General features: G+C 60.3%; 54 protein-coding genes (1 of these 54 only partly in view). 22 read left to right on the forward strand and 32 right to left on the reverse strand.

Going from position 1 to position 56832, the window contains the following annotated elements:
- The 4 genes from ACNKH3_RS05950 to ACNKH3_RS05965 all read right to left on the reverse strand — a co-directional run.
- On the reverse strand, positions 1 to 1012 hold a 1012-nt coding region (locus ACNKH3_RS05950; RefSeq protein WP_420208590.1), incomplete at its 3' end, for a lysine--tRNA ligase.
- Between the two features lie 237 nt (positions 1013 to 1249).
- A complete protein-coding gene (ablB, locus tag ACNKH3_RS05955) occupies positions 1250 to 2089 on the reverse strand; it encodes a putative beta-lysine N-acetyltransferase (RefSeq protein WP_417916533.1) in 840 nt (279 codons plus the stop codon).
- Positions 2073 to 3401 (reverse strand): lysine 2,3-aminomutase, encoded by a 1329-nt coding sequence (gene ablA / locus ACNKH3_RS05960; protein WP_417916532.1) that lies wholly within the window; start codon positions 3399 to 3401, stop codon positions 2073 to 2075. The genes ablB and ablA overlap by 17 nt, the downstream gene beginning before the upstream one ends.
- The gene (locus ACNKH3_RS05965; RefSeq protein ID WP_420208591.1) at positions 3398 to 3643 is read right to left on the reverse strand and encodes a hypothetical protein; all 246 of its coding nucleotides are present in this window, start codon (positions 3641 to 3643) and stop codon (positions 3398 to 3400) included. The genes ablA and ACNKH3_RS05965 overlap by 4 nt, the downstream gene beginning before the upstream one ends.
- A gap of 223 nt (positions 3644 to 3866) precedes the next feature.
- Here ACNKH3_RS05965 and ACNKH3_RS05970 point away from each other — a divergent pair, with 223 nt between their 5' ends.
- Complete coding sequence (locus ACNKH3_RS05970) at positions 3867 to 7070, forward strand: efflux RND transporter permease subunit (RefSeq protein ID WP_420208592.1); 3204 nt, start codon at positions 3867 to 3869, stop codon at positions 7068 to 7070.
- A 31-nt stretch (positions 7071 to 7101) separates the two neighbouring features.
- Here the strand turns inward: ACNKH3_RS05970 and ACNKH3_RS05975 are convergent, their stop codons facing one another.
- The 11 genes from ACNKH3_RS05975 to ACNKH3_RS06025 form a co-directional block, all read right to left on the reverse strand.
- A complete protein-coding gene (locus ACNKH3_RS05975) occupies positions 7102 to 8535 on the reverse strand; it encodes a sensor histidine kinase (protein ID WP_417916702.1) in 1434 nt (477 codons plus the stop codon).
- Positions 8532 to 9221: a response regulator transcription factor gene (locus tag ACNKH3_RS05980; protein WP_420208593.1), complete on the reverse strand. Its 690-nt coding sequence runs from the start codon at positions 9219 to 9221 to the stop codon at positions 8532 to 8534. Before ACNKH3_RS05980 ends, ACNKH3_RS05975 begins: the two co-directional genes overlap by 4 nt.
- Positions 9222 to 9273: 52 nt before the next feature.
- Positions 9274 to 10551, reverse strand: a complete 1278-nt coding sequence (locus ACNKH3_RS05985) for a nucleotide sugar dehydrogenase (RefSeq protein WP_420208594.1) — start codon at positions 10549 to 10551, stop codon at positions 9274 to 9276.
- A gap of 17 nt (positions 10552 to 10568) precedes the next feature.
- A complete protein-coding gene (locus tag ACNKH3_RS05990; protein WP_420208595.1) occupies positions 10569 to 11243 on the reverse strand; it encodes a radical SAM protein in 675 nt (224 codons plus the stop codon).
- Positions 11240 to 11611 (reverse strand): 6-carboxytetrahydropterin synthase QueD, encoded by a 372-nt coding sequence (gene queD / locus ACNKH3_RS05995; protein ID WP_420208596.1) that lies wholly within the window; start codon positions 11609 to 11611, stop codon positions 11240 to 11242. Before queD ends, ACNKH3_RS05990 begins: the two co-directional genes overlap by 4 nt.
- A gap of 85 nt (positions 11612 to 11696) precedes the next feature.
- Positions 11697 to 12710 (reverse strand): hypothetical protein, encoded by a 1014-nt coding sequence (locus ACNKH3_RS06000; RefSeq protein ID WP_420208597.1) that lies wholly within the window; start codon positions 12708 to 12710, stop codon positions 11697 to 11699.
- Positions 12711 to 12716: 6 nt separating this feature from the next.
- The gene (locus ACNKH3_RS06005) at positions 12717 to 13535 is read right to left on the reverse strand and encodes a phosphate/phosphite/phosphonate ABC transporter substrate-binding protein (RefSeq protein ID WP_420208598.1); all 819 of its coding nucleotides are present in this window, start codon (positions 13533 to 13535) and stop codon (positions 12717 to 12719) included.
- Positions 13536 to 13544: 9 nt separating this feature from the next.
- Positions 13545 to 14561, reverse strand: a complete 1017-nt coding sequence (locus tag ACNKH3_RS06010; protein WP_420208599.1) for a zinc-ribbon domain-containing protein — start codon at positions 14559 to 14561, stop codon at positions 13545 to 13547.
- Positions 14562 to 14697: 136 nt separating this feature from the next.
- Positions 14698 to 15273, reverse strand: coding sequence for a flavodoxin family protein (locus ACNKH3_RS06015; protein ID WP_420208600.1), 576 nt, complete (start codon positions 15271 to 15273; stop codon positions 14698 to 14700).
- A gap of 522 nt (positions 15274 to 15795) precedes the next feature.
- The gene (locus ACNKH3_RS06020; protein ID WP_420208601.1) at positions 15796 to 17349 is read right to left on the reverse strand and encodes a hypothetical protein; all 1554 of its coding nucleotides are present in this window, start codon (positions 17347 to 17349) and stop codon (positions 15796 to 15798) included.
- Positions 17333 to 17866: a CoA-binding protein gene (locus ACNKH3_RS06025; protein WP_420208602.1), complete on the reverse strand. Its 534-nt coding sequence runs from the start codon at positions 17864 to 17866 to the stop codon at positions 17333 to 17335. The genes ACNKH3_RS06020 and ACNKH3_RS06025 overlap by 17 nt, the downstream gene beginning before the upstream one ends.
- An 89-nt stretch (positions 17867 to 17955) precedes the next feature.
- Between ACNKH3_RS06025 and glyQ the strand changes: the two genes are divergently transcribed.
- Complete coding sequence (gene glyQ, locus ACNKH3_RS06030) at positions 17956 to 18852, forward strand: glycine--tRNA ligase subunit alpha (protein WP_420208603.1); 897 nt, start codon at positions 17956 to 17958, stop codon at positions 18850 to 18852.
- 2 nt (positions 18853 to 18854) lie between these two features.
- Here glyQ and ACNKH3_RS06035 read toward each other — a convergent pair whose 3' ends face one another.
- The 8 genes from ACNKH3_RS06035 to ACNKH3_RS06070 form a co-directional block, all read right to left on the reverse strand.
- Positions 18855 to 19310 carry a phosphatidylglycerophosphatase A gene (locus tag ACNKH3_RS06035; protein ID WP_420208604.1) on the reverse strand — a complete coding sequence of 152 codons (456 nt, stop codon included), beginning with the start codon at positions 19308 to 19310 and terminating at the stop codon, positions 18855 to 18857.
- Between the two features lie 62 nt (positions 19311 to 19372).
- Positions 19373 to 19792, reverse strand: coding sequence for a Uma2 family endonuclease (locus tag ACNKH3_RS06040; protein ID WP_420208605.1), 420 nt, complete (start codon positions 19790 to 19792; stop codon positions 19373 to 19375).
- 96 nt (positions 19793 to 19888) lie between these two features.
- On the reverse strand, positions 19889 to 20779 hold the full coding sequence (gene dapA, locus ACNKH3_RS06045) for a 4-hydroxy-tetrahydrodipicolinate synthase (RefSeq protein WP_420208606.1): 891 nt from the start codon (positions 20777 to 20779) through the stop codon (positions 19889 to 19891).
- A gap of 17 nt (positions 20780 to 20796) precedes the next feature.
- Positions 20797 to 21651: a diaminopimelate epimerase gene (dapF, locus tag ACNKH3_RS06050; protein WP_420208607.1), complete on the reverse strand. Its 855-nt coding sequence runs from the start codon at positions 21649 to 21651 to the stop codon at positions 20797 to 20799.
- A 12-nt stretch (positions 21652 to 21663) separates the two neighbouring features.
- Positions 21664 to 22386 carry a glycosyltransferase family 2 protein gene (locus tag ACNKH3_RS06055; protein WP_420208608.1) on the reverse strand — a complete coding sequence of 241 codons (723 nt, stop codon included), beginning with the start codon at positions 22384 to 22386 and terminating at the stop codon, positions 21664 to 21666.
- On the reverse strand, positions 22383 to 24080 hold the full coding sequence (locus ACNKH3_RS06060; RefSeq protein WP_420208609.1) for a hypothetical protein: 1698 nt from the start codon (positions 24078 to 24080) through the stop codon (positions 22383 to 22385). The genes ACNKH3_RS06055 and ACNKH3_RS06060 overlap by 4 nt, the downstream gene beginning before the upstream one ends.
- A gap of 5 nt (positions 24081 to 24085) precedes the next feature.
- A complete protein-coding gene (locus ACNKH3_RS06065; protein ID WP_417916221.1) occupies positions 24086 to 25534 on the reverse strand; it encodes an exodeoxyribonuclease III in 1449 nt (482 codons plus the stop codon).
- 15 nt (positions 25535 to 25549) lie between these two features.
- Complete coding sequence (locus tag ACNKH3_RS06070; RefSeq protein WP_420208610.1) at positions 25550 to 26350, reverse strand: YdcF family protein; 801 nt, start codon at positions 26348 to 26350, stop codon at positions 25550 to 25552.
- A gap of 191 nt (positions 26351 to 26541) precedes the next feature.
- Here ACNKH3_RS06070 and ACNKH3_RS06075 point away from each other — a divergent pair, with 191 nt between their 5' ends.
- On the forward strand, positions 26542 to 26724 hold the full coding sequence (locus tag ACNKH3_RS06075) for a hypothetical protein (RefSeq protein WP_417916223.1): 183 nt from the start codon (positions 26542 to 26544) through the stop codon (positions 26722 to 26724).
- A 55-nt stretch (positions 26725 to 26779) separates the two neighbouring features.
- The gene (locus ACNKH3_RS06080; protein WP_420208611.1) at positions 26780 to 29149 is read left to right on the forward strand and encodes a tetratricopeptide repeat protein; all 2370 of its coding nucleotides are present in this window, start codon (positions 26780 to 26782) and stop codon (positions 29147 to 29149) included.
- Here the strand turns inward: ACNKH3_RS06080 and tsaB are convergent, their stop codons facing one another.
- Genes tsaB through ACNKH3_RS06105 form a run of 5 tightly spaced genes read right to left on the reverse strand, consistent with a single transcriptional unit; the run spans position 29150 to position 32095 of the window.
- Positions 29150 to 29875, reverse strand: a complete 726-nt coding sequence (gene tsaB, locus ACNKH3_RS06085) for a tRNA (adenosine(37)-N6)-threonylcarbamoyltransferase complex dimerization subunit type 1 TsaB (RefSeq protein ID WP_417916225.1) — start codon at positions 29873 to 29875, stop codon at positions 29150 to 29152.
- Positions 29866 to 30945: an RIP metalloprotease RseP gene (rseP, locus tag ACNKH3_RS06090; protein ID WP_420208612.1), complete on the reverse strand. Its 1080-nt coding sequence runs from the start codon at positions 30943 to 30945 to the stop codon at positions 29866 to 29868. The genes tsaB and rseP overlap by 10 nt, the downstream gene beginning before the upstream one ends.
- Positions 30946 to 30990: 45 nt before the next feature.
- Positions 30991 to 31245 (reverse strand): hypothetical protein, encoded by a 255-nt coding sequence (locus tag ACNKH3_RS06095; protein ID WP_417916227.1) that lies wholly within the window; start codon positions 31243 to 31245, stop codon positions 30991 to 30993.
- Entirely contained in the window at positions 31242 to 31643 is a 402-nt protein-coding gene (locus ACNKH3_RS06100) for a secondary thiamine-phosphate synthase enzyme YjbQ (protein WP_417916228.1), read from the reverse strand. Before ACNKH3_RS06100 ends, ACNKH3_RS06095 begins: the two co-directional genes overlap by 4 nt.
- A gap of 5 nt (positions 31644 to 31648) precedes the next feature.
- Positions 31649 to 32095: a glycine zipper domain-containing protein gene (locus ACNKH3_RS06105; RefSeq protein WP_417916229.1), complete on the reverse strand. Its 447-nt coding sequence runs from the start codon at positions 32093 to 32095 to the stop codon at positions 31649 to 31651.
- Positions 32096 to 32401: 306 nt separating this feature from the next.
- On the opposite strand from ACNKH3_RS06105, the gene ACNKH3_RS06110 reads away from it, so the two are divergent.
- The 8 genes from ACNKH3_RS06110 to ACNKH3_RS06145 all read left to right on the forward strand — a co-directional run bounded on the left by ACNKH3_RS06110 (position 32402) and on the right by ACNKH3_RS06145 (position 41426).
- Positions 32402 to 34495: an SUMF1/EgtB/PvdO family nonheme iron enzyme gene (locus tag ACNKH3_RS06110; protein WP_417916230.1), complete on the forward strand. Its 2094-nt coding sequence runs from the start codon at positions 32402 to 32404 to the stop codon at positions 34493 to 34495.
- 119 nt (positions 34496 to 34614) lie between these two features.
- Positions 34615 to 35403, forward strand: a complete 789-nt coding sequence (locus tag ACNKH3_RS06115) for a glycosyltransferase family 2 protein (RefSeq protein WP_420208613.1) — start codon at positions 34615 to 34617, stop codon at positions 35401 to 35403.
- Positions 35394 to 36542, forward strand: coding sequence for a glycosyltransferase family 4 protein (locus ACNKH3_RS06120; protein WP_420208614.1), 1149 nt, complete (start codon positions 35394 to 35396; stop codon positions 36540 to 36542). The genes ACNKH3_RS06115 and ACNKH3_RS06120 overlap by 10 nt, the downstream gene beginning before the upstream one ends.
- Entirely contained in the window at positions 36539 to 37522 is a 984-nt protein-coding gene (locus ACNKH3_RS06125) for a GDP-mannose 4,6-dehydratase (protein ID WP_420208615.1), read from the forward strand. The genes ACNKH3_RS06120 and ACNKH3_RS06125 overlap by 4 nt, the downstream gene beginning before the upstream one ends.
- Before the next feature lie 120 nt (positions 37523 to 37642).
- Positions 37643 to 38320, forward strand: a complete 678-nt coding sequence (locus tag ACNKH3_RS06130) for a hypothetical protein (RefSeq protein ID WP_417916322.1) — start codon at positions 37643 to 37645, stop codon at positions 38318 to 38320.
- A 305-nt stretch (positions 38321 to 38625) separates the two neighbouring features.
- On the forward strand, positions 38626 to 39906 hold the full coding sequence (gene dsrA, locus ACNKH3_RS06135; protein WP_420208616.1) for a dissimilatory-type sulfite reductase subunit alpha: 1281 nt from the start codon (positions 38626 to 38628) through the stop codon (positions 39904 to 39906).
- Positions 39907 to 39962: 56 nt separating this feature from the next.
- Positions 39963 to 41105 (forward strand): dissimilatory-type sulfite reductase subunit beta, encoded by a 1143-nt coding sequence (dsrB, locus tag ACNKH3_RS06140; RefSeq protein WP_420208617.1) that lies wholly within the window; start codon positions 39963 to 39965, stop codon positions 41103 to 41105.
- 75 nt (positions 41106 to 41180) lie between these two features.
- Complete coding sequence (locus tag ACNKH3_RS06145; protein WP_417916507.1) at positions 41181 to 41426, forward strand: dissimilatory sulfite reductase D family protein; 246 nt, start codon at positions 41181 to 41183, stop codon at positions 41424 to 41426.
- A gap of 126 nt (positions 41427 to 41552) precedes the next feature.
- On the opposite strand, the gene ACNKH3_RS06150 is transcribed toward ACNKH3_RS06145, so the two are convergent.
- Positions 41553 to 41714 (reverse strand): hypothetical protein, encoded by a 162-nt coding sequence (locus tag ACNKH3_RS06150; protein WP_420208618.1) that lies wholly within the window; start codon positions 41712 to 41714, stop codon positions 41553 to 41555.
- A gap of 192 nt (positions 41715 to 41906) precedes the next feature.
- Here ACNKH3_RS06150 and ACNKH3_RS06155 point away from each other — a divergent pair, with 192 nt between their 5' ends.
- The gene (locus ACNKH3_RS06155) at positions 41907 to 43289 is read left to right on the forward strand and encodes a thrombospondin type 3 repeat-containing protein (protein WP_420208619.1); all 1383 of its coding nucleotides are present in this window, start codon (positions 41907 to 41909) and stop codon (positions 43287 to 43289) included.
- 25 nt (positions 43290 to 43314) lie between these two features.
- Here ACNKH3_RS06155 and ACNKH3_RS06160 read toward each other — a convergent pair whose 3' ends face one another.
- Entirely contained in the window at positions 43315 to 44655 is a 1341-nt protein-coding gene (locus tag ACNKH3_RS06160; RefSeq protein ID WP_417915705.1) for a cobyrinate a,c-diamide synthase, read from the reverse strand.
- Between the two features lie 186 nt (positions 44656 to 44841).
- Between ACNKH3_RS06160 and ACNKH3_RS06165 the strand changes: the two genes are divergently transcribed.
- The 8 genes from ACNKH3_RS06165 (at position 44842) to tsaE (ending at position 55047) form a co-directional block, all read left to right on the forward strand.
- Positions 44842 to 46494 (forward strand): hydantoinase/oxoprolinase N-terminal domain-containing protein, encoded by a 1653-nt coding sequence (locus ACNKH3_RS06165; protein WP_420208620.1) that lies wholly within the window; start codon positions 44842 to 44844, stop codon positions 46492 to 46494.
- Between the two features lie 124 nt (positions 46495 to 46618).
- Entirely contained in the window at positions 46619 to 47971 is a 1353-nt protein-coding gene (locus ACNKH3_RS06170; protein ID WP_420208621.1) for an IMCp domain-containing protein, read from the forward strand.
- 224 nt (positions 47972 to 48195) lie between these two features.
- On the forward strand, positions 48196 to 48411 hold the full coding sequence (locus ACNKH3_RS06175; protein WP_420208622.1) for a hypothetical protein: 216 nt from the start codon (positions 48196 to 48198) through the stop codon (positions 48409 to 48411).
- Positions 48408 to 48689 (forward strand): type II toxin-antitoxin system YafQ family toxin, encoded by a 282-nt coding sequence (locus tag ACNKH3_RS06180; RefSeq protein WP_420208623.1) that lies wholly within the window; start codon positions 48408 to 48410, stop codon positions 48687 to 48689. The genes ACNKH3_RS06175 and ACNKH3_RS06180 overlap by 4 nt, the downstream gene beginning before the upstream one ends.
- 221 nt (positions 48690 to 48910) lie before the next feature.
- Positions 48911 to 51382 carry a DNA topoisomerase III gene (locus ACNKH3_RS06185; protein WP_420208624.1) on the forward strand — a complete coding sequence of 824 codons (2472 nt, stop codon included), beginning with the start codon at positions 48911 to 48913 and terminating at the stop codon, positions 51380 to 51382.
- 101 nt (positions 51383 to 51483) lie between these two features.
- Positions 51484 to 52722 carry a DUF362 domain-containing protein gene (locus tag ACNKH3_RS06190; protein ID WP_420208625.1) on the forward strand — a complete coding sequence of 413 codons (1239 nt, stop codon included), beginning with the start codon at positions 51484 to 51486 and terminating at the stop codon, positions 52720 to 52722.
- Between the two features lie 58 nt (positions 52723 to 52780).
- A complete protein-coding gene (locus ACNKH3_RS06195) occupies positions 52781 to 54598 on the forward strand; it encodes an extracellular solute-binding protein (protein ID WP_420208626.1) in 1818 nt (605 codons plus the stop codon).
- Positions 54574 to 55047 carry a tRNA (adenosine(37)-N6)-threonylcarbamoyltransferase complex ATPase subunit type 1 TsaE gene (tsaE, locus tag ACNKH3_RS06200; RefSeq protein ID WP_417915771.1) on the forward strand — a complete coding sequence of 158 codons (474 nt, stop codon included), beginning with the start codon at positions 54574 to 54576 and terminating at the stop codon, positions 55045 to 55047. Before ACNKH3_RS06195 ends, tsaE begins: the two co-directional genes overlap by 25 nt.
- A 7-nt stretch (positions 55048 to 55054) precedes the next feature.
- Here tsaE and ACNKH3_RS06205 read toward each other — a convergent pair whose 3' ends face one another.
- Entirely contained in the window at positions 55055 to 55810 is a 756-nt protein-coding gene (locus ACNKH3_RS06205; RefSeq protein ID WP_420208627.1) for a P-loop NTPase, read from the reverse strand.
- Positions 55811 to 55925: 115 nt separating this feature from the next.
- On the opposite strand from ACNKH3_RS06205, the gene ACNKH3_RS06210 reads away from it, so the two are divergent.
- Positions 55926 to 56639, forward strand: a complete 714-nt coding sequence (locus ACNKH3_RS06210) for a Bax inhibitor-1/YccA family protein (RefSeq protein ID WP_417917209.1) — start codon at positions 55926 to 55928, stop codon at positions 56637 to 56639.
- Positions 56640 to 56693: 54 nt separating this feature from the next.
- Here the strand turns inward: ACNKH3_RS06210 and rsmB are convergent, their stop codons facing one another.
- Positions 56694 to 56832, reverse strand: the end of a protein-coding gene (gene rsmB, locus ACNKH3_RS06215) for a 16S rRNA (cytosine(967)-C(5))-methyltransferase RsmB (RefSeq protein WP_417917208.1). It continues 1208 nt past the right edge of the window; the window shows 139 of its 1347 coding nt (coding positions 1209-1347); the start codon falls outside the window, past its right edge; the stop codon is at positions 56694 to 56696.

Below are 56832 nucleotides of genomic sequence, written 5' to 3' on the forward strand. Positions count from 1 at the left end.
CGCGGTCGTTCAGTTGTTCGTCGGTGAATTGCGGATGATATTTCCGGATCGCCTGCACCATGGTCAGGCGATGGAACGGCTTGCCGAGGTCGAGTTCCTTGCCCTGATAGCTGATGACGGTCGTGCCCAGCACCTTCTGTGCGACCTCGCGGAACAGGCTCTCGCTGAAGTCCATCAGGTACTTGTAGTCGCGATACGCCTCGTAGAACTCCAGCATCGTGAACTCGGGGTTGTGCCGCGTCGACAGCCCCTCGTTGCGGAAGTTGCGGTTGATCTCGAACACCCGCTCAAAGCCGCCCACCAGCAGCCGCTTCAGGTACAGTTCCGGGGCAATGCGCAGGTACAGCTCCATGTCCAGCGCGTTGTGATGGGTGATGAAGGGCTTGGCCGCCGCGCCGCCAGGGATCGGGTGGAGCATCGGGGTTTCCACCTCCAAGAACCCGCGATTGGCAAGAAAAGCCCTGATCAGGCGGATGATCTCCATCCGCTTGCGGAATGTGCTGCGCACCTCCGGGTTGACGATCAGGTCAACATAGCGCTGGCGGTAGCGGGTCTCCACGTCGGTCAGGCCGTGGAACTTCTCCGGCAGCGGGCGCAGCGACTTACAGATCATGTGCAGCTTGGTCGCCTCGATGGACGGCTCGCCAGTCTTGGTCTTGAACGGCCTGCCCTCCACGCCGACTATATCGCCCGCGTCCCACTTCTTAAAGTGACCGAACTGCTCGTCGCCGAGCACGTCAAGGCGGGCGTAAATCTGAATGCGGGCCGACTCATCCTGCAACTGAAAGAAGGCCGCCTTGCCGAACTTGCGCAGCACCATCACCCGGCCAGCGATGCGGCACGACACGCCGTCCGGGGCGTGCGTCTCCGGCTCCAAGGCCTCGGCCTGCGGGAGTATCTCGGCAATATGCTGCGGGTGCTTAAAGTCGTTGCTGAACAGCTTCACGCCGTCATCGGCGAGGCTCTGCGCCTTTTCCCGGCGCTGCTTGAGGAGGTTGTTTAAATTGTCCATGATGGTAAAAGATGCAAGGCTGAGACGGCGCGCGCTGCCCCTCAGCCTTTGGTTGTTCTGGAATGCCTGCGGGCAATCCCGCGTATGCGGAAGCGGCAAATCGTCTGCCCCGCCTGAAGAATGTCCGCGGCTTCAGTCTTACCATTTTCCTGCATGTCGGGCAAGCTGAACAGCAGCACGCGCCCGCCCTTGTCTGGCCTCGTCATCGGCGCCGCGCTGTGCTGTGAGGCTGCCCGGTCAGGTCAGCGGCTTGTGCCAGACATTCATGCTTTCAATGCCGCCGGAAATGTTGGTGTTGTTCTTCAGTCTGCCCGCGAACTGGTACGCAGCCTTGGCAAAGGTGATGTTCATGCCCGGCGACATGGCTCTGGCAATGGTGTAGGCGGTCAGAATTCCTTCCTGCCGCAGATGCAGCTCCATGCGGCGGAGCAGATGCAGGGCCAGATTGCTGCCTGCCCATTCCGGCAGGGTGGCAAAATCCGTGATCTCAGCATTGGCGGCCTCGCTGTCTGTCTCCGCCGAGCCGAGAGCGATTAATCTGCCCGCTGTTGCAATGCCGAAATAGGCGACATGGCTGCGCATGGTCTCGATCAGATATTCCGGCTCAGAAATGGGAAAGGGATAGGAGGGAAAAACCTGCCGGTAAATGGCCGCCATTGCCGCCGCGTCCGCCTCTTCGCAGCGGCGCACAGTGAAGCGGGCATCAAGAGGAGGCAGGCCGCCGACCTGCTTTTCCCTGGCAAGCCGCATGATTTTGTCCATTGCCGCCGCGTCGCGCTCCCTGCTCCGCGCCTCCTGCAAATAGCGGCAGAGGAACAGAGCGCGTTCCCGTCCGGCGAAAAAGCCGGGAATGCGCGCCTCCTCGCAGAAGCCTGCCTCAAAAAAACCGGCTGCTGCCGCCTCCGGCACCTTGGCGAAAATTTTGGCATAGCCGTTTTCCTCTGCCAAGGCGACGAGCTGCTCCGGGAAATCCGCTGCCGCATCCGGGGCCAGCCGCATCAGATACACCCGGTCATTGCCCGGCCCGTGCTGAATCAGGCCGCCGCGCAGCTCCTCGATTTTATCCTTCGCCGTCATCCTGCCCTCCGTCCCGCTTGCTCATCCGCTCGTTGTCCGCAGGCACCAGGGCGATGGTGTCGTCGTAATCAGCCAGCAGCCTGCCGATGCCCACAGGGAGGCATTCCGGCGCGTCGTCCAGAGAGAGCTGCAAGTTGCACTGGCCGCAGTCGCGGTCGCAGAAGACCGGCTCGTAGGAGTCAGGCTCCTTGTAGGTGGTGATCACGCCTTCGTAGTTGCGCAGCACCACCTTGTTGGTTGACCAGGAGATGAGGTAGTTGGGCATGACCGGGATCTTGCCGCCGCCGCCGGGCGCGTCAATGACGTAGGTCGGGACGCTGAAGCCGCTGGTGTGGCCGATCAGGCTCTCGATGATCTCGATGCCCTTGCCCACCGGCGTTCTGAAGTGGGACAGCCCTTCGGAGAGGTCGCATTGATACATGTAATAGGGCCTGACCCGGTTCGCCACCAGCTTGTGCACCAGCGTGCGCATGATTCTTGGGCAGTCGTTCACGCCGGCCAGCAGCACGGTCTGGTTGCCGAGCGGGATGCCCGCGTCAGCCAGCCTGGCCAGGGCGGCCCGCGCCGAGGCCGTCACTTCGCGGGGATGGTTGAAATGGGTGTTGATCCAGAGCGGATGATGCTTTTTCAGCATCGCCACCAGCCCGTCCGTGATCCGGTAGGGCAGGACAACCGGGGTTCTGGTGCCGATGCGGACCACCTCGACATGCTTGATTTTGCCCAGCTCGGTGAGAATGTAGTCGAGAAAGTCGTCCGGGAGCAGGAAGGGATCGCCGCCGCTGAGGAGCACATCCCGCACTCTCGGCGTGCTGCGGATGTAATCTAAGCCCTGTTCAACAACTTCCCTGGAGGGAATGCTGTCGCGGTCGCCGACCTTCCGCTTGCGGGTGCAGTGGCGGCAGTACATGGCGCAGACATTGCTGACCAAGAAGAGAACGCGGTCAGGATAGCGGTGGGTGATGCCCGGCACCGGGCTGTCCTCGTCCTCATGCAGCGGGTCGGCCATGTCCGCGCCGGTGATGTCCAGCTCGCGGATTGACGGCACAGCCTGCATGAAAACCGGGTCCAGCTCAAAATCCTCCCTGTTGATCAGGGAGAGATAATACGGGGTGATGGAAAGCGGGAACTTCTCGATGGTGCGTTGAATCTGCTGCCTTTTCTCCTCCTTCAGCTCCAGATCAAGAAAATTTTCCAGCTGCTCCAGCGATCTGATCCGATGCCGCACCTGCCATTTCCAGTCCTGCCATGTCTTCTTGGAAACGTCCGCATCAATCCTTTCCGCCAGCTCCTGCTGGTGTTCTGTGTAAATCATTCACTCTCCTTGTTGATGGATTCGATATGAACGGGCCGGAACAGTCCGGCCGGTCGTTCACGCTCACGCGCGAAGGTGTCCGCCGCGCTGCGGGGAGGCTGAGGAAAAATAAAGAATTTTAAACAATTGAGATGCGCAGGCGTGTCCGCTGTCAACTTGCAGCCGTCATGCCGCCGTTGCCATGTCATGCTTTGTGACGCGCTCAACTGTTTGAGATGATTATTTGAACTGTGGTCTTCCATCTTAAGCCGGGCTGCCAGCGCTGTCAACTGCTTTTTCGTCCGCGCTGCGGCGCAGCGGCAGTCGCCGTCAGCCCGCCTGCGGCTGAATTTGTTCAGGACTCTCCAGCCGCTCACGATGGCTGCGGCTTGAAATCCTGCTTGCTTCAAGGCGCAAATCTGGTTACGCTCTGCCTTGGCGAGCTGTCAATCCATACACCATTACGCGCAACAACATGACACCATCATGATCATTTCCGACACCGCAGTCAAACAGAGCATCGCCGTGATGGTGCTCTCCGCCCTGATCGCCATCATGGGCGTTTACAGCTACACGACCCTGCCCCGCGAGGCGGAGCCGGATGTCAGCATCCCCAACGTCTTCGTCTCCACGACCTACCGGGGCGTGGCGCCCGGCGACATGGAGACCGCAATCACGATCAAGATAGAGAACAAGCTCAAGGGACTGGACGGGGTGAAGAACATCAAGTCGGTCAGCTCCGAGGGCGAATCCCTGATCAACGTGGAGTTCACCACCGGCATCGACATTGACGACGCGCTGCGCAAGGTCAAGGACAAGGTGGACGAGGCCAAGAACGAGCTGCCCAGCGATCTGGAGGACGACCCCAAGGTCTTCGAGGTCAATATCTCGGAGATGCCGATCCTCGTCTTCTCCATCTCCGGCACCTGCGGCCTGAGCTGTCTGAAGAAGATTGCCGACGACTTGGAAGACGAGATCGAGGCTGTGCCCGGCGTGCTGGAAGCGGATGTCACCGGCGGCCAGGAGCGCGAGATCCGCATCGAGGTCATGCCGGACAAGCTCGCCTACTACGGCCTGACCATCAACTCCCTCCAGTCCGCCGTGCAGAGCGAGAACAGCAACACCTCCGGCGGCTCCCTCCGGCTGGGCGACGGCAAGTTTCAGCTCCGCGTGCCAGGCGAGTTCACCACGCCGGAGGAGCTGTACGGCTTAGTGGTGGCCTCGCACAAGGGCCAGCCGGTCTATCTGAAGGAGGTGGCCACTGTCTTTGACGGCTTCAAGGAGGAGGTCAGCCGCTCGCGCATGAACGGCAGGCAGGCGGTCAACATCGCGGTGAAGAAGCAGGCCGGGGAGAACATCATCGCCATCGCCGACGCGGTGGACGAGATCATCGCCAAGCGGCAGCCGGGCTGGCCCAAGGGCACCGAGATCAGCAAGGTGATGGACAAGTCCAAAGACACCAAGACCATGGTCGCGGATCTGGAGAACAACATTCTCACCGGCCTGACGCTGGTGCTGGTGGTGATCTTCTTCGCCATGGGCTTCCGCAACGCGGTGATGGTCAGTCTCGCCATTCCCTTCTCAATGTTCATGGCCTTCACCATCCTTCAGCTGATGGGCATCACCCTGAACATGGTCGTGCTCTTCAGCCTGACCCTGGCCTTGGGCATGCTGGTGGACAACGCCATCGTCATCATTGAGAACATCTACCGCTTCATGGAGCAGGGCGCAGGCCGGGCCGAGGCGGCGATGAAGGCCACCTCGGAAGTGGCCATGCCGGTCATCGGCTCCACGCTGACCACCTTGGCCGCCTTCTCGCCCATGCTCTTCTGGCCGGGCATCATGGGCGAATTCATGGGCTATCTGCCCCTGACCCTGATCGTCACCCTGTCTGCCAGCCTCTTTGTCGCCTTGGTGGTCAATCCCGCCTTTGCCTCGCTGTTCATGAAAGGCTCGAAAAAGGCCCGCGCCGTGGAGATGGTCTCCTGGGAGCAGCCGATTTCGATTCAAACACCGCTGCTGCGGCTCTACGCCAGCCTGCTGCGCTTCTTCATCCGCCATCCTTTGGCGCTGCTGGCCGGAGCCGCCTTCATGCTCATCTTCATGATCCAAGGCTGGCTGCTGGCCGTGGGCCTGAAGAAGCCGGTGGAGTTCTTCCCCAGCACCGATCCCAAGGGCATTTATGTCAACGCCGACGTGCCGGAAGGCGCGGACTTGGAGTACATTGACCGCATCCTCCGCCAAGTCGAGCAGGCGGTGGCCGGGAAAGGCCGCGCGGACGGCCCCAGCGACCTGCGCAACATCAAGATCATCTACACCCGCGCGGTGGCGGCCAGCAGCGGCAGCTCCGCCTTTGAGGCCAACACGCCCAACCATGTCGGCATCCGCTTCATCGACCTTGCCGAGCGCGCGGAGTCCAGCCATGACACGGTGGAGGAGATCAGGCGGCGCATCGCCGACATTCCCGGTGCCAAGCTGACTGTGGCCATGGAGGCTGAAGGCCCGCCCACTGGCGCGCCGATCAACATCGAGATCGCCGGCGACCGCTTCGAGGTGCTCGGCGCGGCGGCTAAAGAGGTCAAGAACGCCCTGTCCAAGCTGCCGCATGTGGAGGACATCCGCGACGACTACGTCGAGGGCACGCCGTCGGTGCAGGTGCAGATCGACCGGCAGAAGGCGGCCTCCTTTGGCCTGACCACGGGCATGATCGGCTTCGCTCTCAAATCCGCCTACAACGGCCTGGCGGTCTCAACCTTCCGCGAGGGCAGCGAGGACTACGACATCACCGTGCAGCTGCCGGAGGCGGAGCGGCGGCATGACGGCGTGCTGCGCAGCCTGATGATTCCCGCGCCGAACGGCCAGGCCGTGCCGCTCTCCGCGCTGGCCGAGATCAGCGTCACCGGCTCAGTGGGCAGCATCAGCCGGATCAACAACGAGCGGGTGGTGACGGTCAAGGCCAATGTCGATGAGACCAAAATCCCCGGCGCGGTGGCCAGAGAGCAGGCGGAGAAGCTGCTCGCCCAGAATCCGCTGCCGCCCGGCTACAAGATCACCTTCACCGGCGAAAATCAGGAGCAGCAGGATGCCGAGGCATTTCTCGGCAAGGCCTTCGCCGTGGCCCTGCTGCTGATCTTCCTGATCTTGGTTGTCCAGTTCAACTCGGTCAGCCAGCCCTTCCTGATCATGACATCGGTCATCCTCTCGCTGGGCGGCGCGTTCTTCGGCCTGATGCTCTACAAGATGCCCTTCGGCGTGATCATGACCGGCATCGGCGTGATCTCGCTGGCCGGCGTGGTGGTCAACAACGCCATCGTTCTGATTGACTACACCAACCAGCTGCGGCGCAACGGCTACGCCCTCAAAGAGGCGGTGGTCTTTGCCGGAGCCACCCGGCTGCGGCCCGTGCTGCTCACCGCAATCACCACCATCCTCGGCCTTGTGCCGATGATCACCGGCGTGTCCTATGATTTCCGCAACCTCGCCATGTCCTGGGTCAGCGAGTCAAGCCAGTTCTGGCAGTCCATGGCCGTGGCCGTCACCTTCGGCCTGCTCGCCGCCACCTTCCTGACCCTTGTGGTGGTGCCGACGCTGTATTTTGTGCTGGAGCGGAGCAAGGAGATGCTGGCGGCTGGCTGGCGGCAGCTGGAGCAGGGAAGGGCAGCGGCGTATCGGGTGCTGGCAGGGGAGTAGTCATGCTGCGCTTTGCCGGAGCTTCGACCGCTCAGGGCTTCAGCGCAATCCGCACCGCGAAGCCCTGCGGCTGGCGGTTGCAGGCCGAAACTGAGCCGCCGCAGCTCTCGACGCAGGTTTTGACTATAGCCAGACCCAGTCCAACACCGCCGGAGCCGCTCTCGCGGGACAGCTCAGGCCGGTAGAAAGGTTCAAATATCCGGTCAAGATGCTCCTCGGCCACGCCGGGGCCGCAGTCCTCGACAATTATCTCCACCTGCCCGCTGTTCTCCGCAGCAGTGACTGTGATAGGCCCGGCATAACCTGCATATTTCACCGCATTGCGAAGGAGATTGGCAATGGCCCGCGTCAGCAGCTCGGCAGAGGCGGTGACATGCAGCTCTGGTGCGGCCCGTAGCTGCACCGCTGTTTCCGCCGCCTCGCGCCGCACAGCGGTCTCAAGCACCGGCAACAAAGGAATGCGATCCAGCCGCACGGCTTGGGCGTTCATCTCCGCCCGCGAGAAGGCCAGCAGCTCGCCGATCAGGGCGGCCATGTGGTCAACATCCTCCATCACGTCCTGCACGCGCTCTCGGTTTGCGCCGTCGAGCCGCTGCTCTAGCACGCCGAGGCCAAACTGAATCCGAGCCACGGGCGAGCCAAGCTCGTGCGAGACATCGCCGAGAAAGCGTTTCTGGCCTTTCACGAACGCGGAGAGGCGTGCAGTCATGTGGCTGATGGTCGCGGCCAGCCGCCCGATCTCGTCGGCCCGCTGCTCGTGGATGGAGACGGCAAAGTTGCCCTTGGCGATCTCCTCGGCGGCACGGGTCATGCGCTCCAGCGGCTTGGTGATGCTGCGGATCAGCGGCAGCCAGAAGAGCACGGAGATGAGAATCACTGCGGCGGCCACGACCATCCACGGCAGGGGATCAAAGAAAAAACCCTTGCCGGTGATGGAGTCAGAGGCGGCGATGAGCAGGGCGGGCAGGTGCCGCTCTGAGGCTTCTAAGTAGATTGGCACCCGGATGCCAAACCACCAGCGGCTGGGCGTGCTGGTGTGCATGATCAGATGCGGCTTCCGCCCCCAAGCAGTCGGCTTTGGCCCGCCGCCCGCGCAGTCGGCACCGTCCGGCGGGCCATGCCGGAGCAGCACCGCTTTGGCCTTGTCCAGCACTTCATCGGGCACCGGCTCTTTCTTCGGCGAGAAGACCAGCCCCTCGCGCAGCAGGAGGAGGAAATCCACTCCGTGAATTTTGCCGTGACGTTCGAGTGCCTCCGGCCATTCATCCGGCGGGGTTTGCTCCAAGTCATGGACGATGAGCATTCCGGCGGCGCGGAGCCTATCAGCCCCTTGATGGCCGAAGAACTCGTGCAGGTTCATCTTCAGCTGCACAGCAAAGAAGATTGCCAGCGCGGCGGCAAGCAGGAGCAGGTTGAGGAAGAGCCAGCCGAGAATTTTGGCGAAGAGCGAGCGGGCGGCCTTCACAGCGGCGGGGCGATGAACATGTAGCCTGCGGTGCGCACCGTCTGGATGTAGCGCGGCTCGCGCGGGTTTTCGCCCAGCTTGCGCCGCAGCGAGGAGATGTGCACGTCAATGGAGCGGTCGAAGACATCATAATTGCGGCCAGACACCGCCTCCAGCAGGCGGTCGCGGCTCAAGACCCGCCCGGCGGCGCAGGCCAGCGCGGCCAGCAGGTCGTACTCCAGCGGAGTCAGCGTCAGCAGCTCGCCGCGCAGGCGCACGGTGCGCGAGGCCTGCTCGATTTCCAGCTCGGCGAAGCGCAGGGTCTGCTCCGCCGCCTCCGTGTTGCTCCGGCTTTCGGTGAGCTGGCTGCGGCGGGTGACGGCCCGCAGCCGGGCCAGCAGCTCGCGCGAGGAGAAGGTTTTGGGCAGATAGTCGTCCGCGCCCATCTCCAAGCCGACGATGCGGTCGGTCTCCTCGCCCCGCGCCGTGAGCATCAGCACCGGAATATCCGACTCACGGCGCAGCTCCTTCAGCACTGCGAAGCCGTCCATCTGCGGCAGCATCACGTCCAAGATGACCGCCTGATACTCGCCCTGCTGGAACAGCCGCAGCCCGTCCGGGCCGCTGTGCGCCGCATCGACTGTGTAGCCCATCGGCTCCAGATAATCGGCCACCAAGCGGCAGAGCTTGCGGTCGTCGTCAATCATGAGGATGCGCATGGCCGGTTTAAACCGTCATCAGAATCCTGCCTGCGCCATTTCAGAGGCTCCCGTCCGCCAGCCCTTTCTCCAGCACATGCTTGACATCATAAATCACCGCCTGCGGTCGACAGATACGGGTCAGCTCCGCCCTGCCCAAGCTGAGGAACTGGCGGTGCGCCACCGCGAGGATCACCGCGTCGTAACGGCCTTCCGGCAGCTTCTCAATCATCGCCACATCATACAGCCGCCGGGCTTCCGCCGAATCAGCCCAAGGATCATAAACCTCAACTCCGGCCTCGTATGTGGTCAGCTCGTCAATGATGTCCGTCACCCGCGTGTTGCGCAGATCCGGGCAGTTCTCCTTGAAGGTCAGGCCAAGGATGAGAATGCGTGAGTCGGCCACGTGGATGCGCTGCCGCAGCATCAGCTTGACCACCTCTGAGGCGATGTAGCGGCCCATGCCGTCGTTGAGCCGCCGCCCGGCAAGGATCATCTCCGGGTGATAGCCGACCTGCTGCGCTTTGTGGGTGAGATAATACGGATCAACGCCGATGCAGTGGCCACCGACCAGACCGGGCCGGAAGGGCAGGAAATTCCACTTCGTGCCTGCGGCCTTCAGCACCTCCAGCGTGTCGATGCCGAGCCGGTTGAAGATCAGAGCCAGCTCGTTGATCAGGGCGATATTGACATCGCGCTGCGTGTTCTCAATCACTTTGGCCGCCTCGGCCACCTTGATGCTGCTGGCCTTGAACGTGCCTGCGGTGATGATCAAGCCGTACAGCCGGTCAACAAAGTCAGCAATCTCCGGCGTGGAGCCGGAAGTCACTTTGACGATGGTCGGCAGGCGGTGCTCATGGTCGCCGGGATTGATGCGCTCCGGGCTGTAGCCTGCGAAGAAGTCCCGATTGAATTGCAGGCTTGAGACCTGCTCCAGAATCGGGATGCAGACCTCCTCAGTCGCGCCTGGATAGACGGTTGATTCGTAAATCACCACGTCGCCGGGCTTGAGCACTTGGCCGACCGTGCGCGACGCGCCTTCCAGCGGGCTGAAATCGGGCCGCTTGCTCTCGTCCACCGGCGTGGGCACAGCAACGATGAAGACAGTGCACTGCCGCAGCTCGTCAAGATTGCTGGTGAACTGAAGCTGCGTGGCTGCGGCCAGCTCTTCCACGCTCACCTCGCGGGTGCTGTCGCGGCCTTGGCGCAGCTCGGCGATGCGCTGCTCCTTGAGGTCAAAGCCGACGCAGGGCAGTTTTTTGCTGAATTCCACGGCCAAAGGCAGGCCGACGTAGCCGAGGCCGATCACGGCCAGCTTAGTTGATGCGAGATCAGGCATGTTTTTTCCTCATGATGTTAAACACCCCGGCTGATTCCCGGCCAGATTTGCGTGTGCAGCTGCAATTGCAGTCGGACGGGCAGCTGCTCCCGCAGGAGAAAGTCCGACAGCCGCGCCGGAGCAAGGCGGTCAATGACAGGCGAGAAGAGCACCGGCAGCAGCTCGGTCAGGCGATGTTCACGGACAACCTGCGCCGCCCAAGCCGCGTCTTCTTCCGAGCAGAGGACAAACTTCAGCTCGTCGCGGCTGCCTGCGGCCTTGCGCTGGCGAAGCAGCCCGATATTGCCCCAGTCATTATGGGCTGCCATCCTGGAGTCCGGGCATTTGAGATCCAGAATCACCCCGACGGACACGGGAACCCGCGCGATGCTCAGGCTGCCGCCGGTCTCCAAAAGCACTTCGCGGCCCTGCGCCAGCAGAGCGTCCATGAGCGGATAAACCGCCGCTTGCAGCAGCGGCTCTCCGCCGGTGATCTCCGCCATGATGCCGGGATATTGCACCAGCTCGGCGCAGGCTTCGGCTGCGCTCATCAGCTTGCCTGCCTCGTCCCAAGTGTAGCGGGAATCGCAGTAGGAGCAGCGCAGATTGCAGCCGCAGAGCCGGATGAAAACGCAGGGCAGCCCGGCGCGGGTCGATTCGCCTTGGATGGAGTAAAACAGCTCGGAGACCCGCAGCAGTTCGCTCCCGCTCATGCGCCGTAGTAAATCACGCCGCTTGAGTCGGTCTCCCGCACCTGCACCGAATGGAGCTGATACCGCTCGGTCGTCAACACGCTTTTCAGCTGAATGAAGAGATAGCGGGCGATATGCTCGGAAGACGGGTTGCAGTCTTGGAAGCTGGGATGCTCGTTCAGGTCGCGGTGATCCAGCTCGTCCACCACCGCGTTGACCTGCTGCTTGAGCACTTTGAAGTCGATGCCCATGCCCAGCTGATCCAGCTCATGGGCGCGGACTGTCACTTTGACCTTCCAGTTGTGGCCGTGGGGCCGCTCGCAGTTGCCGGGGTACTCGCGCAGATGATGGCCGCCGGAGAAATGTGTTTTGATGAAGATGTCGAACATAGGTTGTCCTGTGTTGGCAAAGTTTGCTGGTTCGGCCTACTTTAACGCGGCGGAACCGCGTTGCGCAAGCGGGAACTTGGCCTCTTCAGCGTTCGACCTCAATCCCTTCAGCCCGCAGGACTTCTTTGCCCGCCATTTTTTTCAGCCCGGCGCGAAATTTTTTATGCAATTTCTGCTCTTCGATCACCATCCAGGCGCAGTCAACAATGCCCTCCGCGCCCGCCTTGGCCGCCTCGTCATCGGAGAAAGTGACGCTGCCATCCTTCTCTAAAACGCAGGCCGCGCCGTAAGGATCCAGCGTTGGATAAATGGAGACGAAATCAATGAATTTGAGCTTCAGCTCCAAAAGCGGCTCAAAATCGCCCCGCGCCTCGGCAGTTTTGAGAAAGACCGTCAAAAATTCATTCACCGCCCGGTCGATCTCTGTGAGCGTCCGGCAGCCAGCCGTTGCCGGATTGTCGGCCTCCGGCGGCGGCTGTTCTTCCGGGAGCGGCGGCGGCGCGGCGACCGGATCGCTGATGAAATAGCCGAGACTGTAGATGCCTCCGCTCTTTTGCAGCATGGCCAGCAGGGTGTTGTAGTCGTCATCCGCCGGACTGAGGCCGCCGGTGCCCCAGTAATAGGAGCCGCCCCGGCGCAGGCCCTGATGAAAAAAAAGGACGGCGCAGTCGCTCCGGCCTTGGACATCAACCTCAATGAAGCCGGAGAACTCCCGCTTGTTCAGACGGAAGACCAAATCCGGCAGGCTGACCTTGGCGGAGGAAAGCCGCCCTTTGGCGCGGCGGAACGCGGGCAGCTGGCCCCAGAAGAAAATTGAGTCGGGATCGAGGTAATAGACCGAAACTTGGAAATTGCGCTGACGGAGGGCGGCGAAGACGTGGTCGAGCTGCTCTGAGGCCAAAGCGTGCTCGCCTTTGTTCTGAGTCAGGCTGCGGACAATATCTGACTCGTCAAAATAGACCATCAGCTCCTGATCTGAACCCTTGCCGTAGAGGCAGCCGGTGCCGATCTCACCCTGCAGATGCTGGATGAACTTCTCCACATCCAGATAATAGCTGTTCAGGCCGCTTAAAAAAGGCTTTTCCCGGGGCAGAAGCATTGCGTCTTATTCAGTCAGGTTGCGGACAACATCATAATCCGCGTCAGCGGCGGCTTGGAAGGAGGTGATGCCCAAGGCTTTGAGCGCAGGATCGTCTTCGGCGAGCTGGGTCAGCATGGCCCGGAGGCTCTCCTTCCGCTCCTGCGGCAGCTCGCGGCTGACTGACAAGGCCCAGCCGGGCAGGGGCGCGGTTTTCATCAGCTCGGCCACTGAGCCGGGGACGATGAAACGGTCCGCTTTGCGCAGGGAGCCTTCGCTGATGAAACCGGCATCCGCGTCGCCGAGGCTGACTGCAATGATGACGTTTTCCTCCCGGCCTGCCGCAGCCTCCAGCAGCTCAAAGTCGCGACCGGGTTCCAAGCCCTGCTCCCGCAGGCTCTTCTTCTGGGAGAGAAAACCGCCCGCCGAATTCCGGCTGACGATCATCACCTTTTTGCCTCGCAGCTCTTCGATCTTGCTGATTCCGGCCTCCGGCCTGACAATGATGATCCCCCGCTGCTGGCTGCCGCCCTTGCCTTGGGCCGCCGTGGCCAGCACCTCGTGCCGGTCGGAGGCCCGGACATAGGTCAGCGGACTCTGATAGCCGACAGTGATGCCGCCGCGCAGCAGCTCCGCCTCGTATTCGGCGGCGTTTTGCAGCAGCACCGTCCGCACCGGCGCGCCGAACACCGCGCTCAGTTTCTCCGCCAGCGGCGCGAGCATGGCGGCCTGCTGTTCCGGCGGCGCGGACGGCTGCATGGACAGCAGCAGATGCTCCTCAGCGGCGGCCAACGGCGACGCGGCGCAGAGCAGGACGGCAAGCAGGGCAAAGATGATGTTCTTCATGGGACGACCTTATTGCCGCTTGGCGGTCAGCCGTTCCACGGCGATGCGGACCGAATGGCGCATCCGCTCCAAGGCCGTGCCGAGGTCGCGCATCTCGCGGCAGCCCTCCGCCGTGATGGCCAAGTCCAGCTCGCCGAGACTGATCCGGTTGGCGGTGTTGGTCAGAACGCGGGCCGGACGTATGACTAAGCTGTTCAGCAGGGCGGCCAGCAGGAGCGCGGCCAGCAGGGCCAGTCCGGCAGGCACGAAAAAAAGCGGGGAAAGCAGGGCCTGCCGTAAGACCTGCTCGGCTTCGGCAGCAGGAATGCCGATATGAACTTCGCCATCCGACCCGCTGAGGGCCAGCACCCGGTCATGCACGGTCAGGCCGCCCACGCTGAGGCGAATGCTGCCTTCTTTGGCCCCGGCCTTTAGGCCGTTTTGAGCCAGCACATCCACCGGAAAGCCTTTATCCTGCACCCGCTGCAAAAAGCGGCTGTCAAATCCGGCCTGCGGGTTGAAAAATCCGGCCACTGCCGCGCCTTTTTCATTGACCACCGCCGCGTAGGCCATGCCCGGCAGCAGGGCGGCGCGTTCAGTCTCCTGATTGACAAGCAGATAATCTTTCCGCAGCAGAGGCGTTTTCACCGACTCCTTCAGCGTGAGGGCCAGCGCAAGGCTGCGCAGCTCGCCCTCTTCGGCCAGCAGGGCGGGAATGCTGCGGAAATAAAAATATAGAAAGGAGCCGCCCGCCGCGAGAAAGCTGAAGGTCAGCAGGAGCAGCAGATGGACGGCCAGCGGCCTGCCCCGGCCCTTGGCCGCTGTCTCAGCGGCGGTTTTCCGTCCGGGCGGAGCAGGAGCGGCGGCGGTCTTGGCTGCTACAGGAGCCTCCGCCGCCGGAGTCTGAACACTGCCGGACGGCGGCTCCGGCTTCTCGACCACAATGATGTGGCCGCAGGCTTTGCAGGCGAACTTCGCCCGCTGGCCTTTGATCCGGCTCTCGTCAATGTGGTACTTCTTGGCGCAGTCCTCGCAAATGACCAGCATACATCGGCTCCTTTCCTGTCCGCCTGCCGCAGTCCGGCAAAACCCTGCTTCAGTTATAACGGCCCGGAAAGCCTGCGGTCAATGCTTATTTTGCCGGATTCCGGCGGCGGCGGGACAGGCTGGACGCAGGTGCCTGTCAGTCCTTGAGCTTTTTCAGCAGCCAGGCCATGTTCTGGCCCAAGGTGCGCATGGTGGCCACGCCTTCGGCATCAGCGGCGACCTCGCCTTTCTCCCGGCCCATGCCGACGTTCCAGTACGAGGAGCCGACAATGATCATCTGGCCGATGGTGAAGAAGTGGTTGATGGAGTCGAAGACGTGGATCGCGCCGCCCCGACGGCAGGCGACCACAGCGGCTCCGACTTTACGGCGGTGCATGTCGCCGTTGGCCCGCGAGACCATGCCGCAGCGGTCAATCAGGGCCTTCAGCTCAGAACTCATGTTGGCGAAATAGGTGGGCGAGGCGAGAATGATGCCGTCCGCCTCCTCCATCTTGGCGATGCAGTCGTTGATGCAGTCGGTTGTCACCGCGCAGCGGCGGTTCTTTTTGGCAAAACACTGGTAGCAGGCGATGCAGCCGTGCGGGTGGGTTCCGGCCAAGCTCACCAGCTCGGTCTCGACACCTTCTTTTTCCAGCTCCTCAAACACATAGCTGATCAGTTTCTCCGTGTTGCCGCCTGTGCGCGCGCTGCCGTTGAATGCCACAACCTTCATGCTGTGCTGCCTCCCTTTTTTGGTCAAACAAAAAACATCTGCTGATTCCCCCGAAACTATACGCCAGATGACGGCAGGGAGCAACGGGAAATCGAGCCGCGCAGCAGCTCCAGCTCAATCTTCAGGCAGCGGTCCATGACCACGGCCAGCTGCAGTGATTCGTGTCAGAAGTTACGCAGCTGAATTCTGAAGTTAAATAATTACATCAGGTCGGATTCAGGTGGCGCAAATCGCCAATTGAATAAAATCAACGAAGTTGCAAATCCAACTGCATAATTTCTATCTGATATTATCAGAGCGAAAGGAGCGCAGGTGATTATAGTTTTAATTATTTTTCTATATGAATTAATTTCAATCCTGATAAACTATACCATTAAAACCTGCTTTTTTTCGTCAAGATTTCGATAGGTCGGCACCATACTCCTCTTCTGTCTGTTTGTTCATTCTCAATGATAAAGCTCACTGTCGGGGGCGAAGCGTAGCGGAACCTCCGTCCAGCGCAGGATCTTGTTCGGCTTTTTTTTAAGGTGCTCCATATATGATGCCATCTTGGTACTTTCTTAAGACTGGCAGGTTATCCGTGGCATCCACTTCCTCTATGGAAGGCAAGTACCATCTCCATGTTAATGCGTTAAAATATACAATTAGCGCCTTTCCATCACTGCACTTTTTAATCATCTGGTTCATCTCTTCTTTATAGTCTTCATTCACTCTGCGTGTAACTGCAGACACTTTTGCAGGAATCATAACTGCTTCCTTCCCTGTCAAAAAAAGGATCGCATCTGGACCATTCGAGTAAATTGTCTTGCCATCGTGAATATCAGACAGATAATATATAATATCAGAATTATTCCAATATTTTGAAGTATATCCATTGCCGTTTTTATGGATGCCCACCGCCATTGTGACAGCAAGGCTCTCATTAATACTCACAGAAAATAATAAAAGAAAAACGAAGCAATGCCATATCCAGCGTCGATTTATTTCCTCTGACATCGACCAAGCGAGTGTAATGCCTGCTATGGTCAGTGCTAAAATAGCTGGCAAGAGGATTCGGCTGTCAAGCGGTGTATGTGCATCAAAGAAAGAAATAGATATAAAAATAAAGAATATATATATGACAGAATAAATAACACAAAGCACAGGAAGTGCAATTCCCATCGACGTTGCATTCTGTCTGTTATACTCCTTTCGGTAAATAATTGAGACTCCCAAAAAAAAGAAAGCGACAACCACCGCAATATGAATTGCCTTTGTCCAAGGAGAAATAGATATAGGCAGGACAAAATTATACATAGTAGAGATCAAGCTGTTCACATGCCCAAAGCCGATTGGATGGAATGCAAATTCTCGGTTTGTCGCGGATTGCGCAATCAAGATGTTACGGATCAACCAAAAGGCAAGAGGAAGGGATGCAACGCCAGCAAATATAAAAACATCTCTCATCTTGAGCTTAACAGACCGATTATCCAACAAAAATAATGCAAGGGCCATAGTTGGAAAAAGAACGACACCCACATAACGAATTGCTGCTGCGAAGCCAGCCATAAAACCTGCCAATACGAGCACATATAGACGAGGACGCGCAACATGATAAGAAAATAGAAAAAAACTCGCCATAGAAAACGTGACAAATGGAGCTTCCGTCCAAGCCATTGAATGTACTGATATTACTTGGGCTGAAGACAGGAATGACAACATGGCGCAACCCGTGGCTACTAAGCTGCGCTTAGTGCAGATGTGAACCGCAAGGCAAAAAAGGACAAGATTTGCGGCGAAAAAAAATGCGGCAAGAAAGCGAGTTGCCTGAAGAACATCACCGGGGTAAAACAAGTCCACTACCCCGATCAGGAGTGGGTAGCCCGGGGGGTAATGGGTCATGGCTTTGCCATGAACGAAGAAGCCGTTTCCTGCAAGCAAACTTCGTGCGGCCTCAATGTATGTAGTGGAGTCTGGACTGACACCGGGACCTTGATCTGTGATCCAGTGCATCAGTATGAAAGCGCAAGATCCGGTAAATAAAATCATGGAAATAGTTTTAATTTCCCGCCTGCATGTATTAATTATTTCCTTCATGATTATTAAAATGAGTTTTTTTACAATGAGCTTCTTCAGCCTTTTTCGAGGCCTTCACTTCAACATATACGCCAGATGACGGCAGCGGGCAACCGGAAATCGAGCCGCGCAGCCGCTCCAGCTCGATCTTCAGGCAGCGGTCCATGACGACATGCAGCCCTGCTTCTTCAGCAATCTTGGCCGCCGCCTCGTTGACCACGCCCTGCTGCATCCAGACCAATTTCGCACCGACGGCAATTGCCTCGCGGACAATCGGTTCAACGTCCTCGGAACGGCGGAAGATGTCTACGATATCAATTGGCACCGGTACCGAGCGCAGGTCAGGATGCGAGATTTCGCCCAGCACCTCGGCGCAGCTCGGATTGACCGGGATGATCCGATAGCCTGCCTCTTGCAGGTAGCGGGCGACCTGATGGCTGGGCCGCTCCGGCTTGGGCGAGAGGCCGACCACAGCCACGCTGCGGCTCTCGGCAAGGATGCGCCGGACAGCGGCGGAAAGCGGGATTTGCGGGAACATAATTGACAAAGATGGAAAAAGGCCATAATACTGTGCTGCGCACATGCTGCGCGGACCGTCAATTCTAACCGGCAGGAGGCGTTTCAGCCATGTATTTTCAAGACATCATCGCCGCTCTGAACAGATATTGGGCCTCGGTCGGCTGCGTCATCATGCAGCCTTACGACATGGAGGTGGGCGCAGGCACCTTTCATCCCGCCACACTGCTGAAAGCCTTGGGGCCGGAGCCGTGGAAGGCGGCCTACGTGCAGCCCTCGCGCCGCCCGACTGACGGACGCTACGGCGAGAACCCCAACCGCCTTCAGCATTACTATCAATATCAGGTGGTGATCAAGCCCTCGCTGCGTAATATTCAGGAGCTGTATCTTGGCAGCCTGCGCGAGTTCGGCCTCAACCTGCTGGAGCACGACATCCGTTTTGTTGAAGATGACTGGGAGTCGCCGACGCTGGGCGCGTCCGGCCTCGGCTGGGAGGTCTGGCTGGACGGCATGGAGGTGACGCAGTTCACCTACTTCCAACAGGCTGGATCGCTGGAGCTGTACCCGGTCACAGTGGAGATCACCTACGGCCTGGAGCGGCTGGCAATGTATCTGCAAAAGAAGGAGTCGGTCTATGACATCCAATGGAACCGCGACGTGACCTACGGCCAGATATTCCTTCAGGCCGAGCGCGAGTTCTCCGCCTTCAACTTTGAGGAGGCCAATGTTCCTGATCTGACGGCCAACTTCAACAACTGGGAGCGGGACGCGCTCAAGTTGATCGAGAAGGGGCTGATCCTGCCTGCCTATGATCACTGCCTGAAGTGCTCGCACACCTTCAACCTGCTTGATGCCCGCAAGGCGATCAGCGTGGCCGAGCGGACGCGCTACATCGGTCGCATCCGCAACATCGCCCGCCAAGTGGCGCAGTCTTACGTGGCCCAGCGCGAGGCGATGGGCTGGCCGCTGCTGGCCGAGCGGCAGGTGCTGCTGGCAGAGGCGGCGTAGCTTCAGAGGCCGAGCAGCCAGAGGACGGCGTGCAGACAGAGGCAGGCGCACGCCCCTGCCGCCATGTCGTCCAGCATGATGCCCAGCCCGCCGTGGATATGCCGGTCAAGCCAGCCCACCGGAAAGGGTTTGAGGATGTCGAAAAAGCGGAAGAGCGCGAATCCGGCGGCAAGTGCTAAGGGATACGCTGGAGCAAAGGCCAAAGCGATGAGCTGGCCGACGATTTCATCAATCACCACTGCGCCGGGATCGCCTTGATCAAGAATTTTCTCAGCGGCTCCGGCGGCGGCGGTGCCAAGAACGAACAGTACGGCCAGCGCGGCGGCATAGCTGGCAGGTGCGAGCTGATGCAGGCCCAGCCAGAGCAGCACTCCGGCCAGCGAACCCCAAGTGCCTGGAGCCTTCGGCAGCCAGCCGCTGCCAAAGCCAGTGGCGATAAAGAGGAAGACCTTGTCCATTAAAAGTATCGACGGGGATTTCAGCGCAGAGTCATCTGTACGTCTTTGGAACAGAGCATCTGTTAAAGAAAAATCGCTCTCCATTCAAGCTCAATTTGCAAAGCTGGGTCGTGAATTTTCTCGTTGTGAAACACTGCGGCTTGGCTGCTTGACTGATAAACGCTCACTGTTTGCGCAAACGGTGTGACTAACCAGCACGAGCGGATTCCAGCTTGAAAATAGCGGTCAAATTTATCCAGAAGTTCTTGAGCAGCCTGCGTTGGTGAGAGAATTTCTATCACTGCCAGCGGCATTTCAGTCATGCGGAGGATGTCTTTTCCTGTCAGATTAATTTCTCGTTTTGGATATAGACAAATGTCAGGCACATAATCTTTATCTTCAATTTGCAAAGTTAATTCAGTAAAAACGGTGATATCTGGCACGGAGCTTAACGCCGCAATCAATTTGCTGCATACATAGCCATGGTGATACGACGGACTCATATTTTCTCCTTTTGATGTGCTTTTTCATGCGAAGCCGCCCGCATTGTATCTGCCCCGCCATTTTTCGGGGCGATCCAACGACCGCCCCCATACGAATCAAATCAGCCCCAGTTTCTTCATCTCAGCAGTCAGCTTGTTCAGCGACGGCTCGTCCATCTCGGTCATCGGCAGGCGCACTTCCGGCGTGGCAATCTTACCGATCAGATGCACAGCCTTTTTCGCCGGGGCCGGACTGGGATAGCAGAACATCGTGCCCATGAGCGGGAAGAACTTGTAATGAATCTCTTTGGCTGTGGCTAAATCGCCGCGCAGAGCCGCTTCCATCAGCTCAGACATCGCCTTAGGGGCCACGTTGGAGGTCACGGAGATCACGCCCTTGCCGCCGATCAGCACTGTGGGCATAGAGGTGAAGTCATCACCGGACAGCACAATAAAGTCTTTCGGGCAGATGCGGATGATCTCGGAAATCTGATTCAGGCAGCCGCAGGCCTCCTTGATGCCGATGATGTTGGGCAGCTCGGCCAGCCGTGCGACCGTGGCCGGGGCCATGTTGGTGACGGTGCGGCCCGGCACGTTGTAGAGCACCACCGGGATGTCCACAGCCTCGGTGATCGCCTTGAAATGCTGATATAATCCTTCTTGGCTCGGCTTGTTGTAATACGGCACCACGGACAGCACCGCGTCCGCGCCGTTCTCTTTGGCCGATTCGGTCAACTCGATAGCCTCAAGGGTGTTGTTGGCCCCGGTTCCGGCAATGACCGGCACCCGGCCTGCCACGGTCTTCACGGTCAGCTCGATCACCCGCTTGTGTTCGGCAAAACTGAGGGTGGCGGATTCGCCGGTGGTGCCGCAGGGCACAAGACCATGAATGCCGTTGTCGATCTGAAAATTGATCAGATTGACGAGGCTTTCCTCGTCAACCCTGCCGTCGCGCATCGGGGTGACAATCGCGGTGATCGCGCCCTGAATTCGTTGTGCTGCTGTCATCTCGTTCTCCTTGGGGATTAAAGCAATGCCTCGGCGGTCAGCTCGCCTTGATAGACCGCATGGGCAGGCCCTTTGAGGAAAACATTATAAACAATTGGCGCGGTTCCGCCAGCCTTATGCTCCGGCAGGCTGAATAAAATTGTCAGGCGGTCGTTGCCGGAGGTGATGATTTCGACGGGCGAGGCAGCCTGTCCAAGCAGGGCGGCGATGATCGCGCTGGCGGCGGAGCCTGTGCCGCAGGCGAGGGTTTCGTCCTCCACGCCGCGCTCATACGTCCGCACTTTGAAGGCCTCGCCGCGTTTTTGAACAAAATTGACATTGGTGCCCGCAGGCTGAAAGGCTTCATGGCAGCGAATCGCCCTGCCGAGGCCGCGCACGTCGACTTCCTCAATATTGTCGACAAAGACCACCACATGCGGCACGCCGGTGTTAAGACTGTGCAGAATGAGCGGCGCATTGTTGACAGTGATAGTCTGATGCAGACGCAAGTCACGCGGCTCAGTCATCTTCACCGCCACTTCTTTGCCGGAAACCTCGGCCTCGATCAGCCCAGCCAAGGTTTCAAAGCGCATTTTGGCGTGAGCAATGCCCTGCATAAAGGCAAAACGGGCCGCGCAGCGCGCTCCGTTGCCGCACATCTCGGCAACCGAGCCGTCGGCATTGAAGAATCGCCAGCGAAAATCCGCCTGTCCAGAATTCTCGATCAGAATCAGGCCGTCCGCACCGACCGAAAACTTGCGGCGGCAGACAGCAGCGGCAAAGGCGGACATGGATTCAGGCTCGATCAGCGGCGTGCGGTGGTCAATAAGGATGAAATCATTGCCGGTGCCGCTCATTTTGACGAATGAAATTGGAAAATTAGATGTGTTCATGATGAATATTCTTCAGTTCGCAAAGAAACGGTATTTGATGATGCAGTACAGGGCGCGGAAGCCATCCTTCAGTCCGATTTTTTTGCCTTCCTCGTAGGTGCGTCCGCTATAAGAAATACCGACCTCATAAATTCGCCAGCCACCGCGAGAAATTTTCGCGGTGATCTCGGGCTCAAAGCCGAAGCGGTTTTCTTTAATGACAATTTTCTGAATCACTTCCCGTCGAAAAACCTTGTAGCAGGTTTCCATGTCAGTCAGATTCAGGTTCGTGCACATGTTAGAAAGCAGAGTCAGAAAACGGTTGCCGACCATGTGCCAGAAATACAGCACCCGATGTGCTTCTGAGCCGACAAAACGCGAGCCATAGACCACATCCGCCTTGCCATCTAAAATTGGCTGAATCAGCTTGGGATATTCCGTCGGATCGTATTCCAAATCCGCATCCTGAATCAGAATGATGTCGCCGGTCGCCTTCGCGATGCCGGAACGAAGAGCTGCACCCTTGCCTTGATTTTTTTCATGGAACACCTTGACGAGATTGCCGCCTTGCAGCTGCTCTATCACCTGTCTGGTGCTATCAGTAGAGGCATCGTCCACAAGAATAATTTCTTTGATAAGGGGCAGCGTGACAGATTGCACCGCCTCTACCACTGCCTTTAAAGTCTGTTCTTCGTTGTAGGCTGGAATGACCACAGACAGTTTGCAGAGATATTCTTCCATCTTTTTCTTGATCATTGGATTTCTTTTTTAAAAAGAATTATCAGCAACAGCATCAAAAACAGCGGCAACACCTGCACAGTCAGCCGGTTCCACGCTGTCCCGATCTGCCAGTATATCTCGTTGGCATTGAAAAGAATAACTGTGAAGCAGCCGAGGAGAAGACCGGTTGGCAGGAGCAGCAGTGCCGCGTCTGGTCTGCGCCTGAGCACTGTTCCAAGTACGGCAAGACCAAGCCCTGCGCCAACAATGTTCCATTGCCGCACGTCCTTCCACATGCCGAAAATCGCTTCCATGGCCGGAGCAATCCGGCTAGCGGCCCGCCGCAGGCTGTTTGCATCCCAATGCTGCGGCACGGCTGCACCAAGGTCAAGATGCAGCCGCGTCCACCAGAACCACGGCAGATAGCAGAGCGTGAAGGCAAGCAGCGAGAACAGGGCATCCTTGCGCCGCCGCCCGCTCAACAGCAGCAGGCCGAGCAGTGCCGCGAAGAGCAGGCCCTCGTTTTTCGTGTGCGCGGCAGCAGCGGCGAACAGTCCGGCAAGGACGGCATCTGCCCTGCGGCCTTCTTCGCGCCGCCAGCGGAGGACGCAGGCCAAGCCGCAGGTCATCATCAGCCAGAGCGGCACTTCGGCATAGGCCCACGAGGCGAGCAGCGGCACATTGGGGATTGAGACAAAGAGGGCAGCGGCCAGCAGCCCGGCTGTGCGGCTGCCGCTCTGCGCGCTGACCGCGATGCGCATTTCCCAAACGCAGAGCAGGAGGAAGATCGCGCCCCAGCCCTTGCTCCAGCATTCTTCCCAGCCGCCCGCGAACCAGCCGGAGAAGGCCCAGACAGTCGGCCAGAGCAGCGGATAATCCGCGTGGCCGAAGCGGGTCACGTCCTCCAGCGGCCCGCTGCCAAGGGCCAGCACCTTGGCCTTGCTGCCCCAGATCGCCCAGGCATCCCAGTCATCAGGCACGACAACGACCGCCATGAGGAAGCTCCACAGCAGCCCGGCAGCGATGATGAGCAGAAGCAGGCCGGAGAATATCCGCCCGCCTCTGCTCACGCTGGCAGCATGCTGCGCCGCCCTGTCTTTCTTCTGCATGAGACTGAGGAGCGTGTTCGCAAGCAGCGTTGCCCAGCCGACAAGGGCAAGGATGATCGCCCCGCCAAAGGCCGGCTGGGCTGAGAGGAAGAAGAAGCGGGTCGGCAGGGTCAGGAGTGTGAGGAACAGGCAGGCCAGAGCCAGGGCTTCCGGCCAGGTGGCGCGTCCACGCCAGATTTTGCGGAGCAGCGCGGCCCAGCCGAGCAGGACGGCGAAGGAAAGAATCAGCCCTTTCGGTGTGGCGCGTTCCGCCGCAGGCGCGTCCGCAGGCGGCGCAGGAACAGGCTCGGCAGTCAGCACCGCCCCTTGCACTCTGAGGATGTACTCCGCGTCTTTGACTGGAATGCGGGGAATGAGCAGATACTGGACATAGGACAGCGCGTTCGCGTCACCTTTGGCCTGATAGCGGAGATCCTGCGGCCAGTGCCGCGCCAGCTCGGCGGTCTGCCCAACCAGCTCCGGGGGAATGCCTGCCCGCTGAAAGACTGTCTCCCGCTGCTGCGGAAGACTTTTGCCGAGATACAGCACCCGCTCGCGCTGCTGCCAGAGCTGGTACATTCCTGCCAAGGCGGCGAAAGTCACTGCCAGCCGGAGGAAAGTTTTTCCAGAAAGAATGAGCATTATGCTCACAGGAAATCCACGCTCACCGGGCAGTGGTCGGAGCCGTGGATATCGTTGTGAATCTCCGCCGCCCGCACCCGGCCTTGGCTTTTCGCATCCACGAGGAAGTAGTCAATCCGCCAGCCGACATTGCGCTGGCGGGCGGCGGTGCGGTAGCTCCACCAGCTGTACCGCTGCGGCTCCGGGTGGAAAAGGCGGAAGGTGTCGGCGTAGCCCGCTTGCAGGATTTCCTCCAAGCCCGCCCGCTCTTCCGGCGTGAAGCCGGGATTCTGGACATTGGCCTTCGGATTGGCCAGATCAATTTCCTTGTGCGCCACGTTGAGGTCGCCGCAGAGCAGCACGGATTTTTCCGCAGCCAAGCGGTTGATGTGGGCGAGCATGGCTCGGTTAAATTCGAGCTTGAAGGTCAGCCGCTTCAGCCCGTCTTGGGAATTGGGAAAATAGGCCGCGACAAAGTAGAAATCAGCAAACTCCAAGGTCAGCACCCGGCCTTCGCTGTCACAATCCTCCCGACCCAAGCCGTAAATCACGTTCAGCGGCTCCTTGCGGCTGAAGACCGCCACGCCGGAATAGCCTTTCTTTTTCGCCGGATGCCACCACGCCTGATAGCCGGGAATGCTCCGCGCCGCTTCCGGCAGCTGCTCAGGGAAGGCCTTGATCTCCTGCAAGGCGAAGATGTCTGCGTCAAGACGGCGGACGGCATCAAGAAAGCCTTTTTCCACAATTGCCCGCAGGCCGTTGACGTTCCATGAAACCAGCCGCAAGGCCGGTTTGTCCGCAGAGAGTTCTTTCTTCATAGGCAGCTTGCGCGGCGTAATGCCTATGCGCGGACAGATGTCCGCCAGCGGGCAGCGGTCGCAGTGGGGAAAACGCGGCTTGCACAAGGCTTGACCGAAAGCGACGAGCAAGGAGTTGATTTCCAGCCAATATGGCGCAGGTAGCTTGGCGCGGAGGGCCATTTCTGTGGCCAAAGGCGTTTCTGTCGCGACATAGCCCCAGAGGTTCATGATCCGATGAACATGGGTGTCCACGCAGATGGCGGGCTTTTTGAAGGCCACGGCAACGACGAGGTTGGCGGTTTTGCGGCCCACGCCGGGCAGGCGGATCAGCTCTTCAACCGTCTTTGGCACCTTGCCGCCAAAGTTACGCGCCAAAGCGGCGGGCAGCGCGGCCAAATATCTCGCCTTGCTGTGAAAAAAGCCGACCGGATAAATCAGCCGCTCCAGCTCGGCAATAGAGAGCTTGGCTAGGTCTTCAGCGTTCTCCGCCTGCGCAAAAAGCCGCCGGGCCGCCGCCGCTGTTACCTCGTCCTTGGTGCGGGCGGAAAGGATGGTCGCGGTCAGCACCTTGAAGGGGTCTTCGGTCTGCGCGGCGATCAGGTCAACAATCGGTGCCTGCCAGTCGGCGGCTTCCTTGCGCAGCCGGGCGACAGCCTCATTAATGGGGAAACTCATGCTGCTCCTTGGTGTTCATGGCATGTTAGCCCGCGCCGCATAGACGGCCCAGCCAAGATGCTCCTTCAAGCCTCTGCTGCTCATCTCCAGCGCGTCCGCTTGCGGCAGCCAGTCCAGAATTGAAGCGGTGCGCTCTACAAGTTGGTAGTCCGTCGCCGCTGGAATGACCTCCAGCCCCAGTCGCGCAAAGACCGCCTGCGCCCGGCGCATGTGGTACGCCGAAGTGACGAGCAGAATGCGGCGGATGCCCCGCGCCTGCAAAAGGGGCAGCGTGTTGGTGCCGTTCTCCAGCGTGTTGCGGCTGGCTGGCTCCAGCAGCATGTTCTCCGCAGGAACGCCCATGAATTCGAGTAGCTCGGCCATTGCCTCGGCCTCTGGCTGCGTGCCAGGCGGACTGCCGCCGGAGAGGATGAGCAGCGGAGCCTTGCCCGCTCTGAAGAGCCGCGCCCCGTGCACCAGCCGGTCCGCGCCGCCGTCCAAATCGGTCAGGCCGAGACCGGGCACTGCGCCCCGCGTCACGCCGCCAAGAATGACAATGGCCCCGGCCTGCGGCATCGCTTCCGCCCGCTGCGGCGGATACGGCTTTTCCAGCGGCAGCATGATCAGCTCCGCCGCTTTCCGTGTCGATGCCGCCCAGAGCAGCACGGCAGCCATGACAAGCAGCAGTCCTGCGCTCCGCCGCCTGCCGCGCCACAGCAGCAGGGCACTGCTCAGGCAGAGGAGGATGGCGAGGCTGAGAGGATAAACCAGCAGCGGCAGCAGCTTGGCGAGCAAATAGGCCATAGTTTTCGCAAAGGCGGGCGTTTTTTCGGTCATTGAACCACAGGCGGCCCGCCGCTGTCAATTCCTGCCGTTGCGCTGGAGGCGATTTCAGGGGAAAAATTGAATTTCAAAATTTTTGCTGTAAAAATTAACTCTCGCACTTGACTGCACAACAAAACCGTTGTAATATGAGTGCAGATCAACGGCGGCATAATCGCAGCGGCACAAAAACAGGAGATGAAGACATGGAATTTTTTAAACACACGGCGCAGTTACTCTGGGATGAAACAGTGAAGGCGGTGGCAGCCCTGCTGGCAGCCATGTTTCTGCCCGCCCTGCTTGACCGGGCCAAATCGGCATGGGGCGTGGTTGGCGGCAGGCTTGCGGATTTTGGCTGGTGGAAGCGGGAGAGCGTTTTGGCGGTATAATTCGTAGGGTCACGGCATGCCGTGACCCTGCGGAAACAATCAACAAATCAACATCATGAACGACATCCGCCTGCATGGCGCAGCCGTGTACAATCCGGCCTTGTCGAGCCGCGAGGAGCTGAAGGATTATTTTGTCGCCCGCACCGAGCTGCTCGACCGGATTGTTGCCGATCTTCGGCAGGAGCAGCCCGGCGGCCCGTGCCGCCACCGCCTGATTCTCGGCCTGCGCGGCATGGGCAAATCCACCTTGCTGCGGCGGATTGGCATTGCCGTGGAGGAAGACGCGGAGCTGGGCAAGTGCTGGCTGCCGCTGACTTTCCCGGAAGAGCAGTACAACATCAGCACGGCTGCCGATCTTTGGCGGAACTGCCTTGATGCCTTCTGCGACCTGCTGGAGGAGCGCGGACGCAAGGACGAGGCCGACGCGCTGGACAAGGTGGTTGATGAAGTTGAGGACGCGCTATCTCTGCTGCTGGTCGAGGCCGACAAGCTCGGCTGCCGTCTCCTCCTGCTGATGGACAACATGGATTTGATTTTGGAGCGGCTGAAGGGCGAGCAGGAGCAGCTGCGGGCGATTTTTCAGCGTGAATCCCGCCTGCTGCTGATTGCGGCGAGCACACAGCCTGTGGATGCGGACTTTTTTCATGCGACTGACGAGCTGCAAGGTTTGTCGGTGGAGGAGATGCGGGCCACGCTGCGCAAGCTGGCCGAGCTGGGCAAAACGCCGCAGGTCGCCCAGCTGCTGGATGACGACCCAGCCCGAATCAAGATCTTGCATAATCTGACCGGCGGCAATCCCCGCACCATTGTCCTGCTTTACAACGTCTTGGCGCGTGGTTTGGACGGCGACGTGCGCAGCGATTTGGAGGGCCTGCTGGATTTGGTCACGCCGCTCTACAAGGCTCGCTTTGAGGAGCTGCCGCAGCAGGCGCAGCAGTTGGTGGACGGGCTGGCGGTGAACTGGGATCCGATGACCGCCCGGCAGCTTGCGGACAAGCTGGGCTGGGATGTGAACACGGCTTCAGCGCAGCTCAACCGCTTGCAGCAGCAGGGGCATGTTGAGAAAGTTGATGCTGCTTCCGGCAAGCGGGCCGCGTTTCAGATTGGCGAACGTTTTTTCAATATTTGGTATTTGATGCGGGCCAGCCGAAGGGTGCGGCGCAAGCTGATCTGGCTGGTGCATTTTCTGCGGATGTTTTTCAGCGCAGCGGAGCTGCAAGGTCATGCGAAGAAGCTGCTGCGGGAGGACAAAAATGATGTCCGCTGGGCTGAATATAAATTGGCTTTGGCGCGGACTGTTGAAGATAAGCATTTGAAAGAAAAATTAAACCGTGATGCCTTGCGCTGTTTGCTGAGGCAGGAGAAAGACTCAAGAAAAATTGAAACAATGTTTGATCTGCAAGGAGAAGACGCAGAACTACGTCCTCTTTTGACGGATATTAAATTTAATGAATTATTGATTCAAGCGTATCAAAACTATCAACTCAAACGCTATGAGGAGGCTGAGGCTGCTTGCAGAAAAATTCTTAAAATCAAGCCGGATTATGCTGACTACTGGGGCATTCTTGGCATATTTTTATCTAACATGAAACGTTTTGACGAAGCTGAGGCAGCCTATAGAAAAGCTATAGAAATTAAGCCGGATCATGACTTTTGCTGGACAACTCTCGGCTCATTGTTGCACTACAATTTAAAACGAGTTGACGAAGCCGAAGCAGCATACAAGAAGGCTCTTGAGATTAAGCCAAATTATGATTGGTGCTGGAACAGTCTTGGCAACCTGCTACGTGAGCTGAAACGCTTTGACGAAGCGGAAATTGCGTACAGGAAAGCTCTGGAAATAAAGCCAGATAACTCTCAATATTGGTTCAATCTTGGCGTACTGCTGGAACGGCTTGAACGTTACGACGAGGCTGAGAATGCGTACAGAAAAGATATTGAGATTAAGCCAACCAGTTCACGTTATAATGCGTTTGCTTGGTTCTTATATGGACAAAAGGATAAATTTGATGAAGCGATACTCTTCGCTGAAAAAAGCGTGGAATTAGAATTCGATTTAAATCGAGTCCATACTCTTGCCACCCTACTTGTCGCCAACAACCAATGGCCAGAAGCAGAACCGCATTTTCGAGAGTTGCTCAACAAAGGCGATGACGAGTTCTTTGAAAAATACTGGCAGGACATGCTCACCTTATTCAAAGAAGCCGTTTGCACCGGCAGGGCAGCAGAAGTCCTTGCCCTGCTGGATGAATCCCCTCTTGCCGAACGCTGGCGGCCTCTGCGGGAAGCCTTGGCCGCCGCCAAAGAGGGCAGCGTCCGCTACTTGAACGGCGTTGCCCCGGAAGTGCGCCATCCCGCTTTGGAAATCCTCAAAACCATCGCCCCGGATGTGCTGCCTCCGCCTCCGCTGCAAGGCAACGCCTGATCAGCTTTGTCTGCCCGCAGCGGAATCAGGCTGATTTTTTTTCAAATTCACCTCAGCTTCCGAAGCCCGGACATAAAGCGGAGCAGCCGCCGCCGGATCGCTGCGTTCACCTCGCTCCAGCTTGTCTGCGGCAAGAAAGCCAATTTTCGCCGCGCTGGGACTGCTTAAAGCGGGCGGAATGAAGCGCAGCCCAGCAATGCGCGAGAAGATGTGCTGATATTCGGCCAGACCCGGCCCGGCGATGACCGCAGGCGGCGCAATCTTCTCCGCCAGCAATTCCGGGCGGACAGCCTCAGCCGGACTGATTTGCCCCTTCGGGCCGTAACAGGCGGCATACACCTCCTGCTTGCGGGCATCCATGACGCACCAAAGCGGGCCGTCCACAAGCGGGCAGGAAAGGGCGACGGCATCCAAGGTCGGCACACAAACGAGCGGCTTGCCAGCAGCAAAGACGATGCCTTTTGCCGCCGCCAAGCCAATGCGCAGGCCTGTGAACGAGCCGGGGCCGATGCTGACCGCGATTGCATCCAGATCACTCCAGCTTATTCCGACAGCCTGCATCACCCATTCGACGGAACCGAGCAGCTGGCGGGAATGGCTGGTTTCGGCATGAACAGCGGCCTCGGCGATCAATCTGCCGTTGCTGACTCCGCCGCGAGTCAGGGCAACGCTGCCGCAGCCTGCGGCGGTTTCAATCGAAAGGATAAGGGGAAGGCTTACATCCACCGCTGCACCAGCCGGGCAATGTCGTTGTAGAAAACAAACAGCATCAATGTGCCGAGCAGGGCCATGCCGACCTGCTGCGCCCGCATCAGGGCCATTTCACCCATCGGCTTGCGGCGGACAGCCTCAATGCTGAGAAAAACGAGGTGGCCGCCGTCGAGAATCGGAATCGGCAGCAGGTTGAGTATGCCGAGATTGACCGAGAGCAGGCCGGTGAAATGAATCAGATTGATCCAGCCCGCCTCCAGCTGCTGTCCGGCGATTTCAGCGATGCGGATCGGCCCGCCCAGCTCGGAGGCCGGAATCACCCGCTGGATCATTTTGACCAAGCCCATGACCGTGAGCACGATCATGCTCCACGTGTGCTGCAAGGCCAGCATGACCGATTCAGGCAAGGAAACTTTGCTGTACACCACATCCTCGGCGCGACTCATGCCGAGCAGGTAGCGTTCCTCGGTCGGTTCGCCGAAGATGTTTTTCACCATGTCGCGCGCCGGGGTCGCGGCGACGGTCAATTCCTCCCCGCCGCGCCGGACGCGCAGCTCCAGCTCTTTGCCGCCGGAATTGCGGATGATTTCAGAAACCTGCTCCCAAACTGTCACGGTGTTGCCGTCAATGGACAGCACGATGTCGTCTTTCTTCAGCCCGGCTTTTTCTGCCGCCGAACCGGCGGAAATCGTGCCGATCTTGGTGGTTTCCGCCAGATCAGGCCGCCCGGCGAAGACGAACATCAGCCAGAAGACCAGCACAGCGAAGAGCAGGTTGAAGAGCGGGCCGCCGAAGACGATCCAAAAGCGCTGCCCGACGGTTTTATGAGAAAACGAGACAGCTTTTTCCCCGTCAGCGATTTCCTCGCCCGGCTGCTCGCCGTACATTTTCACGTAGCCGCCGAGCGGAAAAGCCGAAAGCAGATATTCAGTCTCGCCCCACTGTTTGCCGATCAGCTTGTTGCCAAAACCGAGCGAGAAGGTCAGCACCCGCACCTTGAAGAGCTTGGCGAAGAGAAAATGGCCCAGCTCATGCACAAAAATGAGGATGCCGAGGACGAAAAGAAAAGAAAGGAGGGAATTCATGGATGTGGTTGCGTTGCAAAACGCCTGCCGCCACGCTGCTGCGGCTCAATGATGATGGTCGTGATCGCCGAGAAACAGCTCGTGATATTCCGTCTCCGCCAGATGTCGGCGCAGAATGCCGGTGAGCTTGTCAACCAAGCCGCTGATCTCCTCTTCGGCGAGACGGGGAATCAGGGCGTTCAGCAGCTCGTCGCGGCTGAAGAGGCGGAGGAAAAGAGCCAGCGACTGCTCGTCCAGCTCGCGGCTCAGGCCGAAGCAGATCTGCTCAAAGCCGGTTGCGGACTGCTGCGCGCCGCTCATCCCGCCAGTGCCTTCCAATGCACGGCGCGGCTGCGCGGGCCGTCGTATTCGCAGAAAAAAATCCGCTGCCACGCGCCGAGAAGCAGCTTGCCTTCTGTGATGATCATGGTGAGCGAGCTGCCGGTCAGCGTCGCCAGCGCATGGGCGGGCGAGTTGCCCTCGGCGTGGCGGCAGGGCCACGACGGCGGCAGGAGCTGCCCGAAAAGGCCGAGCAGATCCTGCCGCACCGCCGGGTCGCAGCCCTCATTGACGGTCAGCCCGGCAGTGGTGTGCGGATTGAAGAGGCAGAGCAGCCCCTCCTCAATGCCTGACATCGCCACCGCCTGCCGGGCCTGTCCGGTGATGTCCACAAATTCCGCCGGAGCGGCGGTGGACAGCGTGAAACAGCCTGAACGCATCAGCTTCAGCGGCCTTGCAGCTCCCAGTTGCCGTAGCTGTCGCGGCAGGCGGTGCTGCGGGTGCGCTCGGTTCTGCCTTCAATCACCGCGACAATTTCCGCTGTGCGGCAGATGCGGTTGTCCGGGCCGGTGTAGGCGGTCTGCGGGACGACCTGATACTGATTGCGGTTGTCCGGGTTGGTCCAGCTCACAGTCTGGCCGGACGGAGCTTTTTCATAGGCTTGATTGAGTTGCTGCTGGTCGTATTTGTCCATCTCGTTGCCGATGGCGTAACCCAGCATTCCGCCGACCGCCGCGCCGATCAGCGTGGCGCCGGTGTTCTTGCCGATGGCCTGTCCGGCGATCGCGCCTGCCGCAGCGCCGCCCACTCCGCCTGTCTGAGCCTTGTTGGCCATGCAGGACGAAAGCAGCAGGACAGAGAGAGCGGCAGCGACAAGATGTGATTTTTTCATAATTCCTCCAATGGAGCATATGTGTGATGTGAATTTGCCCGCAGCACGCGGCGCGGCGGAGCAGCCCGCCGAATCCGCTGATGATTTGAAGGGATTATAACCCACAGGCCGCGTTCTTTTCAATCGCAATGCGTCTTTTTTCCATCCGCGCCCTGGCTGTCCGCCCGCCTGGCCGATGAGAAAAAAGTTTAACCGGGGCATATTTTAGGCTAATCTGAGAGTCAGCACGGAGCGGAAAAAACGTCTCGCCGCTGACACCCTGCTCTTGTCAACCGCCGAGGACGCAGAATTCATAAGGAGGCCACCGTGAGACTGGGGATGAAACCCTTGCCCTTTGCCAGCGCCGAGCTGGCTGCGCAGCTGCCCAAGCGTCTGAGCCGCTTGGCCGGAGACCGGGCGCAGGAGCTGAATCTGCTGCGGGACGAGTTCGGGGGCGCAGAGAACTTGGCCAGATTTTATGTCGAGCCGCACGTGCAGGAGCGCTGCCCGGCAGACCGGCGGCGCGGTCTGCCTGCGCCCGCGCCGCGCGAACCGGCTTTTTCCGTGCTCAGCCGTTTTCTTGAAGGCGGCCAGCCTGTCTGCCGCGACGGCAGCCATCAGCTTTTTCTGCTGGCGGAAGCGGGCATGGGCAAGACTTCGCTGCTGCTGATGGTCAAGCTGCTGCAGCTGGCCGGATTCTGGCCGCCCGGCTGCCGCTGCGAGCTGTTCCGCCTTGGCCCGGACAGTCTCGCCCAGATCGCCGCTGTGGAAGGCAAGGCCGACACCGTGCTGCTGCTGGACGGCCTCAACGAAGACCGCGCCGCCCGTGGCCGCACGCAGGAGCGGCTCCGGGAGCTGGTCGAGGCGGCCTGGCCATTCCGCCGGGCACTCATCACCTGCCGCAGCCATTTTTTCCCGGAGGTGCTGGCCAACTCCGCCGGCCAGCTGCTGATCCGGGGGCTGTCCGGCTGCAATTGCTCCGTATTGCATCTCGCCCCCTTGGACCGCAGGCAGGCGCAGGCTCTGCTCCGGCGGCTGCTGCCTTGGAACGGCGCGGGCTGCCTCGGCCTGAGCGGCTTCAGCGCGGTCCGGCAGCGGACGCGGGCGGCGCAGCTGCTTGAGCAGATTGCGGAGCTGGAGCGGCAGCCCCTGCTGCTTCAGCAGATCGAGACCCTGCTGGAAGCGGCGGACGGGCGGTCAAACTGGACGACCTACACTCTGTACGAGACTCTGCTGCGCGGCTGGCTGGACCGCAAGCTGCGGACTTTGCAAGCCCAGCGTCCGGACTGCGTCCGCCTGCCGGAGCGGGCTGAGATGTTCAACGCCTGCATCCGCGTGGCCCGCTGGATGGAGCGGCAGGACCGGCAGGAGATCGCCGAGCAGGATCTTTGGGAGCTGCTCTGCGAGGATGCCAACACCTGCTGGCTGGACCGCTTTGAGCCGGACAGCTGCTCGCTGCTGCATAAGACCCCGTCGCGGGCCTTCCGCTTCAGCCATCCAACTTTCCGGGAATTTCTGCTCGCCTGCTCGCTGATCAGCGACTGCGAGCCGCCGTCCAGGCCGGTGCGGGCCACGGATCAGCTCATCCGTTTTCTGGAGCTGGCCGGCGGCTTGGCCCCTCATCTCGGCAGGCTGGATTTCTCCGGCTTCAATCTGCTCCGCTATGCGGACAGCCACGGCTCCTTTTTCAGCTGGCGGGATCAGATTCCCGGCAAAGGCGGCAGGCCGCCGTTAGACGGGCCGGAGATCATCATTCTGCCCGGAGGCCGCTTCCGCATGGGCGACATCGGCGGCATCGGGCCGGAGAACGCCCGGCCAGCTCACGAAGTGGAGCTGGACAGCTTCGGCATTGGCCGCTATCCAGTCACCTTCGCCGAATTTGACGAATTCTGCATGGCCACAGGACGGGCCAGACCTCCAGACGAGGGCTGGGGCCGCGCCCGGAGGCCGGTGGTCAACGTGAGCTGGCAGGACGCGGGCGATTACTGCGAATGGCTCTCCCGGCAGACTGGCCGGAACTACCGGCTGCCCACTGAGGCGGAGTGGGAATACGCCTGCCGGGCAGGCAGCGGCGCGGCCTACTGCTTCGGCGACGACCCCGGCCAGCTCGACCGCTATGCCTGGCATTCCGCCAATGCCGGACAAAAAACTCAGCCCGTCGGCGGCAAGCATCCCAACGCCTGGGGCCTGCACGACATGCACGGCAATGTTTGGGAATGGTGCGCGGACTGGTACGCCAAGGACGGCTACCCGGCCTGGCCGGTGCGGAATCCCGCCGGAGCCGAGCAGGGCGCAGGCCGGGTGCTGCGCGGCGGCTCTTGGGACAGCAGCGCGAAATTCGCCAGCTCCTGCTTCCGCTTCTGCCTCTCGCCCGGCCTGCGGATCATCCGGGCCGGATTCCGGGTCGCGCTGGGCGCCTGAGCGGGAAGGCAATCTGCGCCGCCCGCCTTGTTTTCGGCTGCGGTCAGCCTGATTTTCGGGTATGCTCCAGCTTGACAGCCTGCGCCGCAGGCAGCTTGCCATTTTGTAAAAAAATTCCGATGCGCTTCTCAATCATAACCCCGAATTACAACGGCGGCAGGTTTCTTGAGCAGACGCTGGCCAGTGTGACCGCGCAGACAGATGTCGGGCTGGAATACATCGTCGTCGACGGCGGCAGCGCAGATGATTCTCATGCCATCATCGCCAGACATGCGGACAAAATCGCCAAGACGATCATAGAAAAAGACACTGGCCCGGCCAATGCCATCAACAAGGGGCTGGCCGCCGCGACTGGTGACGTGCTGGCCTGGCTGAATGCCGATGACATCTATTATCCCGGCGCGCTGCGGCGGGTGCGGGAGATCTTCGAGCAGCGGCCTGACGCGGCCATCTGCTTCGGCGGCTGCCCGATTGTTGATGCGCAGGGGCAGGAAATCCGCGCCGCCATCACCCGTTTCAAGGAGAGCTTTTACCCTGTCTCCTCGCGCTTCACCTACCAGTGCATCAATTATCTCTCGCAGCCCGCGCTGTTTTTCCGCCGTTCGGCGTTCGAGCAGGCCGGGCCGCTGCGCGAGGACATGACAGCGGCCTGGGATTATGAGTTCATCCTCCGGCTGTGGCGCAGCGGCGGCGCGGCGCGGGTTCCGGGCGGGCCGCTGGCTGCTTTCCGCTGGCACGAGCAGTCTATCAGCAGCCAGCATTTCGCCCGGCAGTTCCAAGAGGAATACGAGGCGGCGCGGGCCGACGCAGGCCGCCTCGCCCCGCAGACGCTGATTCATTTTTTCGTCCGCTGGGGCATCGTCGGCATCTATTCGCTCATGGCCCGCCGGAGAAAGTCATGCGCATAGGTGTCAACACGCTGTTTCTCGTGCCCGGCGACGTGGGCGGCACCGAGATCTACCTGCGCGAGACGCTGAAGGCGATGGCCGCTCTTGCCGACGGCGACACCTTGGTTTTGTTCACCAACTGCGAGAACGACAGCCTGCTTCGGGCTGATCTGGCCGCCTTTTCCCAAGTCGAATTTCATCAAATTCCCTGCCGGGCGGCGGCGCGTCCGCTGCGGATCCTCGCCGAGCAATTCCTGCTGCCCTTCGCCGCCCGCAAAGCGCGGGCGGATGTGCTTTGGTCGCCCGGCTACACTGCTCCTGCGCTCAGTTTCTCGCCGCAGGCAGTGACGGTCTGTGATATGCAATACAAGAGTCATCCTGAAGACATGCGCTGGCTGGAGCGGCTGACCTTGGACGCGCTGGTGCGGACGGCCTGCCGCCGCTGCCAGGCAGTGCTGACCATTTCCGAGTTTTCCCGGCAGGAGGTCATCCGCTACGGCTTTGCGGCGGCGGAGAAGGTGCAGGCCACGCTGCTGGGCGTGCAGCAGGATTTCGCCCGGAACCAGCTTCCGCCAGATAAAATCGGGCAAATCTTGCGCAAACTCTGTGTCCGCCAGCCCTTCCTGCTCTGCGTGGCGCACAGCTATCCGCACAAAAATATTGATAAACTGATTGAGACCTTCGCCTTGCTGCAAGAGGCGGTTCCGCACCAGCTTGTGCTGGTCGGCAAAGGCCGCCGGGGCGAGGAGGCAGTGCGAAAGAGCCTGCTGAAGATCACACAGCCTGAGCGGGTGCTGCGCCTGAGCGGCCTGACCGAGCAGGAGCTGCGGACGCTCTATCAGGCCGCTGATCTCTTCGTGCTGCCTTCCACCTACGAAGGCTTCGGCCTGCCGGTGATTGAGGCCCTTTTGGCCGGGCTGCCGACCGTGACTGTGCGGGCGGCCTCGCTGCCGGAAGTGGGCGGCGAGGCGGCGTTCTATGTGGATGCCCCGCAGCCAGAGCTTTTGGCGGCGAAAATCAAAGAGATGCTGCAATTGTCCGCAGAGGAGCGCAGCCGCCGGGCCGAGCAGGGCAGGGCTTGGGCAGGCGCATTCACGTGGGAGCGGACAGCGGCGCAGACCTTGCGCATTTTACGCAAGATCGCGGAGGAAAAAAGATGAAAAAAGCCTTGATCAGCGGCGCGTCCGGCCAAGACGGAGCTTATCTCGCCCAGCTGCTGCTGGAGAACGGCTGCGAGGTCTATGGCGCGTCCCGCGATGCCCAGACCTGCTCTTTCGCCAATCTGCGCCGCGTCGGCATTTTTGAGCAGGTGCGGACACTGTCCATCGCGGTCAACGACTTCCGCAGCGTCCTCAACGCCTTGCAGGAGGTGGAGCCGGACGAGGTCTACAATCTTGCCGGCCAAAGCTCAGTCGGCCTTTCCTTTGAGCAGCCGGTGGAGACGCTGGAGAGCATCAGCACCGCCGCCCTCAATTTTCTTGAAGCCATCCGCTTCACGCGCAGGCCGATCCGCTTTTACAACGCCGGATCAAGCGAGTGCTTCGGCGACACCGGCGGCGCCAAGGCGGATGAGAAAACTCCTTTCCGGCCCCGCAGCCCGTATGCGGTGGCCAAGGCTTCGGCGCACTGGATCGTGGCCAACTACCGGGAAGCATATAATTTGTTCGCCTGCACCGGCATCCTCTTCAACCATGAGTCGCCGCTGCGGCCGGAACGCTTCGTCACCGGCAAGATCATCGCCGCCGCCTGCCGCATCGCCGCTGGCAGCGAGGAACAACTGCATCTGGGCAACATGAACATCCGCCGCGACTGGGGCTGGGCGCCGGACTACGTGCGGGCCATGCACCTGATGCTCCAGCAGGACAGGCCGCAGGACTACGTCATCGCCACAGGCCGCAGCCGCCCGCTGGAGGATTTTGTCCGTCTCGCCTTTGCCGAGGTCGGTCTTGACTGGCGCGAGCATGTCATCTCTGACAAAAAGCTGCTCCGCCCGACTGACATCCGCGAGGGCTGCGGCAATCCGGCCAAGGCCGAGCGCGAGCTGGGCTGGAAGGCCGCGTTCCAGCTGGAAGATGTGGTGCGGGAGATGGTGCGGGCGCGGAAGCAGGCCAGCAGCCCTTCCGTTCCGCCGCCGCAATAGGAGTTATTGGCTCGTGCAATGGGTCAGGTCTTTTTTGTCCTGCCGCATTGGCCTGATCTGTGCTATGCTTCAGCTGTCCCCTTTTCTTCATTCCTGTCTGATCATGCACGGAGGCCGAATATGCTGGAGCAGCAGCTGCGTTTCATCAAAACTTACCGGCGCGGCGCTGCGGCGCTGCTGATCCTGCTCTGCGTCAGCATCGCGGCGGCAGTTCTGAATTACTGCTATCTGCCTCCTCTGACCTTGCGGGATCTGTCTTTCCAAGAAGGCGAGCTGTTCGACCTGATCATGTCCCTGTCCGTGATGGCGGTGTTCATGGAGCGCGCGGTCGAGGCGATTCTGGTGCCGGTCAGAAGCCCGGACCGGCAGCAGATCGAGCATGAGATCGAACAGCTCCGCGCCGAGCTGGCCGAGGAGCAGGACAGCGGCGCGCGGCAGGCGTTGGTGCTGGCTGTGAAGGACAAGGAGCATGAGCTGGCGGCCTACCGCCTGAACACCGCCCGTTACGCCTACTGGCTGAGTTACGGCCTCGGCATGGCGGTCAGCTTGGTCGGCATCCGGGCGTTGAGCGGACTGATTGACCCTGACACGCTGGCTTTTCTTGTCGGGCCGCAGAAGACGCTGTTCAGCTTGGCTGATGTGGTCATCACCGGCGGGGTGATTGCAGGAGGCAGCGCGGCGGTTGACAAAATGGGCCGCAGGATCAGCAAATCGCTCCAGCTGACTTCCGCCACCGCTTCGACTTTGAAGGCCAAGAGGGAGGAATGTCCGCCGCAGGACGGCCCGGAAGGCGCCTGATTTTTTCCGGCTGCCGCATCTGCCGTCCCTTCGAGGGGCAGGCTCAGCGCCTGCCCTGTTTTCCTTTTCGCCTCTTCCTGACGGCTGCACGGCGCAGCTCCTTTTTTCCTCTCCGCCTCCAGCCGGTCCGCCCTTCTTTTTCATTGACAAATACGGGTGATGCGTTTAAGTTCCCATGCTGAGAAACAGCAGTTGAGCAGGCGGCCCGGCCTCCTTTGAGATGACAGCCGCGCGCCTGTCGCAGGGTATAGCAGTTACGATTCTGATTTTATTAAATCTCATTCCCATTAGAGGAGGAACACCCGATGGCAAAGCACGCTACGCCTTTGTTGGACGAACTGGAGAAAGGCCCGTGGCCAAGTTTCGTCACCGACATGAAGCGGCAGGCAGAGACCCACCCGGAATGCTGGGACATCCTCGGCCAGCTCGAGCTTTCCTACAAGGACAAGATCACCCACTGGAAGCACGGCGGCATCGTCGGCGTGTTCGGCTACGGCGGCGGCATCGTCGGCCGCTACTCGGATGTGCCGAAGCTCTTCCCCGGCGTTGAGCATTTCCACACCGTCCGCATCGCCCAGCCCTCCGGTCTGTACTACTCGACCAAGAACCTGCGCGCCCTGATGGATCTGTGGGACAAGTACGGCTCCGGCATGACCAACATGCACGGCTCCACCGGCGACATGATTTTCCTGGGCACCCGCACCGAGAATCTGGAGCCGCTGTTCTGGGATCTGACCCACGATCTGGAGCAGGATCTGGGCGGCTCCGGCTCCAACCTGCGCACCCCGTCCTGCTGCCTGGGCGAGTCGCGCTGCGAGTGGGCCTGCTACGACGCGCAGGATGTCTGCCACCACCTGACCATGCACTATCAGGACGAGATCCACCGTCCGGCCTTCCCCTACAAGTTCAAATTCAAATTCTCCGCCTGCCCGAACGACTGCGTGGCTTCCATCGCCCGTTCCGACTTCGCTCTGATCGGCACTTGGAAAGACGACATCCGCATTGATCAGGCGGCAGTGAAAGAGTACATCGCGGGCAACTATCCGGCCAACGCCGGCGCGCACTCAGGCCGCGACTGGGGCAAGTTCGACATTAAAAAAGAAGTGCTTGACCTCTGCCCGACCGGCTGCATGTGGATGGAAGGCGGCGAGCTGAAGATTGACAACGCCGAGTGCACCCGCTGCATGCACTGCATCAACGTCATGCCCCGCGCCCTCAAGCCGGGCAAGGAGAAGGGCGCGACGGTCTGCATCGGCGCGAAAGCCCCGATCCTCGACGGCGCCCAGTTCGCGACCATGGTCATCCCCTTCATCGAGGTCTCCAAGGAGAACGAGTACGAGAACTTGGTGGACGTGATCGAGCAGGTCTGGGACTGGTGGATGGAGGTCGGCAAGAACCGCGAGCGCGTGGGCGAGACCATGCAGCGCGTCGGCCTGCCCACCTTCCTGCGCGTGATGGAAGTGGATGCCCTGCCGCAGCATGTCAAGGAGCCGCGCTCCAACCCCTATGTCTTCTGGAAGGAAGAGGAAGTCGAGGGCGGCTGGCAGCGCGACGTGGAAGAGTTCCGCCGCAAGCACAACGCCTGACGGCCGCTGTCCTGTCCTGAATCTTGAACTATTTTCATATATAAGGAGAGTCTGCAATGGGTTACGATCCAAATAATCCAATGGAAGGCCGGATCACCGACCTTGGGCCGCGTCCGTACACCGAAATGCTGCCGCCGGTCATCGCGGCCAACAAGGGCAAGTGGGACTACCATGAGATCCTCGAGCCGGGCGTGCTGGTGCATGTGGCCGAGAGCGGCGACAAGTGCTTCACTGTCCGCGTCGGCTCCCCGCGTCTGGTGTCCATCGAGTACATCCGCGAGATCTGCGACATCGCTGACAAGCACTGCAAAGGCTATCTGCGCTTCACCACCCGCAACAACGTGGAGTTCATGACTGACTCCAAAGAGTCCTGCGACGCGCTGATTGCTGACCTGAAGGGCCGCACCACCAAGTTCCCGATTGGCGGCACCGGCGCCAGCATCACCAACATCGTCCACACCCAGGGCTGGGTGCACTGCCATACTCCGGCCACCGACGCTTCCGGCCCGGTCAAAGCGGTGATGGACGATCTGTTCGAGTACTTCGGCTCGATGGTGCTGCCCGCGCAGGTGCGCATCGCGCTGGCCTGCTGCCTGAACATGTGCGGCGCGGTGCACGCGTCGGACATCGCCATTCTCGGCATCCACCGCAAGCCGCCGATGATCGACCACAACCGCATCACCGGCGTGTGCGAGATTCCGCTGGCCATCTCCGCCTGCCCGCTGGGCGCGGTCAAGCCGGCCAAGGTGCAGGTCAACGGCCAGGAAGTGAAGTCGGTGCAGGTCAACGCCGAGCGCTGCATGTTCTGCGGCAACTGCTACACCATGTGCCCGGCCATGCCGCTGGCTGACCCGGACGGCGACGGCATCGCCATCCTCGTGGGCGGCAAGGTCTCCAACTCCAGATCCATGCCGAAGTTCTCCAAGCTGGTCGTGCCCTTCCTGCCGAACACCCCGCCGCGCTGGCCGGAGACCGTGCAGGTCATCCGCAAGATCGTCGAGGTCTATGCCAAGGACGCGCGCAAGTACGAGCGCATCGGCGAGTGGGCGGAGCGCATCGGCTGGGAGAAGTTCTTCGAGAAGTGCGAGATTCCGTTCACCGACAAGTCCATTGACGACTACCGTCTGGCCTACGACACGTGGCGGACCAGCACGCAGTTCAAGTTCACCAAAGCCACGGCTGCCTACACCAGCAAGTAAGCAGCCGCGCACACCCGGCCAGATTTTCTGGCCGGGCGTTCTCCTGACAAAACTTTTGCCGACAGGGAACCTATCATGGCAATGAGTGTTGAAGAAGTTGAGGCCAAGATCATCGAGAAGGCGACCAAGTCGCCGAAACCGCAGCTGTATATCAAAGACTTCTACGAGTGTGACACCGAACGCTCGCCGCGCGACATCAAGAAGATCGCCAACGCGCTGGTCACCAAGGGCAAGATGATGTTCTGGTCATCCGGCTCCACGACCATGTACGCGCTTCCTGCGCGGATCAAGAACGAGGAAAACGCCGAAGGCGTGAACTGAGTCACTCCTTCGTCTGAAAGGAGCGAAGCGGGAGCCGCAAGGTTTCCGCTTTTTTTATTGGCCGCGCGCATCTTTCGCCCTTGCAGCAGCCCGGTGATGCGCGCCAGGGCGAAAGATTCTTCGCCCTTACGCCGTCTCAATCATCAGCACATCCACCACCCGCCCGCCGTAGCCGCTGCGGATCATCTCCTTCAGCTCGGCATAAGCGTTCACCCGGATATTCAGGCTGCTCACTGCCGAATCAGCGAATCCTTGCAAGGTGACTGCGCCATTCGCGGTGACGCTCACCGCCGCGCCTGTCAACCATTTTTTCGCCTCAGCCGCAGGAGGCTGTGGCTGAAATTCACAGCCTCCTGTGACGGACAGAGAAACCGCTTGTGTTTTCAGGAGGACGGTGGCAGTATTGCGTTCTGAACGCATTGACTGCTTATCCGCCTGATCTTCAGGCAGACTATATCACATATTTGCACGGAGGATGGAATGAAAACAACGTTGAAGGGACTGCTGTTCTTGGCTGTGCTGCTGCTGGCTGGCGGCAGGGCGTATGCCCAGCCAACATCATGGAACTATGTCGGCGACCCAGGTTTCACTTTTGGACAAGCGAGCTACGTGAATCTCGTGATATATGGCGACTATGCCTATGTCACAATTACGGACTACAGCAAGGGCCTCAAGGCGACAACGCTTCAGAAACATGTCAACAGTACACTTCAGGTGGCGTGGGAGGTGGTCGGCACCGCTGGCTTCACGTCAGGCATGGCAACCGACATCAAGACTGCTGTTGACCATGACGGCAATATCTATATCGCCTATAAGGATGATGAAAATGGCGGCAAGGTCAGCGTGATGTGCTTCAATTGGGCTGATGCGATGGGGTGGATACCGGTCGGCCAGAGTGGTTTCACGCCAGGCACTGTAACCAGCCTTGGCTTGGCTTTTGACGGCAACGGCAATCCCTGCGTCGCGTATGGTGACGGAGCAAACAGCAACAAAGCCAGGATGAGCTGCTTCAATTCAACGGACAATACTTGGCAGCTGGCTGGAAACCCCTTTTCCACCGGCGCGGCGTATTCTTTGGACCTTGTTGCAAGCAACGGCGGGTTCGTTGCCGCCTATTCGGACTCAAACAACGGCGGCAAAGCGAGCGTGGCGGAATGGAATGGAATGCAGTGGATGCCAGTCGGCTCTGCGTCTGGCAGCACTCCAGGCCAAGCTGACATGCTCAGTCTTGTTGTCACGCCTGACTCTTTCGTTTTAGCCTATAGAGACTGGAGCAACGGCAAGAAGGGCAGCTTGCAGACATGGAACAGGAACACATGGAAGCGCCAGACCGGCATCACTCCCGGCGCGGTCGGCGGGCTTGATGCCGTCGCAGACAGCAACGGCAATCTATTGATTGCCTACAGCGACGAAACCAACGGCGGCAAGGCCAGTGTGCTGCGCTCCAACGGGACAGGCGGCTGGACGCAGGTTGGCCAGCCTGGATTCTCCTCAGACAGTGCCGAATACGTCAATATCGCCGTAGATGCCAACGACAACCCTTATGTCGGCTACAAGGATTATGGCTATGGAAGCAAAGCCAGCGTGATGACATTTGCTGATGCTGACAAGGACCACATCGCTGACCTTCAGGACAACTGTCCGAGCGTTTACAATCCTGACCAGCAGGACACAGACGGCGACGGCACAGGTGATCTTTGCGACGATGACGATGACAACGACGGTGTGCCGGATCTCTTGGACAATTGCAGGATTGTCGCCAATCCTGACCAGCAGGACACAGACGGCGACGACATAGGCGATCCCTGCGAACCGTCCAGAAACTTGCCCATTTTGAAGCTGCTGCTGGATGGCAAGCAGTGACAGAGCAAACATCCTGTCAACCCGCTCAACTGCCTGCCCCCATTTCCCGCACAAACCACCGCGCCGCCTCCGGGCTGCCGCCCCAGTGCAGGTGGACATACCCGGCCAAGGTGCGGTTGAGCAGGTAGCCCTCGGCCCTGCCGTCATCAAGGGCATAGACGCGCCGCACCTGCTCCGGCATCGGGTCAATGTCGGACCAGTGGAACTCGTGACCGTGGAGCACGCTGCCTGCCGGGCCGAGCAGGCAGTCCCCGCGCAGCTCCGCCGTGCGGTAGCCGAGCCGACGCAGCCGTTGGCCCATGCGGGCTGTCACCGGGAAGACCCCGGCCATGTCGTGCCGCCCGCCCTCGCTGTCCGCAAGTGCCTCGCAGAGATACATGAAGCCGCCGCACTCGGCATAGACCGGCCTGCCAGCGCGGGAGAAGGCCAGCACCTGCTCGCGCATTGGCTGATTGGCGGCGAGCTGGGCCGCGTGCAGCTCCGGGTAGCCGCCGCCGATGTAGAGGCCGTCCAAGCGTTCCGGCAGTGCCTTGTCATGCAGCGGACTGAAGAAGACCAGCTCGGCCCCGGCAGCGGTGAGCAGGTCGAGGTTATCTTGGTAGTAGAAGCAGAAGGCTTCATCCCGTGCCACGCCGAGGCGCACCGTGCCGACGACCGGCTCCAGCGGCGCGGCAGGCGGCGCAGCGGGCACCTGCGCCTCTCCGGCGAGCTGAATGAGGCGGTCGAGGTCAAGGTGCTGCTCGATCAGGCTGACGAGCTGCTGCCGGTTGATGTCCGCCTCCGCGCCCATGTGCAGGCCAAGATGGCGTGATGGCAGGCTGATGCCGCTCTCGCGCGGCAGCGAGCCGATGATCTCCGCCCGGCAATGCCGCCGCACCGCCTCGCTGACAAGCTGAAGATGCCTTGCGCTGCCCACTTGGTTGAAGATCACCCCGGCCAGCCGCACACGCGGATCAAGGCACTCGAAGCCCCGCAGCACCGCCGCCGCGCTCTCCGCCATTGAACGCACATCCAGCACCAGCAGCACCGGCACGCCCAGCAGCGCGGCCAGCTCTGCTGCCGAGCCGCTGCCGCCGTCAAAGAGGCCCATCACCCCTTCAATCACGGAGACAGCCGCACCGTCGGCATGACGGGCGAAGCATTGCCGCACCCAGTCCGGGCCGCACATGCGGATGTCGAGGTTGCGCGAGACCCGGCCTGTGACTGCAAGGTGCAGGCTGGGGTCAATGAAGTCCGGGCCGCATTTGAAAGGCTGCACGGTCAGGCCGCGCTGGCGCAGGGCCGACATGATGCCGAGGGTGACGGTGGTCTTGCCGCAGCCGGAATGCGTCCCGGCGATGAGGAGTGAGGGAAGGGGCATAATCATACACCAAGGCTGAGGTTGCGCCGCCACTATACGCCAAAAAGTCCGGCCTGTCATCTGCCGCCTGCGCAGTCCGCGCTGGACAATCCGCAGCCAGCGGTTTACAATAGCTGATTTTCAGACAGCTTTGAGCAACAAAGCAGATTTCCGAACAGATTTCGCAGCGGGCAAAGGACGGGCGGCAGACAAATGGAGAGCTACTGCATCGGCATTGACACCGGCGGCACCTGCACCGACGGGGTTTTGATCAGCAATTCCAGCCTTCAGGTGGCTCACTGGGTCAAGGAGCCGACCACGCACCACGACTTGGGCATCGGCGTGGGCCGTGCGCTGGAGCGGCTGCTGGCTGGTTCCGGCGTGCCGCCGGAGGCGGTGAGTCGGCTCTCGGTCTCCACCACCTTGGCCACCAACGCGGTGGTTGAGGGGCGGGGAGCGCGGGTTGGCCTGTTAGTCTTCGGCCCTGTCCGCCACTTCAAGCTGCCGGTGACGGCCAGCGTCTTCATGAAAGGCGGGCATAAGATCACCGGCGAGGAGGACGAGCCGCTGGACATCGAAGGGCTGGTGGATTCGGTGCGGGCGATCCGGGGCGAGGTGGACAGCTACGCGGTGTGCAGCGCGATGTCGATCAAAAATCCCACACACGAGCTGGTGGCCGAGGAGGCCATCGCCGTTCTTGATCCCAAGCCGGTCTTTTGCTCGCATCAGGTCAGCGGCAGTCCGGGAATGCACGGGCGGGCGGCCACCGCCTGCCTCCACGCCCGCCTGATGCCGCTGATGGTCGGCTTCCTTTCCTCAGTGCAGATTTCCATGCTCAGAACCGGCCTGAGCTGCCCGGTGACTATCATCTGCGGCAGCGGCAGAGGTGCGAGTCTGGACGAGGCGGTGCGGCGGGCGGCGATCACCGTGGCCAGCGGCCCGGCGGCCACGGCCCGCTTCGGCTGCACTGCCGGAGAGCCGACCGCGCTGGTGGTTGATGTCGGCGGCACGACCACCGATGTCTGCATGATCCGCGACAGCCACCCGGTGCTCAGCAATGAGGGCTGCCGGATCGGCCAGTGGCGGACGCATATTGAGGCAATTGACATGTACACGGCGGCCGGCGGCGGCGACTCCCACGTCATCTGCGAGAGCCGTGACAGCGGCCTCCGGCTGGCCTCGGCGCGGGTGCAGCCGCTTTGCATGACCGCCGGGCTGCCTGATCCGGAGGACTGGCTGGGCTGCGGCCTGCGCAACGCCTTGGTCATGCCGGTGGAAGGCGTGAACGAAGAGGCGGCGGTGCATGATGATGTCATGCGCTGCCTGCTTCAGCACGGCCCGCTCAGTCCGCAGGCCCTCGCCCTGAAAACCGGGGCCGCCGGAGTGCTGCTGGAAAAATGGCTGGAGCGGCTGGTCTACCGCCAGCAGATCAGGATGGTCGGTTTCACCCCGACCGACGCGCTGCATGTCCTGGGCAAACTGACCATCGGCGACCGGCGGCAGGCCGAGCAGGGAGCAGGAGCCTTGGCCGCCGCGCTGGGCATGGAGGCGGAAGCGTTCTGCCTGCGGGTGGTTGCGGAGACCGAGCAGGTCATCGAGACCATCATTCTGGATTACTTGGCCCGCAAAGCCTGGCCTGCCAGCGAGGCGGCCCCCTTCTTGACCAGCAAGGACAACCCGCTCTTCAGCCTCAGCGTGGCGGTGAAAATCCCGATCATCGGCATCGGCGCGGCCTCGCGCTGCTTCCTGCCCGCTGTGGCCGAACGGCTGCGCACCACGGTCAGCTTCCCGGATTATTACGAAGTGGGCAACGCGGTCGGCGCGGCCCTGATCGGACGCGAGGAATGCGCTGTGGCGCTGAACTGAATATGCGCGCCCTTCGGCTCCGCTCAGGGCGCTTGCAGCTCCCTGAGCGGAGCCGAAGGGAACGAACTGCGCAGGCAGGGCAAGCCTGTCTGCGGACACCATCAATTGAAGGAGGAAGAACGTCGTGAAAAAGAAGATGCTGCTTTCCGCCGCCCTGCTGGCCGCTTTGGCCGCTCCGGCAGGCGCAGTCCAAGCCGCCAGCGTCCTGCGCACTGTGGGACGGCATCCGGTTTCCGCGCCCTTGGCCACGGTCGAGGATCTGCGGGCCATGATGCGGACTATGGGCAATGACATTCAGGACGGCATGAGCCGAGCCGGGAACGCGGGCCTGTTCCCTTTGGTGCAGGCGCATATCGCCAACAATTCAGGCCAGATCGCCATAGTTGACTATCTTCCCGGCCAGCAGATTGACTGGATGCTCTTCCGCCAGAACGGACGCGGACGGGTCAAGGTGGCGCGGGATGTGACCTGGGGCGGCAGCGCGCCGTTGTCGGTCTTTGAATTTGCTGTGGAAAAGGACGGTCGGCGCTACACCTTCGCCGTGCCTTTGCAGTGCGGCAATCTGGCTTTGAAGGAGTCCGGCCCCGCGCCAGTTCAGGTGATCCAGCAGCAGGCGCCGGTGGTGCAGTACAAAGAAGTGGTGCGCCAAGTCCCGGTGCCTGGCCCGACGGTCTATGTTCCCAAAGAAGTGATCAAATACGTGGACCGGCCTGTGGTCAGGGAAGTGGTGCGGCAGGTTCCGGTGCCAGGCCCGACGGTGTATGTTGACCGCCCGGTGGTGAAGGAGGTGGTGCGGCAGGTCTCTGTTCCCGGTCCGACCGTCTATGTCCCCAAGGAAGTGATCAAATATGTGGACAAACCGGTGGAAGTGGTGAAGTATGTTGACAAGCCGGTGGTCAAGACCGTGGTGCGGAAAGTGCGTGTTCCCGGCCCGGCGAGAACCGTCTACGTGGACAGGCCGGTGGTCAAGGAAGTGGTCAAGGAGGTGCCGGGCAAGGCTGAGTGCTGCGAGTCGCCGTTCCATTTCATCGCCGACCTTGGCTGGCTGCATCAGAAGGAAGAAGATCATGTCAACTACGGCTTGGGCAGGCTGGGCGTGGAGTACGCCGCCAGCCCGCAGTTCTCCTTCTTAGCTTTGGCGGGCGGGGCGGCCAAAGCGGGCGGAGACAGCGGCGCGGATGCCTTCGTGCTGGATTTCCTTGTCCAGTACAACTTCTTCCAATGCTCCAGCAACGGCGCGACATGGTCGCCCTTCTTCGCCGGACTGGGCATCGGCGCATGGATGACCAACGGCGAGGACGAAATGCCGAGCGAGGACAGCGGCGCGGATGTCATCGCCGAGCTGGGCCTGCGCCTCTTCGGCAATCCGGCAAGCACCAGCGTGGCGATTTTCCTCGAAGGCCGGGCAGCCACCGACGAGCTGGACGAGCTGGAGGAGTATGGCCGCATCGGCGGCGGTCTGCGCTTCCGCTTCTAAGTCCTTCCGCGCTGTTTTCATGGCCGCAGGGGCGCAGCCCGGCCCCTGCGTGCTTTCCCGCCGTTTCTTCCGCCGTCCTTCAGCGTCCCCCTGCGCAACAGACTTGCGCATTCGTTGCAAATATGAGATGGTTATGCTGCGGCGGGCGGATGCAGGCCGAACGGTGCTGATATTGCGCCGGAGAGTCTATACGAAAAATTAGTTTAAATTGGAGGGGAAACATCATGAGCCATGCTGTTTCATTCAATGAAATACTGGAGTCCGCTGACAGGCTTTCTTTAGAGGAACAGGAATCTCTGATTGATGTTATCCGTAGGCGTATTGCAAACCGCCGCCGTTTGGAGATTGCTGCCCTTGTTTCTTCTGCGCGGGAAGAGTTTAAGGCTGGAGAGCTGCGCCCTGAAAGTCCAGATGAGATCATGCAGTCGCTTCTGTCATGAACCGGCCTTTATTAAAATCCAGCGCATTCGCGCGAAGCGCAAAACAACTGCTCAAAAAGAAGCCCCATTTAGCAGCCAGCCTGCGCACGGCTTTGGAAATGCTTACTGCGGATGCCTTTCATCCAGCGTTGAAAACGCATAAGCTAAAAGGAAACCTTGAAGGTTCGTGGGCGTGCAGCGTCGCCTATGATTTGAGGATTGTTTTTTCCTTTGTGGAGGAATCAGGAAATGAGGCAATCTTGCTGGAAGCGGTCGGCACGCATGATGAGGTCTATTGAGCGGCGGATTATTGAGGCGGAGGCGGCCTGCTTTGAGCAGCCAGAACTGTCCTCTGCAAAACCAGCCGTCTGCTGGCTTGCACCTTGAAATTTTATAGAAAAAGCCAAGCGGCTTCTTCCTTCAAGCCATCCGCCGTCTATATTGAGCAAGAAGTCTTCTTTATTAAAATTGCGGGCCGCACACTCTGCGCAGCTCTGTTCGCATGTAACTTGAACTGAATATGGCAAAAACCCTTATTATCGCCGAAAAGCCCAGCGTGGCCGCTGACATTGTCAAGGCCCTGCCTGGCAGCTTTGACCGGCAGAAGACCCATTTTGAAGGCGGCGACTGCATCGTCTCCTACGCCCTCGGCCATTTGGTCAGCATCGGCTTCCCAGAGGAAATCAACCCGGCCCTGCAAAAATGGGATTTGGAGACGCTGCCCATCCTGCCGGAGGTTTTTCCGCTCACTGTCCTGCCGGACAACAAGCCGCAGTTTGCTGCTCTGAGCAAGCTGCTCAAGCGCAAGGACGTGGATGTGATTGTCAACGCCTGCGACGCGGGCCGTGAAGGCGAGCTGATCTTTAAATACATCCTCCGCCAAGTTTTTCCCAAGCCGCCCAAGGATAAAACCGTGCGCCGCCTCTGGCTTCAGTCCATGACGCTGGACGCGATCAAGGACGGCCTGCGCCAGCTCCGCGACGACAAGGAAATGGTGCCGCTGGAGCACGCCGCGCTCTGCCGATCTGAGGCAGACTGGCTGATCGGCATCAACGCCACCCGCGCCCTGACCTGCTACAACTCCCGCCACGGCGGCTTCAGCAAGACCCCTTGCGGCAGGGTGCAGACCCCGACCCTCTCGCTCCTTGTCAAGCGCGAGCAGGAGCGGCTGGCCTTTATTCCCAAGGACTACTGGGAGCTGCACGCCCAGTTTGAATGCGGCCCGGTGCGGTACCAAGGTGTGTGGATTGATGCCGCTTTCAAGAAAGATCAGGAAGACCCGGACGGCAACAAGAAGCGCATCTGGGAGGAGACGCGGGCCAAGGCGATTGCTGAAAAATGCGCGGGCCAATCAGCCAAGGTCACGGAGGAAAGCAAGAAGAGCAGTCAGGCTCCGTCTCAGCTTTACGATCTGACCACCTTGCAGCGCGAGGCCAACTCCCGCTTCGGTTTTTCGGCGAAAAACACCCTCAGCATTGCTCAGGCTTTGTACGAGCAGCACAAGCTGATCACCTATCCGCGCACGGACAGCAACTGCCTGCCGGAAGACTATTTGCCGCAGGTGCACGAGGTGCTGGCGCAGCAGCGGCAGTGGCAGCTGGGCCGTTTTGCCGCCGAGGCTCTGGAAAATGGCTGGCCGGACAAAAATGCGAAGAACAAGCGGGTCTTCAATAATAAAAAGATCAGCGACCACTTTGCCCTGATTCCCACGGTCAATCTGCCCGGCAGCCTGAGCGATGCGGAGCTGAAGGTGTATCAGATGATCGTGCAGCGGTTCCTTGCGGTCTTCTTCCCGTCTGCTGTCTTTGCCCAGACCCGCCGCCTCTCGGTGGTGCAGGGCGAGACCTTTATTACTGAAGGAAAAATCCTGGTCGAGGCTGGCTGGAAGGCGGTCTATGGAGCGGAGGCCGCAGCAGGCGAGGCGAAAACCTTGGAGCCGCTGCCGAAAAAGACTGCCGCCGTCTGCGCCGAGATTGAGCAGAAAAAGTTAGTGACGAAACCGCCGCCCCGCTTCAACGAGGCCACCTTGCTTTCGGCGATGGAGCATTCCGGCAAATTAGTCGAGGACGAGGAGCTGGCTGAGGCGATGAAGGAACGCGGCCTTGGCACCCCGGCCACGCGGGCCGCGATCATTGAAAAGCTGCTGACAGAGAAGTACGTGGTGCGCGAGCTGAAGGATTTGGTGCCGACCGGCAAGGCCTTTGAGCTGATCGCCCTGCTTGAGGCGCGGGATATTGACGTTTTAGCCTCGCCGGAGCTGACTGGAGAGTGGGAGTATAAGCTCAATCAGATACTCAAAGGCAGCATGACCCGCGAGCAGTTCATGCGGGAAATCCGCGAGCAGACGGCCAAGATCGTCGGCAAGGTCAAAGAAGGCACTGAGCCGGAGGCTGCGCGGACAGAGGCTCCTTTTTCGCCGCTGGACGGCAGACGCTTTTTTGCCACCGCCAACGCCTATGAGTCAGAAGACCGCAGGCTGCGCGTCCGCAAAGTGCTGGGCGGACGGGTAATGAGTCAGGAAGAGATCATCCGCCTGCTGAAAGGCGAGACCATTGGCCCGCACAGTGATTTCCGCTCCAAAGCAGGCAAGCCTTTCACCGCCTCGGTCGTGCTCCAAGACGGCAAGGTGACATTCCAATTCCCGGACTCCACCGACAATCTCGATCTGGGAGCCATCAAGGAGCAGGAGCCGCTCGGCTTCTCGCCGGTTGATAAAACCCCGGTTTTTGAGACTCCGATGGCCTACATGTCGGCCTCGGCCTTGGACGGCGACCAGAAGCAAGGGCTGCGCATCGGCAAAACCATCTTGGAGCGGGCCATCAGCCAGGAGCATGTCCGCCAATTGCTGACGCAGGGCAAGACCGAACTCATCAAGGGCTTCATCTCCAAAAAGAAACGCCCCTTTGATGCCTATCTCCTCATGGACGGCAAAGGCAAAGTGACCTTTGAATTTCCGCCGCGAAAAACTAAAGGCGGCGGGGAAACAGAGTAATCTATTCAATAGCGGCCACATTTTTAACAGACAAAACAAGCTGTTGCGATGTCAGAGGAATCAGGCGGCGCATTTGAGTGCGGATAATGACCAAACATTCTTTGCAGCAAAACTCTCGGCTGAAGATGCTGCGCTGCCGCAGTACCGCTGAACTCAACAGCAAGCTGGCCGCCGCCTTGGACAGCTTCCGGGATATTTTTCCGGCGGACCCGCAGGCGCGCATCCTGCTCAAGCCGAATCTCAACAGCAATATGAACGCCCTGACCGGCAACACCACCGATCTGCGGCTGCTGGCGGCGGTGCTGCGCTTCCTCAAGGAGGCGGGCTATCAGAATATCACCATCGGCGAAGGCACCAACAGCGGCTTTTACCGCAGCGGCATCAGCGTCATCACCCGGCTGCGGGTGGACGCGCTGGCCAAGCATTTCAGCGTGCGCTGCATTGACCTCAACTACTCGCAGCCGGTGCCGATTCCCTTTGCCGACGGAGTGCAGGCAGGCATCGCCAAGGAATGCGCCGAGGCGGATTTCTTCATCAACCTGCCCAAGCTGAAAACCCATTTCGAGGCGGGCATGACCGTCTGCCTCAAAAACCTGATCGGCTGCCTGGTCGGGCAGGAGAACAAGAAAAAAACGCATCTCTCCTTGGCCGACAACATCGTCAGCATCACCGAGAGCTGCCGCCCGCATCTGCATATTGTGGACGGCCTGATGGCGATGGAAGGGCTAGGGCCGACCAAAGGCACGCCGGTGCGGACCGACACGGTTTTTGTCGGCGACAATCCGTACTTTCTTGATCTGATCGCGGCCCGTTTCGCCTCCTGCGACATTGACAAAATCGGCCCGCTCAACGCGGCGCGGCGGCGCGGCCTGATCAGCGACGAGCTGCTGGCCGCCGCCAAGGCGTTCCCCTTGGAACAGCATGAACGACCGTTTGCCCCGCCAAAAGCCGGGCCGCTGGCCTCGTTCATCCATCATCCCAAGCGGCAGAAGTATTTTCTGGCGATCCGCAACACCCGCTTTTTCAACTGGGCCTGCAACACCGAGCTGGTCGGCAAACTGCTCTTCATGACCGACCTGCGCCAGGATGTCTTTCTCGACGAGGAAATGGACTGCGAATCCCTGAGCTTGGCGGCGGACAAATGCGACCGCTGCGGCAAATGCGCGGCCTACTGCCCGCTGGGGCTGGCCCTGCCCGACGCTCTGAGCGACCCGTCCTGCATCCGCTGCCTCTACTGCTTCTGCGTCTGCCCGCGCAAGGCGATTGAATTCCACGGCAGGCTGGGCTTCATGGCCGAGCAGCTGAAGCAGTATGATGAGATCATCCGCAGGCTGGCATAGCCTGACACAAGCCGAACAGACTATGTTTTTAAAAACACCTCAAGAACGAACAGCCCTCATGCTCAAAACGCTCCTCTCCGGCCTGACGCTGGCCGCGCTCGCTCTCCTTGCCCCGCAGGACAGCCGTGCCGCGCATGGCGTGTCCATTGACGGCAAGCTGAAATATCCTGCCGGATTCGCGCAGTTTGACTACGCTTCGCCAGCGGCGAAGAAAGGCGGCAGCCTGACGCTGCACGATCTGGGCAGCTTTGACAAGATGAACCCCTTCACCCTGAAAGGCACGCCGCCCTTCGGCTTGGACAGCTTCGTCTTCGAGACGCTGGCTGTGAGCAGCTTGGATGAGCCGTTCACCGCCTACGGCCTGATTGCCAAGGACATTGAGCTGGCTACGGACAAAAAGTCTGTCACTTACACCATTGACGAGCGGGCCAAGTTTTCGGACGGCAGCCCGGTGACGGCGGAGGATGTCAAGTTCTCGCTCGACACACTGAAGAGCGATAAGGCGCATCCTTTCTATCAGATGTACTATCAGGACATCAGCGGCGCGGAGGTGCTGGAGCCGCTGAAAATCCGCTTCAATTTCGCCAAAGTCAACCGCGAGCTGCACATGATCGCCTCGCAGCTGCCGGTGCTGAGCAAAAAATTTTACGAGCAGCAGGGCTTCGGCGAGGGCAGCAAAGCGGATCCGATGCTGCCGCCGGTCGGCTCCGGGCCGTATATCGTCAAAGAGGTCAATCCGGGCAAGACCATCACCTATGCCCGCAACCCGAACTACTGGGCCGCTGACCACCCGGCCCGCAAAGGCATGTTCAACTTTGACACGGTCACGGTCAAATATTTCAAGGATCAGGTTGTGGGCGTGGAGGCCTTCAAGGCGGGCGAGTTTGATTTCATGTGGGTGAACGTAGCCAAGCAGTGGCAGCGCGATCTGACAGGCCGCCTTTTCGACAGCGGCAAGCTGGCGCGGAAGAAGTTCCCGCACAAAAACAACGCGGGGATGCAGGGTTTTCTCTGCAACACCCGGCGGCCCTTGTTCAGCAGCCGCAAGGTGCGGCAGGCGCTGGGCTTGGCCTTTGATTTTGAATGGGCCAACGAGGCTCTGTTTTTTGGCCAATACACCCGGAACAACTCGTATTTCAGCAACTCTGATTTGGCGGCCACTGGTCTGCCCAACGAGGCGGAGCTGAAGCTGCTCAAGCCGCTGCAAGAGAAACATCCTGAGGCGATGCCGCCGGAGGTCTTCACCGAGCCGTTAGCCGCGCCGAGCACCACGCCGCCGAACAGCTTGCGCGGCAACCTCAAGCAAGCGCAGCAGCTTTTAGCCGCCGAAGGCTGGACGATCCAGAACGGCGTGCTGACCAAGGACGGCCAGCCCTTCAAGTTTGAAATCCTGCTCACCGGCTCCTTCTTCGACCGGGTTATGGCTCCGTATGTGAAGAATCTGGCCAAGCTGGGCATCAAGGCCGAATACCGCACCATAGACCCGGCCCTGTACGAAGACCGGATCAAAAAATTTGATTTTGACATGGTGGTGCATGTCTATGGCCAGTCGCAGTCGCCGGGCAACGAGCAGCGCGACAACTGGGCCTCGTCCTCCGCCGATCATCCGGGCGGCGGCAATCTGGCAGGCATCAAGTCGCCGGTGGTGGACAGCTTGGTGGACGCGCTGATTTACGCCGAAACGCAGGATGATCTCACTGCCGCCTGCAAGGCTCTTGACCGGGTGCTCTGGCACAACCATTACGTGGTGCCGAACTGGTACTTAGCGTATCATCGGGTGGCTTTCGCCAGCAAATTCAAGATGCCGGAAACGCTGCCGCAGTATTACAACCCCTATCAGCTGCTTTGGACGTGGTGGGCGGAGGACGGGAAGTGATCCACATCGCCCTGCCTGATCTGGCCGCGACAGCGGAGCTGGGCCGCAGGCTGGGCCAGCTCGCCCGCAGCGGCGACGTGATCCTGCTGCACGGCGGCTTGGGCGCGGGCAAAACCGCCCTGACCCAAGCCATCGCCGCCGGGCTGGGTCTGCCGCCGGAGCAGCATGTCAGCAGCCCCTCCTTCGCCCTGCTGCACGAATACAGCGGAGGCCGCCTGCCGATTTTTCATCTCGACTTATGGCGGCTGGCAGGCGAAGACGATGTGGAGGCCGCCGGTCTGCTCGACTACATCGGCGGCCCCGGCCTGACCGTGATCGAATGGCCGGAACGCCTCGGCAGCCTGCGGCCTGCGGTGCGGTTAGATGTTTTTCTGGAGGCGGTTAGCGAGACGGAGAGGATGTGCAAGCTGGAGGCAACGGGAGAAAATTGGGCCGGTCGCTTGGGCTGAATGCCGTTCATGCCGCCAAGATTTTCTCCAGCAGCAGCCGGGGCGCGTCCTCCAGCCCCTCGCGGAGAGCAAGCACCGGCTGCCCGGCCCGCTCGGTCTGGCGCAGGATGGCGGAGTCCGGGAAAAAGGCGGCTGGTTCCTCGCCCAGCTCGGCAGAGAGGAAGTCCTGGTCAGCGGCGGACTGCACCAAATTGCCGACAAAGAAGATGCGGGGAATCCCCACGTCCTCAGCCATCTGCCTGATCTTCAACGCGGTGCGCACTCCGGATTTCGAGGGGATGACCACGATCAGCAGGCAGTCGGCCCCGGCCACCGTGCCGCGCCCCAGATGCTCGACCCCGGCCTCCATGTCCACTAAGACCACCTCCTTGGCTGTCAGCAGCATCTTTTTCAGCATCTTGCGCAGGACATGGTTCTCCGGGCAGGCGCAGCCGCCCTCGGCTGTCTGCACCGCGCCGAGGATCATCAGGCGCAGGCCGTCCTGCTCCAGCATGAAATCGCGCAGCAGATCGTTCACTTCCGGGTTGAGATTGTAGAAGGGCGAGCCGGAGCTTTTGCCCGCCCGCTCGGCCAGCAGTTTGCCCATCTCGGCGATGGGTCTGACCTCGCCCGCCCCGGCGATGCCCAAAGTCTGGGCCATGTGCGGGCTGGGATCCGCGTCAATCACCAAAACCTCGCGCCCCTGCCGCCTCAGCTCTCCGGCCAGCAGGGCCATGATCGTGGTTTTGCCCACGCCGCCCTTGCCGCTCACTGCGATTTTCACCGTCGTCCCTCCTGATTTCCTTGCCCTGCCCCGGCAGAGTGGTTACTATTATGCACAGATAAAAACACGGAAGCGCATCATCCGCAACCCATTTTCACAAGGAGGGCTGTACAATATGGAGACAAAATACGCAACCGGCGCAGTGGCCGCTACCAAGGCGCGGCAGGAGGCATCCACCGTCTTTTTAGCCAAGGTCTTCAACTGGATGGCTGTCGGGCTGGGACTGACCGGGCTGGTCGCCTATCTGGCCGCCGAGTTTGGCTTGACCTCGAGCATCGCCCGCAGCCCTCTGTATATCGTGCTGATACTCGCCGAACTGGGCTTGGTCTTTTATCTTTCCGCCCGGATTGAAAAAATGAAGGCAGCCACCGCCACCGGCCTGTTTTTCGGCTACGCCTTCCTCAACGGCCTGACGCTGTCGGTGATCTTTCTGATCTACACCAAATCCTCCATAGCCGGAACCTTTCTGATCACCTCGGCCATGTTCGGAGCCATGTCAGTCTATGGCTTAGTGACGAAACGTGACCTGTCCGGTCTTGGCTCGTTCATGTTCATGGGCCTGATCGGCATCATCATCGCCTCCGTCGTCAATATCTTCTTGGCCAGCTCCGTTCTGTACTGGGCGATTTCCATGATCGGCGTGCTGGTCTTCGTCGGCCTGACCGCCTACGACGTGCAGAAAATCAAAGAAATGGGCGAGCAGGGCATCATGAGCCAAGGCCATGAAGCGGTGCAGAAAGGCGCGGTCATCGGCGCGCTGGCCCTGTACTTGGACTTCATCAACCTCTTCCTCATGCTGCTCCGCTTCTTCGGCGGCAGCCGCGACTGAAGCGACTGAAAATTCCCCCGCTTCAGCGAGACCGGCCTGCGGGCCGGTCTTTTTTTATGCCCGCACCAGCCGGGCGGCAAAGAAGCCCTCGATCTCCTCTGAAGGCAGCGGGGTAAAGCAGCCCTGCGCGTCGGTCAGCTCCGCCGCCGCTGGCGGCAGCAGGTCGCGGCAGCTGGCAAGCCGGAATTCGTTC

It is taken from the genome of Candidatus Electronema sp. JC (assembly GCF_048287365.2).
Lineage (GTDB): Bacteria > Desulfobacterota > Desulfobulbia > Desulfobulbales > Desulfobulbaceae > Electronema.

Coding starts and splice junctions, on each gene's coding strand:
- ablB (WP_417916533.1), bottom strand. CDS start 2,089: ATGACGGCGAAGGATAAAATCGAGGAGCTGCGCGGCGGCCTGATTCAG.
- ablA (WP_417916532.1), bottom strand. CDS start 3,401: ATGATTTACACAGAACACCAGCAGGAGCTGGCGGAAAGGATTGATGCG.
- ACNKH3_RS05965 (WP_420208591.1), bottom strand. CDS start 3,643: ATGGAAGACCACAGTTCAAATAATCATCTCAAACAGTTGAGCGCGTCA.
- ACNKH3_RS05970 (WP_420208592.1), top strand. CDS start 3,867: ATGATCATTTCCGACACCGCAGTCAAACAGAGCATCGCCGTGATGGTG.
- ACNKH3_RS05980 (WP_420208593.1), bottom strand. CDS start 9,221: ATGATTGACGACGACCGCAAGCTCTGCCGCTTGGTGGCCGATTATCTG.
- ACNKH3_RS05985 (WP_420208594.1), bottom strand. CDS start 10,551: ATGCCTGATCTCGCATCAACTAAGCTGGCCGTGATCGGCCTCGGCTAC.
- ACNKH3_RS05990 (WP_420208595.1), bottom strand. CDS start 11,243: ATGAGCGGGAGCGAACTGCTGCGGGTCTCCGAGCTGTTTTACTCCATC.
- queD (WP_420208596.1), bottom strand. CDS start 11,611: ATGTTCGACATCTTCATCAAAACACATTTCTCCGGCGGCCATCATCTG.
- ACNKH3_RS06000 (WP_420208597.1), bottom strand. CDS start 12,710: ATGCTTCTGCCCCGGGAAAAGCCTTTTTTAAGCGGCCTGAACAGCTAT.
- ACNKH3_RS06005 (WP_420208598.1), bottom strand. CDS start 13,535: ATGAAGAACATCATCTTTGCCCTGCTTGCCGTCCTGCTCTGCGCCGCG.
- ACNKH3_RS06010 (WP_420208599.1), bottom strand. CDS start 14,561: ATGCTGGTCATTTGCGAGGACTGCGCCAAGAAGTACCACATTGACGAG.
- ACNKH3_RS06015 (WP_420208600.1), bottom strand. CDS start 15,273: ATGAAGGTTGTGGCATTCAACGGCAGCGCGCGCACAGGCGGCAACACG.
- ACNKH3_RS06020 (WP_420208601.1), bottom strand. CDS start 17,349: ATGAAGGAAATAATTAATACATGCAGGCGGGAAATTAAAACTATTTCC.
- ACNKH3_RS06025 (WP_420208602.1), bottom strand. CDS start 17,866: ATGTTCCCGCAAATCCCGCTTTCCGCCGCTGTCCGGCGCATCCTTGCC.
- glyQ (WP_420208603.1), top strand. CDS start 17,956: ATGTATTTTCAAGACATCATCGCCGCTCTGAACAGATATTGGGCCTCG.
- ACNKH3_RS06035 (WP_420208604.1), bottom strand. CDS start 19,310: ATGGACAAGGTCTTCCTCTTTATCGCCACTGGCTTTGGCAGCGGCTGG.
- ACNKH3_RS06040 (WP_420208605.1), bottom strand. CDS start 19,792: ATGAGTCCGTCGTATCACCATGGCTATGTATGCAGCAAATTGATTGCG.
- dapA (WP_420208606.1), bottom strand. CDS start 20,779: ATGACAGCAGCACAACGAATTCAGGGCGCGATCACCGCGATTGTCACC.
- dapF (WP_420208607.1), bottom strand. CDS start 21,651: ATGAACACATCTAATTTTCCAATTTCATTCGTCAAAATGAGCGGCACC.
- ACNKH3_RS06055 (WP_420208608.1), bottom strand. CDS start 22,386: ATGATCAAGAAAAAGATGGAAGAATATCTCTGCAAACTGTCTGTGGTC.
- ACNKH3_RS06060 (WP_420208609.1), bottom strand. CDS start 24,080: ATGCTCATTCTTTCTGGAAAAACTTTCCTCCGGCTGGCAGTGACTTTC.
- ACNKH3_RS06065 (WP_417916221.1), bottom strand. CDS start 25,534: ATGAGTTTCCCCATTAATGAGGCTGTCGCCCGGCTGCGCAAGGAAGCC.
- ACNKH3_RS06070 (WP_420208610.1), bottom strand. CDS start 26,350: ATGACCGAAAAAACGCCCGCCTTTGCGAAAACTATGGCCTATTTGCTC.
- ACNKH3_RS06075 (WP_417916223.1), top strand. CDS start 26,542: ATGGAATTTTTTAAACACACGGCGCAGTTACTCTGGGATGAAACAGTG.
- ACNKH3_RS06080 (WP_420208611.1), top strand. CDS start 26,780: ATGAACGACATCCGCCTGCATGGCGCAGCCGTGTACAATCCGGCCTTG.
- rseP (WP_420208612.1), bottom strand. CDS start 30,945: ATGAATTCCCTCCTTTCTTTTCTTTTCGTCCTCGGCATCCTCATTTTT.
- ACNKH3_RS06095 (WP_417916227.1), bottom strand. CDS start 31,245: ATGAGCGGCGCGCAGCAGTCCGCAACCGGCTTTGAGCAGATCTGCTTC.
- ACNKH3_RS06100 (WP_417916228.1), bottom strand. CDS start 31,643: ATGCGTTCAGGCTGTTTCACGCTGTCCACCGCCGCTCCGGCGGAATTT.
- ACNKH3_RS06105 (WP_417916229.1), bottom strand. CDS start 32,095: ATGAAAAAATCACATCTTGTCGCTGCCGCTCTCTCTGTCCTGCTGCTT.
- ACNKH3_RS06115 (WP_420208613.1), top strand. CDS start 34,615: ATGCGCTTCTCAATCATAACCCCGAATTACAACGGCGGCAGGTTTCTT.
- ACNKH3_RS06120 (WP_420208614.1), top strand. CDS start 35,394: ATGCGCATAGGTGTCAACACGCTGTTTCTCGTGCCCGGCGACGTGGGC.
- ACNKH3_RS06125 (WP_420208615.1), top strand. CDS start 36,539: ATGAAAAAAGCCTTGATCAGCGGCGCGTCCGGCCAAGACGGAGCTTAT.
- ACNKH3_RS06130 (WP_417916322.1), top strand. CDS start 37,643: ATGCTGGAGCAGCAGCTGCGTTTCATCAAAACTTACCGGCGCGGCGCT.
- dsrA (WP_420208616.1), top strand. CDS start 38,626: ATGGCAAAGCACGCTACGCCTTTGTTGGACGAACTGGAGAAAGGCCCG.
- dsrB (WP_420208617.1), top strand. CDS start 39,963: ATGGGTTACGATCCAAATAATCCAATGGAAGGCCGGATCACCGACCTT.
- ACNKH3_RS06145 (WP_417916507.1), top strand. CDS start 41,181: ATGGCAATGAGTGTTGAAGAAGTTGAGGCCAAGATCATCGAGAAGGCG.
- ACNKH3_RS06155 (WP_420208619.1), top strand. CDS start 41,907: ATGAAAACAACGTTGAAGGGACTGCTGTTCTTGGCTGTGCTGCTGCTG.
- ACNKH3_RS06160 (WP_417915705.1), bottom strand. CDS start 44,655: ATGATTATGCCCCTTCCCTCACTCCTCATCGCCGGGACGCATTCCGGC.
- ACNKH3_RS06165 (WP_420208620.1), top strand. CDS start 44,842: ATGGAGAGCTACTGCATCGGCATTGACACCGGCGGCACCTGCACCGAC.
- ACNKH3_RS06175 (WP_420208622.1), top strand. CDS start 48,196: ATGAGCCATGCTGTTTCATTCAATGAAATACTGGAGTCCGCTGACAGG.
- ACNKH3_RS06180 (WP_420208623.1), top strand. CDS start 48,408: ATGAACCGGCCTTTATTAAAATCCAGCGCATTCGCGCGAAGCGCAAAA.
- ACNKH3_RS06185 (WP_420208624.1), top strand. CDS start 48,911: ATGGCAAAAACCCTTATTATCGCCGAAAAGCCCAGCGTGGCCGCTGAC.
- ACNKH3_RS06195 (WP_420208626.1), top strand. CDS start 52,781: ATGCTCAAAACGCTCCTCTCCGGCCTGACGCTGGCCGCGCTCGCTCTC.
- ACNKH3_RS06210 (WP_417917209.1), top strand. CDS start 55,926: ATGGAGACAAAATACGCAACCGGCGCAGTGGCCGCTACCAAGGCGCGG.